The organism is Streptomyces sp. NPDC048288 (assembly GCF_043201555.1).
Taxonomy (GTDB): domain Bacteria; phylum Actinomycetota; class Actinomycetes; order Streptomycetales; family Streptomycetaceae; genus Streptomyces.
In genome coordinates, this window is record NZ_JBICZD010000023.1 from 50,682 (window position 1) to 94,166 (window position 43,485).

The 43,485-nt window shown below is 69.5% G+C and carries 57 protein-coding genes (1 of these 57 cut by a window edge); 16 read left to right on the forward strand and 41 right to left on the reverse strand.

All coding sequences use genetic code 11. The features are described 5' to 3' along the window. The 9 genes from ACGFZS_RS47100 to ACGFZS_RS47140 form a co-directional block, all read right to left on the reverse strand. A protein-coding gene (locus tag ACGFZS_RS47100) for a DUF5131 family protein (RefSeq protein ID WP_393800378.1) crosses the window boundary here: on the reverse strand, positions 1 to 826 show its 5' portion. Its footprint begins 101 nt before the window's first position; 826 of the gene's 927 nt are visible here — the first part of the coding sequence; it begins with the start codon at positions 824 to 826; the stop codon falls past the left edge of the window. Further along, positions 823 to 1,518 carry a hypothetical protein gene (locus tag ACGFZS_RS47105; RefSeq protein WP_393800379.1) on the reverse strand — a complete coding sequence of 232 codons (696 nt, stop codon included), beginning with the start codon at positions 1,516 to 1,518 and terminating at the stop codon, positions 823 to 825. The genes ACGFZS_RS47100 and ACGFZS_RS47105 overlap by 4 nt, the downstream gene beginning before the upstream one ends. A gap of 76 nt (positions 1,519 to 1,594) precedes the next feature. Further along, a complete protein-coding gene (locus ACGFZS_RS47110; protein ID WP_393800380.1) occupies positions 1,595 to 2,662 on the reverse strand; it encodes a hypothetical protein in 1,068 nt (355 codons plus the stop codon). After that, positions 2,659 to 2,958: a hypothetical protein gene (locus ACGFZS_RS47115; RefSeq protein ID WP_393800381.1), complete on the reverse strand. Its 300-nt coding sequence runs from the start codon at positions 2,956 to 2,958 to the stop codon at positions 2,659 to 2,661. The genes ACGFZS_RS47110 and ACGFZS_RS47115 overlap by 4 nt, the downstream gene beginning before the upstream one ends. Before the next feature lie 14 nt (positions 2,959 to 2,972). Beyond that, on the reverse strand, positions 2,973 to 3,416 hold the full coding sequence (locus ACGFZS_RS47120) for a hypothetical protein (protein ID WP_393800382.1): 444 nt from the start codon (positions 3,414 to 3,416) through the stop codon (positions 2,973 to 2,975). 69 nt (positions 3,417 to 3,485) lie between these two features. Then, complete coding sequence (locus tag ACGFZS_RS47125) at positions 3,486 to 3,848, reverse strand: hypothetical protein (protein WP_393800383.1); 363 nt, start codon at positions 3,846 to 3,848, stop codon at positions 3,486 to 3,488. 183 nt (positions 3,849 to 4,031) lie between these two features. Then, positions 4,032 to 4,268 (reverse strand): hypothetical protein, encoded by a 237-nt coding sequence (locus tag ACGFZS_RS47130; protein WP_393800384.1) that lies wholly within the window; start codon positions 4,266 to 4,268, stop codon positions 4,032 to 4,034. 143 nt (positions 4,269 to 4,411) lie between these two features. Next, positions 4,412 to 4,987: a hypothetical protein gene (locus tag ACGFZS_RS47135; RefSeq protein ID WP_393800385.1), complete on the reverse strand. Its 576-nt coding sequence runs from the start codon at positions 4,985 to 4,987 to the stop codon at positions 4,412 to 4,414. A 222-nt stretch (positions 4,988 to 5,209) separates the two neighbouring features. Beyond that, positions 5,210 to 5,482, reverse strand: a complete 273-nt coding sequence (locus tag ACGFZS_RS47140; RefSeq protein ID WP_393800386.1) for a hypothetical protein — start codon at positions 5,480 to 5,482, stop codon at positions 5,210 to 5,212. Positions 5,483 to 6,462: 980 nt separating this feature from the next. On the opposite strand from ACGFZS_RS47140, the gene ACGFZS_RS47145 reads away from it, so the two are divergent. After that, entirely contained in the window at positions 6,463 to 7,503 is a 1,041-nt protein-coding gene (locus tag ACGFZS_RS47145; RefSeq protein ID WP_393800387.1) for a ParA family protein, read from the forward strand. Continuing rightward, positions 7,500 to 8,453, forward strand: coding sequence for a hypothetical protein (locus ACGFZS_RS47150; RefSeq protein ID WP_393800388.1), 954 nt, complete (start codon positions 7,500 to 7,502; stop codon positions 8,451 to 8,453). The genes ACGFZS_RS47145 and ACGFZS_RS47150 overlap by 4 nt, the downstream gene beginning before the upstream one ends. Positions 8,454 to 8,542: 89 nt before the next feature. On the opposite strand, the gene ACGFZS_RS47155 is transcribed toward ACGFZS_RS47150, so the two are convergent. The 15 genes from ACGFZS_RS47155 to ACGFZS_RS47225 form a co-directional block, all read right to left on the reverse strand. Then, positions 8,543 to 8,674, reverse strand: coding sequence for a hypothetical protein (locus ACGFZS_RS47155; protein ID WP_393800389.1), 132 nt, complete (start codon positions 8,672 to 8,674; stop codon positions 8,543 to 8,545). After that, positions 8,674 to 8,880 carry a hypothetical protein gene (locus ACGFZS_RS47160; protein ID WP_393800390.1) on the reverse strand — a complete coding sequence of 69 codons (207 nt, stop codon included), beginning with the start codon at positions 8,878 to 8,880 and terminating at the stop codon, positions 8,674 to 8,676. The genes ACGFZS_RS47155 and ACGFZS_RS47160 overlap by 1 nt, the downstream gene beginning before the upstream one ends. A gap of 70 nt (positions 8,881 to 8,950) precedes the next feature. Beyond that, a complete protein-coding gene (locus ACGFZS_RS47165; protein ID WP_393800391.1) occupies positions 8,951 to 9,475 on the reverse strand; it encodes a hypothetical protein in 525 nt (174 codons plus the stop codon). Next, the gene (locus tag ACGFZS_RS47170) at positions 9,472 to 10,521 is read right to left on the reverse strand and encodes a hypothetical protein (protein WP_393800392.1); all 1,050 of its coding nucleotides are present in this window, start codon (positions 10,519 to 10,521) and stop codon (positions 9,472 to 9,474) included. The genes ACGFZS_RS47165 and ACGFZS_RS47170 overlap by 4 nt, the downstream gene beginning before the upstream one ends. An 81-nt stretch (positions 10,522 to 10,602) precedes the next feature. Next, a complete protein-coding gene (locus ACGFZS_RS47175; RefSeq protein ID WP_393800393.1) occupies positions 10,603 to 11,364 on the reverse strand; it encodes a DciA family protein in 762 nt (253 codons plus the stop codon). Beyond that, on the reverse strand, positions 11,361 to 11,603 hold the full coding sequence (locus tag ACGFZS_RS47180) for a hypothetical protein (protein ID WP_393800394.1): 243 nt from the start codon (positions 11,601 to 11,603) through the stop codon (positions 11,361 to 11,363). Before ACGFZS_RS47180 ends, ACGFZS_RS47175 begins: the two co-directional genes overlap by 4 nt. Beyond that, a complete protein-coding gene (locus ACGFZS_RS47185; protein ID WP_393800395.1) occupies positions 11,600 to 12,733 on the reverse strand; it encodes a cell wall protein in 1,134 nt (377 codons plus the stop codon). The genes ACGFZS_RS47180 and ACGFZS_RS47185 overlap by 4 nt, the downstream gene beginning before the upstream one ends. A 402-nt stretch (positions 12,734 to 13,135) precedes the next feature. Then, positions 13,136 to 13,927, reverse strand: a complete 792-nt coding sequence (locus ACGFZS_RS47190; protein WP_393800396.1) for a hypothetical protein — start codon at positions 13,925 to 13,927, stop codon at positions 13,136 to 13,138. Between the two features lie 364 nt (positions 13,928 to 14,291). Then, on the reverse strand, positions 14,292 to 14,732 hold the full coding sequence (locus tag ACGFZS_RS47195) for a hypothetical protein (protein WP_393800397.1): 441 nt from the start codon (positions 14,730 to 14,732) through the stop codon (positions 14,292 to 14,294). Continuing rightward, a complete protein-coding gene (locus ACGFZS_RS47200; protein ID WP_393800398.1) occupies positions 14,729 to 15,619 on the reverse strand; it encodes a WhiB family transcriptional regulator in 891 nt (296 codons plus the stop codon). The genes ACGFZS_RS47195 and ACGFZS_RS47200 overlap by 4 nt, the downstream gene beginning before the upstream one ends. Further along, positions 15,616 to 15,858 carry a hypothetical protein gene (locus ACGFZS_RS47205; RefSeq protein WP_393800399.1) on the reverse strand — a complete coding sequence of 81 codons (243 nt, stop codon included), beginning with the start codon at positions 15,856 to 15,858 and terminating at the stop codon, positions 15,616 to 15,618. The genes ACGFZS_RS47200 and ACGFZS_RS47205 overlap by 4 nt, the downstream gene beginning before the upstream one ends. Positions 15,859 to 15,919: 61 nt before the next feature. Further along, entirely contained in the window at positions 15,920 to 16,168 is a 249-nt protein-coding gene (locus ACGFZS_RS47210; RefSeq protein WP_393800400.1) for a hypothetical protein, read from the reverse strand. Positions 16,169 to 16,326: 158 nt separating this feature from the next. After that, positions 16,327 to 17,736, reverse strand: coding sequence for a DNA cytosine methyltransferase (locus tag ACGFZS_RS47215; RefSeq protein ID WP_393800401.1), 1,410 nt, complete (start codon positions 17,734 to 17,736; stop codon positions 16,327 to 16,329). Next, positions 17,736 to 18,611: a hypothetical protein gene (locus ACGFZS_RS47220; protein ID WP_393800402.1), complete on the reverse strand. Its 876-nt coding sequence runs from the start codon at positions 18,609 to 18,611 to the stop codon at positions 17,736 to 17,738. Before ACGFZS_RS47220 ends, ACGFZS_RS47215 begins: the two co-directional genes overlap by 1 nt. Before the next feature lie 74 nt (positions 18,612 to 18,685). Then, a complete protein-coding gene (locus ACGFZS_RS47225; protein WP_393800403.1) occupies positions 18,686 to 19,450 on the reverse strand; it encodes a hypothetical protein in 765 nt (254 codons plus the stop codon). A gap of 268 nt (positions 19,451 to 19,718) precedes the next feature. Here ACGFZS_RS47225 and ACGFZS_RS47230 point away from each other — a divergent pair, with 268 nt between their 5' ends. The 9 genes from ACGFZS_RS47230 (at position 19,719) to ACGFZS_RS47270 (ending at position 23,420) form a co-directional block, all read left to right on the forward strand. Further along, positions 19,719 to 20,168, forward strand: coding sequence for a hypothetical protein (locus ACGFZS_RS47230; protein ID WP_393800404.1), 450 nt, complete (start codon positions 19,719 to 19,721; stop codon positions 20,166 to 20,168). A 10-nt stretch (positions 20,169 to 20,178) separates the two neighbouring features. After that, positions 20,179 to 20,649: a hypothetical protein gene (locus ACGFZS_RS47235; protein WP_393800405.1), complete on the forward strand. Its 471-nt coding sequence runs from the start codon at positions 20,179 to 20,181 to the stop codon at positions 20,647 to 20,649. 126 nt (positions 20,650 to 20,775) lie between these two features. Next, positions 20,776 to 20,922 (forward strand): hypothetical protein, encoded by a 147-nt coding sequence (locus ACGFZS_RS47240; RefSeq protein WP_393800406.1) that lies wholly within the window; start codon positions 20,776 to 20,778, stop codon positions 20,920 to 20,922. Further along, a complete protein-coding gene (locus ACGFZS_RS47245) occupies positions 20,922 to 21,122 on the forward strand; it encodes a DUF6011 domain-containing protein (RefSeq protein WP_393800407.1) in 201 nt (66 codons plus the stop codon). The genes ACGFZS_RS47240 and ACGFZS_RS47245 overlap by 1 nt, the downstream gene beginning before the upstream one ends. A gap of 10 nt (positions 21,123 to 21,132) precedes the next feature. Next, positions 21,133 to 21,384, forward strand: a complete 252-nt coding sequence (locus ACGFZS_RS47250) for a hypothetical protein (protein WP_393800408.1) — start codon at positions 21,133 to 21,135, stop codon at positions 21,382 to 21,384. A 9-nt stretch (positions 21,385 to 21,393) separates the two neighbouring features. Beyond that, on the forward strand, positions 21,394 to 21,660 hold the full coding sequence (locus ACGFZS_RS47255) for a hypothetical protein (protein ID WP_393800409.1): 267 nt from the start codon (positions 21,394 to 21,396) through the stop codon (positions 21,658 to 21,660). Between the two features lie 69 nt (positions 21,661 to 21,729). After that, entirely contained in the window at positions 21,730 to 21,891 is a 162-nt protein-coding gene (locus ACGFZS_RS47260; protein WP_393800410.1) for a hypothetical protein, read from the forward strand. Between the two features lie 264 nt (positions 21,892 to 22,155). Beyond that, positions 22,156 to 23,010 carry a hypothetical protein gene (locus ACGFZS_RS47265; protein ID WP_393800411.1) on the forward strand — a complete coding sequence of 285 codons (855 nt, stop codon included), beginning with the start codon at positions 22,156 to 22,158 and terminating at the stop codon, positions 23,008 to 23,010. A gap of 68 nt (positions 23,011 to 23,078) precedes the next feature. Beyond that, entirely contained in the window at positions 23,079 to 23,420 is a 342-nt protein-coding gene (locus ACGFZS_RS47270) for a hypothetical protein (RefSeq protein WP_393800412.1), read from the forward strand. Here the strand turns inward: ACGFZS_RS47270 and ACGFZS_RS47275 are convergent. Genes ACGFZS_RS47275 through ACGFZS_RS47285 form a run of 3 tightly spaced genes read right to left on the reverse strand, consistent with a single transcriptional unit; the run spans position 23,386 to position 25,084 of the window. After that, positions 23,386 to 23,766 carry a DUF6233 domain-containing protein gene (locus ACGFZS_RS47275; RefSeq protein ID WP_393800413.1) on the reverse strand — a complete coding sequence of 127 codons (381 nt, stop codon included), beginning with the start codon at positions 23,764 to 23,766 and terminating at the stop codon, positions 23,386 to 23,388. The two genes, ACGFZS_RS47270 and ACGFZS_RS47275, sit on opposite strands and share 35 nt — an antisense overlap. Next, positions 23,763 to 24,797, reverse strand: a complete 1,035-nt coding sequence (locus ACGFZS_RS47280) for a site-specific integrase (protein WP_393800414.1) — start codon at positions 24,795 to 24,797, stop codon at positions 23,763 to 23,765. Before ACGFZS_RS47280 ends, ACGFZS_RS47275 begins: the two co-directional genes overlap by 4 nt. After that, a complete protein-coding gene (locus ACGFZS_RS47285) occupies positions 24,794 to 25,084 on the reverse strand; it encodes a hypothetical protein (protein WP_393800415.1) in 291 nt (96 codons plus the stop codon). Before ACGFZS_RS47285 ends, ACGFZS_RS47280 begins: the two co-directional genes overlap by 4 nt. 214 nt (positions 25,085 to 25,298) lie before the next feature. Between ACGFZS_RS47285 and ACGFZS_RS47290 the strand changes: the two genes are divergently transcribed. The 4 genes from ACGFZS_RS47290 (at position 25,299) to ACGFZS_RS47305 (ending at position 27,346) form a co-directional block, all read left to right on the forward strand. Next, positions 25,299 to 25,661 carry a hypothetical protein gene (locus tag ACGFZS_RS47290; RefSeq protein WP_393800416.1) on the forward strand — a complete coding sequence of 121 codons (363 nt, stop codon included), beginning with the start codon at positions 25,299 to 25,301 and terminating at the stop codon, positions 25,659 to 25,661. A gap of 19 nt (positions 25,662 to 25,680) precedes the next feature. Then, positions 25,681 to 25,938: a hypothetical protein gene (locus ACGFZS_RS47295; protein WP_393800417.1), complete on the forward strand. Its 258-nt coding sequence runs from the start codon at positions 25,681 to 25,683 to the stop codon at positions 25,936 to 25,938. An 11-nt stretch (positions 25,939 to 25,949) separates the two neighbouring features. Beyond that, a complete protein-coding gene (locus tag ACGFZS_RS47300; protein ID WP_393800418.1) occupies positions 25,950 to 26,177 on the forward strand; it encodes a hypothetical protein in 228 nt (75 codons plus the stop codon). Between the two features lie 425 nt (positions 26,178 to 26,602). Beyond that, a complete protein-coding gene (locus tag ACGFZS_RS47305) occupies positions 26,603 to 27,346 on the forward strand; it encodes a hypothetical protein (protein WP_393800419.1) in 744 nt (247 codons plus the stop codon). Here the strand turns inward: ACGFZS_RS47305 and ACGFZS_RS47310 are convergent. The 8 genes from ACGFZS_RS47310 to ACGFZS_RS47345 form a co-directional block, all read right to left on the reverse strand. Then, positions 27,343 to 27,531 carry a hypothetical protein gene (locus ACGFZS_RS47310; protein ID WP_393800420.1) on the reverse strand — a complete coding sequence of 63 codons (189 nt, stop codon included), beginning with the start codon at positions 27,529 to 27,531 and terminating at the stop codon, positions 27,343 to 27,345. The genes ACGFZS_RS47305 and ACGFZS_RS47310 overlap by 4 nt on opposite strands. Positions 27,532 to 27,607: 76 nt before the next feature. Further along, positions 27,608 to 28,816, reverse strand: a complete 1,209-nt coding sequence (locus tag ACGFZS_RS47315; protein ID WP_393800421.1) for a hypothetical protein — start codon at positions 28,814 to 28,816, stop codon at positions 27,608 to 27,610. Between the two features lie 9 nt (positions 28,817 to 28,825). After that, entirely contained in the window at positions 28,826 to 29,491 is a 666-nt protein-coding gene (locus ACGFZS_RS47320) for a hypothetical protein (protein WP_393800422.1), read from the reverse strand. After that, entirely contained in the window at positions 29,488 to 29,832 is a 345-nt protein-coding gene (locus ACGFZS_RS47325; protein WP_393800423.1) for a hypothetical protein, read from the reverse strand. Before ACGFZS_RS47325 ends, ACGFZS_RS47320 begins: the two co-directional genes overlap by 4 nt. 42 nt (positions 29,833 to 29,874) lie before the next feature. Continuing rightward, complete coding sequence (locus ACGFZS_RS47330) at positions 29,875 to 30,243, reverse strand: hypothetical protein (protein WP_393800424.1); 369 nt, start codon at positions 30,241 to 30,243, stop codon at positions 29,875 to 29,877. A 14-nt stretch (positions 30,244 to 30,257) separates the two neighbouring features. Then, the gene (locus ACGFZS_RS47335) at positions 30,258 to 30,614 is read right to left on the reverse strand and encodes a hypothetical protein (protein WP_393800425.1); all 357 of its coding nucleotides are present in this window, start codon (positions 30,612 to 30,614) and stop codon (positions 30,258 to 30,260) included. Beyond that, positions 30,611 to 31,519, reverse strand: coding sequence for a peptidoglycan-binding protein (locus tag ACGFZS_RS47340; RefSeq protein WP_393800426.1), 909 nt, complete (start codon positions 31,517 to 31,519; stop codon positions 30,611 to 30,613). The genes ACGFZS_RS47335 and ACGFZS_RS47340 overlap by 4 nt, the downstream gene beginning before the upstream one ends. Positions 31,520 to 31,521: 2 nt before the next feature. Next, positions 31,522 to 32,412 (reverse strand): hypothetical protein, encoded by an 891-nt coding sequence (locus ACGFZS_RS47345; protein ID WP_393800427.1) that lies wholly within the window; start codon positions 32,410 to 32,412, stop codon positions 31,522 to 31,524. Between the two features lie 190 nt (positions 32,413 to 32,602). On the opposite strand from ACGFZS_RS47345, the gene ACGFZS_RS47350 reads away from it, so the two are divergent. Continuing rightward, a complete protein-coding gene (locus ACGFZS_RS47350) occupies positions 32,603 to 32,893 on the forward strand; it encodes a hypothetical protein (RefSeq protein WP_393800428.1) in 291 nt (96 codons plus the stop codon). Here ACGFZS_RS47350 and ACGFZS_RS47355 read toward each other — a convergent pair. The 6 genes from ACGFZS_RS47355 to ACGFZS_RS47380 form a co-directional block, all read right to left on the reverse strand. Beyond that, complete coding sequence (locus tag ACGFZS_RS47355) at positions 32,839 to 33,123, reverse strand: hypothetical protein (protein WP_393800429.1); 285 nt, start codon at positions 33,121 to 33,123, stop codon at positions 32,839 to 32,841. The genes ACGFZS_RS47350 and ACGFZS_RS47355 overlap by 55 nt on opposite strands. A 29-nt stretch (positions 33,124 to 33,152) precedes the next feature. Next, positions 33,153 to 36,029, reverse strand: coding sequence for a glycosyl hydrolase family 28-related protein (locus ACGFZS_RS47360; RefSeq protein ID WP_393800430.1), 2,877 nt, complete (start codon positions 36,027 to 36,029; stop codon positions 33,153 to 33,155). Positions 36,030 to 36,049: 20 nt separating this feature from the next. Beyond that, positions 36,050 to 37,063, reverse strand: coding sequence for a hypothetical protein (locus ACGFZS_RS47365; RefSeq protein ID WP_393800431.1), 1,014 nt, complete (start codon positions 37,061 to 37,063; stop codon positions 36,050 to 36,052). Between the two features lies 1 nt (position 37,064). Continuing rightward, positions 37,065 to 38,237 (reverse strand): siphovirus ReqiPepy6 Gp37-like family protein, encoded by a 1,173-nt coding sequence (locus tag ACGFZS_RS47370; RefSeq protein ID WP_393800432.1) that lies wholly within the window; start codon positions 38,235 to 38,237, stop codon positions 37,065 to 37,067. A gap of 14 nt (positions 38,238 to 38,251) precedes the next feature. Continuing rightward, the gene (locus ACGFZS_RS47375; protein WP_393800433.1) at positions 38,252 to 39,187 is read right to left on the reverse strand and encodes a phage distal tail protein; all 936 of its coding nucleotides are present in this window, start codon (positions 39,185 to 39,187) and stop codon (positions 38,252 to 38,254) included. 1 nt (position 39,188) lies between these two features. Further along, positions 39,189 to 43,485: peptidoglycan DD-metalloendopeptidase family protein (locus ACGFZS_RS47380; protein ID WP_393800434.1), on the reverse strand; the 4,297-nt coding region annotated here is incomplete at its 5' end.

The window sequence follows — 43,485 nt, forward strand, 5'->3', positions numbered from 1 at the left end:
TCCCGGCCACGGTGTGGTCGCGGGCCCAGACGGATCCGAGCTGCTTGACGAAGACCGCGGTCCCGGCGTCTTGGCACTGGCCTACGAGGTCGGAAGCCCAGGCGGTTTCCATCGGGCGTGCGCCGGGGCCGGACTCGCCGCCGACGATGACCCAGTCGATCCGGCTGGCGGTGCTCGCGTGCCACAGGCCGGGGATGCCGTACTGCTGGCGGAGCGCGTCGTAGACGATGTTGGTGCTCTGCCGGGAGGGCAGCGGGAGCCGGGTCAGCTCGACCGGGCCGAGGAGCGGCTCCATGGACAGGAACCGGATGGCGGCCGGCGCCTGGAGGAGCCCAGGGATGCGGAGGTCGGCGTACTTCTGCGACTCGATGCTGACGCCCAGCCACACGTTGGGAAGCGGTTCGGTGAGGCCGAGGTCGGCGTGGACCTTCGCGAGGACCGGAGTGAGACGAGAGGCCCGCTTGGTCAAGATCTGGTAGGTGTGCTGCGGGGTGGCCTGCATGGTCCGCCACACCTTCGTGATCAGGTCGGTGGTGACCCGGGCATGGAACAGGTCGGACATCGAGTTCACGAAGACGCGGCGGGGCTTCTTCCAGCGCAGCGGCTCACCGATCACGTCCGGGTGGCCGGTGATCCCGAACCCGGGGCCGCTGGTGCGCGGGTCGCCGTCGTTCTGGTACTTCGGGCGCTGCTCGCCCCGGGCCAGTTCCATGCCCTTCAGCCGCTTGGCCATGGTGAGCGCGTAACACCGGTCGCATCCGGGAGAGATCCGGTCGCAACCCGTTGTCGGGTTCCAGGTCTGCTCGGTCCATTCGATGTTGGTCACGGCTGGGGGTGCTCCTTGGCCTGTTCGGCGCGGGCGGTGAGGCCGGCGGCAATGTCGGTGAGGGTCATGGGCTGGGTTTCGGCGGTGGCGGATCGGGCGCGGGTGAGGTGGTCGCCGAGGGCGCGGGGCCGTACGGGGATGGGGACGGGGATGGTTTCGGTGATGGGGTCGCCGCCGGCGAGGTCGGGGCGCGCCCAGGTGGGCCCGGTCTGGATGCCGAGTTCGGCCCATTCCTCGGGGGTGAGGCGGGGGATGTGGGTGAAGGTGGCGTGGGTTTCGGTGCAGCGGTCGGTGTGGAGGCGGGCTGCGGTGGCGGTGGAGGGCCGGTCGAGGGTGTAGGTGTGGGTGGCGCCCATGGGGCAGATGGCGTGCCAGGTGAGGGTGCGGGTGGCCAGGACGTAGTGGAGGTGGCTGCCGTCGTGGAGGGGGCGGGTGGCGGTGCCGTTGCGGTGGTCGTTCCAGTCGCGGATGAGGGGTGTGGTGATGCCGGCGAGGCGGGAGGCGACGGTGGCGAAGGCCTGGATGTCGGTCATGAACGGCTTGTCGCGCTGCGGGAGCGGGGCAGCCGCGATCTTCTTGGCGGGGCGGCGGGTGGTCGGCTTCTTCGCCGGGGTCTTGCGTGCGGGTGCCTTCTTGGCGGCGTCTCGCTGGGCGGGGGTGGTCTTTTTCGCGGTGCGCTGGTTGGTGGCCATGGCGGGCCTCCGTCCTGGTTGGGGCTGGGTGGTGCTCCGTGGTGGGTGTGGGGGTGGGAAGGGTTGTGGGGCTGGGTTAGTCGTCCTCGTCTTCGCCTTGGCAGGCCCAGGGGGAGCAGCCCCGCTCATCGGCGTCTGCGGCTTCGGCGTCGGCGGCCTGGTCGAACACGTTGGTCTGCCGGGACTGCCACTCGTGGGCGGTGACTCGGTCGATCGGCGCCTGGGCGAGGGGGAGCCGGGAACGATGCAGGAACGCCTCGCCGTTCAGCGGGGTGCCGTTGGCGATGGCTCGCGCGTTGCCGTGCCGGATCTGCTGGTCGAAGGCGACGGCGTCCGCCCACTCCGGATTGCGGAACCCCGTGCAGTTGCAGACCTCCGCCGGGACGTCGTCGCCCGCGCCCGGGTTGTAGAGGTGTGCGCACGCCCAACCCGATGCGAAGCGGGAATGCTCGTCCTGGTGGTGGCCGCAGACGCAGGTGTCCCGCAGCCTGCGCCAGCGGGCGTTGCCGGTGTACGGGCACCCGATGCAGGCGCTCTTGGGGGTGTTCTGGAAGCCGAAGCTGGTCAGGTAGCGGATGCAGTCCGAGCGGGTCCAGCCGCCGCCGCGCGGGTTCGTACCGCCGTGGAGGAACAGCAGCGGGAACTGGCTGCGCATGTACTGGACGTCGTCGGACATGCGCGCGGCCCTGGACGCTTCGTCGACGCTGATTCCGATCCACTGCTCAACGAAGGTGCCGCCGGGGACGGGGGTGGGGTGCGGGTAGCCGAGCAGCTGCCGCACCTGCTCCTTGATCGGCTTCACCTTGTAATCGGCCGTACAGGCGCGCCGCAGCATCCCGTGGCCGCCACCGTGGCCGCGTACGTACAGCGGCATCTGCGCGAACCTGGCTTCCGGATCGATGGCGTCGTTGCGGATGTGCCCGCTGCTGACGCGGAGAACTGGTATGCCCGCGGGTTCGGCGACCTCCTTCTCCAGACGGTTGAGGTGGTCGTAGACGGAGCGCGGCTCCCAGCCGGTGTCGGCGAAGATCGCGGCGTCCAGCTTGGGCAGGACGCCCTCGGCGGACAGGAGGAGAAGGGTGGTGGACTGCACGCCAGCACCCAGCGAGAGGACACGCAGTGCGGGCTCAGGGCGGGCGCTCATGCGACGCCTTCCCGGGTGCGTCCGAGCCAGCGGTGGGCGACCTCGGTCTGGGCGTTGATCTGCGCGATGTGGCCGTTGAGGATGCCGCGGACGGTGTTGGCGTAGCCGCAGACGTACAGGTTCGCGGGGACTAGCCCGGTCGGGGCCGCGTCGAGCATCTCGTCGGCGCGGCGGGCCAGGGTGTGGATGTCCTCGCCGGCCTGGTGTTCGTCGTAGGCGTCGGCGATACCGAGCGTGTAGAAGGGGTCGCTGGCGAACGGGCTCGGCGTGGCCGTCTCGGAGAAGCTGATGGTCATGGCGGGTGGCCCTTTCAGGCGGCGCGGGGGGTGGGGGTCTGGGTGGCGAGGGTGTTGGCGGCGCGGAGGATGCGGCCGATGACCTCGGTGGCGGTGGGGGGCCGGGTTTCGCCGACGGGGGTGGTGCGGGCCCAGTTGGAGACGTGGGAGATGTAGTTCGGCACGAAGAAGCCGGGGGCGAGTTCTTCCTCGTCGACGTGGGTGTCGAGGACGTGGCTGATGGCCTTGATGGCGGCCATGGCGCCGGCGCTGGCTTCGATGAGGGTCATGGCGGCGAGTTCGTCGGTGAAGAACTCGGCGGGCGGGGTGCTGTAGCGGCCTTCGGCGACGCCGAAGGCGACGGCGCAGATGTCGAAGCGGTTGATGTAGCCGCGTACGGCGAGTTGTTCGCCGCGGTGGAGGCCGTCGATGTCGATGACGGCGGCCATGTCCTGGAGGACGTTGTAGGGGTCGCGCATCGTGTCTCCCGGGGGTTGGCGTCCCGGCCCCGCAGGGTGGTCATGCGGGGCCGGGAAGTCTGTGGTGGGTCAGTCGGCGATGGGCCGGGGGTGGTCGTGGCCGCAGGTGGGGCACTGGAGCTGGCTGAGGTTGCAGCCCGGGTCGTTGGTGGCGGTGACGATGGCGCCCTTGGCGTGGGCGTCGAAGATGAGGGAGCATCCGCAGCCTTCGGCGTCCGTGTAGCAGGAGCAGCGGGCGATGTCGTAGGCGGCCGGGATCGCGATGCCGACGGTCTGTGCAGCCCGGATCATGGCGATGAAGTAGGCGGAGTCGTTGACCGCGTTGTCGGCGTCTTCCATGTGCTGGTCGAATGCCGCCTGGGCCTGCTGGCTGAAGCTGCTGTAGTACGCCGCGACGGGGAAGGTGAGATGCGGGATCGGGGCATGCGTCATCACGGGCACGGTGGCTCCAGGAGAGGCAGGGGTGGGTCAACGAGCCCTGGTGGTGGGCTTGTTCCCTATCAACACCACCACAGTAACCCCATGAGCATTGTCACGCAATGCTTTAGCGGTGGCGGGTATGGAAAAGCCCCGCTCCCCAGGTCAGATCAGGGGCGGGGCTTCCTCAGGAGGCGGTCAGCGGCCGGGTGCCGGGTGCCGGGCGGCGTGCGCGACCAGCAGGTCGCTGTAGGAGGCGACCCAGGCGCGGCCGCGCCGGCTCAGCGGGATGCCGTCTTCCTTGGCCCAGCGCAGCAGGGAGCGTGCGGACACGGGCAGCCCGGTCTCGGCGAACAGCAGACTCGCCTCGTCGAAGGAGACGGGGTCTTGGATCCGGGCGGTGCTGGTGTCGGCGGTGAGGGTGGCTGTGGCCATAGGGGCCTCCCAGGATCGACGGCCATCGTTCGCAGCTCCGGCGGCCGATACGGGGTGAACCCCTTACTCGGGAAAGGGGTTCGCTTGTGGTGATGTTGTGCGGGCAGGACGGGTGTTGCTGAGTACGACTCGGGTACCCCGCCTCAGGTTGCACACTCGCGGAGACTTTTTTCGGCGGTCACGTGCTCGAGGGCGAGCCGGCCAAGGGTCCAGGAGCGGGAGTGGCCCTTGTTGCTGCGGGCGCAGTGCAGGTTGAGGCAGACCGCGCGCTGCCTCTCGGGCTGCCAGTGGAGGCCCAGGGTGCGGCAGGCGGGGCAGCGGTGGGGGCGGACGACGGAGAAGTCGCCGGCGTGGACGGCGTGTTCGAGGCGGTGCCGGTACTCGGTGATGTCCCGGTTCAGCTGGACGTCGGCGGGGGCGTTCTCGGTGTGTTCGCGGGCCCAGTCGTAGACGTCTTCGATGTGCTGCGGGAGTCCGGCGTCGGGGGCGGCGGTGCGGGTGTGCTGGACGACTTCGGTGACAGAGGCGCGGATGTGGTCGCAGACGCGCTGGTTGTAGGGCAGGCCGGGGGCGGTGGAGGCGGCGTGCCCGGTGCCGGGCCGGGTGTAGGAGTGGCCTTCGGGTCCGGTGACGGGATGCTCGCGGAAGTAGTGGTGGAGTTCGGCGAGTCGTTGTGAGGCGTTGTCGGTGTCCGTGTCGCCGGTGTCCGTGTTGGCCACGTGTGTCCCCGTCCCCTGCGCGGTTTCCGGGGCGCGGGGCATCCGTACATCCTGTGCAGGGGCGCGCGCCGGAGACCGGATGTTGTCACTCCGGGTGGTTCCGGACGCCCCATGATGGCACGAGTGTGGTCTTTGGTGAACGGTTTGTGAGAGTGGATCAACACTCTGTTGTGGAGATTGCCTGGGAGGCAACACCACAACGCGAATGATTCCCTGGCATATTCAGACAAGCCGGGGGGCTTGCCGCATCCCCTCCAGCGTCTGCAGCAGGTCAGCCAGCTGCGGTCCGGTGATGACGCCCCGCGCGCGGGTGCCTTCCAGGACCCGCTGCCACACGTCCAGGGTCCTCAGGTAGATGGCAACGGTGTCATCGTCCGTGAGCGTCCGGGGCGGTGACATCGCGTTGAAGGAGGTCTCGATGTCGGTCGCGAACAGTTCCAGCGGTGTCCGGTCACGGCCGTGACCGGCGCCCGCCGGGTCGGGAGGTGTCGCCATGGTCCACCGCCCCTGGGCTGCCTGCAGTGCACCACCCCGCCGGCGGTGCTTGGTGATATCGATTACGGCCCCGGCCGCCCCCGTGTTCACGTAGGAGCGTTCAGGGTTGTCGGCCGGCTCTGCTGCGGACATGCAGGGCTCCGCTCTCCGGCAGAAAGGGAAGGGTCTCGTACGGTCGCCGTGTCGGCTCGGCGGCCCCCGTCCCCGGGTACGGCTGCCAGTCCATGGCCCGGGACCCCTCACTGTGACACCGATTGATGTGAGTGGGCATGGCCGGGGTGAGTTTTAACTCTGCCGTGACCGGATCCATTACGCAGATGGCCGGTTCTGCTACCCAAGGTAAGTAGCCGGTGTGGGCGGGGCGGGATGCTCGGTCCGGGCCGGTGCGGCCGGTGGGCGTGCCCGTCAGGTTGACGGCAGTCTAGTCGCGGATCTCGTCACCGGGGAGGCCCGTTCCCCAACCCCGTGCGCCCGCCCTCCGGGGCGCGGGATGATGCGCGGGTGGCCTGGCCGCCGTGGGGCCGGGGTGAGGGCCTGGCGGGCTGCGAACCACACACGCCCCCGTACCCGGCCCGGGCGGCCGGCCACCCATCCCGTGGGGGCTGGCGGTCTCCACCCAAGTCCGCGATCTGCATTGTGGCCAGGGGATTCACAGCAGCCTCACACGATCTAGCGACACCAGACCAGGGCATCCCGCCAGTTATCGACTTTTAGTCAACAGGCTTCGGGGGTGCGCGCCGGGCCCCCGCCCCTCTTCGCCCGGTGCGCGTGTCGCAGGCCAACAGCCGCTACCTGAAGGCGAGTTCCGCACCTGCAGCCCAGGGCGTTCCGCCAGGTACGCCGAATCCCACCGATCGACTGGTAATTTGCTCCCCATGACCCACCCCAGCGCGGATTCAACACGCGAAAAATTGCTCGTCAATCTGACACCAGAGCTCCGGCGCGACCTTCGGATCCGCGCTGCCGAGCACGGCCTGAACATGCAGGACGCCGCCGCCTCCGCCATCAACCTGTGGCTGGAAACCCCCCAGGCAGAAGAAGTCGAGGTGGAGAAGGCCAAGTCGTGGGGCGTGTTCCTCCCGATCGGCCTGCCCGGACGGTTCACCGCCGAATGCGACGCGCGCCAGCTGACCAAGGTGCAGGGGATGGCGCAAGCCGTCACCGTGTGGCTGAACGCCTACCCGTCTCCGGACGCCCGCCTGACCGAGCAGCCGGTCCAGCGGATCCTGGGCGGCAACCAGAAGGGCGGCGTCGGCAAGACGTTCCTGTCCTCCGGGGTCGCGCAGGCCTGCGCCGAGGCCGGCAAGCGGGTACTCCTGATCGACTACGACCCCCAGGGCCACCTGTCCTCGCGTCTTCAGATCGACGGGCTGCCGCCGGGCGGGGAAAGCCTGCTGACGCACATGAAGGGGAAGGCCGAGCGGCACATCGCCCGCTCCCTGGTCTCGCTCCCCCACGAACGGTTCGGCGGCCGCCTGCACGTGCTGCCCGCAGACGTCGACGCGTTCCTCATGGACGCCGAGTTGGCCGTGATGCAGATCGGCCGTGACCGGGCTCTGGTGAACGCGCTCGCTCCCATCGAGGCCGACTACGACGTCATCATCCTGGACGGGCCGCCGAACCTGGGACTCGCGATGGACCTGGGCATCCACTACGTGCAGCGCCGGCCGGGTGAGCTCATCGAACGCTCGGGCATCCTGATCCCGGTCTGGACGGACAAGTCCAGCTTCAACGCCTACAACCTCCTCAACAGCCAGATCCAGGCGGTGGAGAAGCGCACCGGTGTGGTCGTCGACCAGCTGGGGTTCGTCGTGAACGCCTACGACTCCCGCAAGGGCACAGTCACCCGGTCGTTCTACGACGCGTGGAACGACCTGACGACACCGGGAACGCTGGCCACGCTGAAGGACTCGATCGAGGGCCGTGAGGCGTCCGACTACGAGATCCCGCTGCTGGAGTACGCACCGGACTGCGAGCAGTCGATGGTGCTGCGGACGCTGGCCAAGGAGCTGACGGCGTGAGCAGGAACCGGCCGAAGGACCTCCCCGTGGTTCCCGTCGTCGGCGGTCAGGTCGTCGGCAACGGCGGCGACCGTGAGGAGCAGTTGCGGCGGTGGGAAGCCGAGCAGGCCAAGCGCCTTGCTGCCGAACAGGGCATCCCGGCCCCTGCCGCTGAACCCGATCCCGGGCTCCCGCCGGCCACTCCCGTGGCTCACCTGGCCCCGGTCACCGGCACAGTCCCGGCGGCGGAACCGCCGGCTGCCACCTCGGCCGCCCCGGCTGCTGCGGCGGTCGTGGTGCGGGAAGTGACCGGCTATCTCGAGATGCCGGCCTTCACCGAGCCCGACAGCGACGACCCGGCCGAGCGGCTGGAGTTCTACTCCCGCGGCGTGTTCGCCGTGCAGTACGCGGCCAGCGCCAACCATGAGCGGGCCGAGCAGCAGAAGCTGATCGGGCTCGGGCTGCGGCTGAGGGCGATGAAGGAGGAGGAGCTCCACAAGGCCGGCGGGTTCGACACCTTCGGAGACCTGACCGATGCCCGGTTCGGCATCAAGAAGCACCAGGCCAACAACATCATCCGGGTGACGCCGGTGGCCCAGGCCCTCGAGGACCTGACCACGCAGGAGTTGAAGGAGCGCCCGCTGCGGGTCCTCGTGCCGGTCCTCGACACGCACGGCGAGGCAGCGGTCCGGGCGACGTGGGTGGAGGCGGCCCGGCACGGCAACGTCACCGACAAGAGCCTGCTCCAGGCGGCGAACTTCCTCGGCTACGCCCCGCCGAAGGAACTCACCGCAGGACCGGAGACCGAGTCGAAGCCGCAGGTGCTGCGGCCGAGTGAGTCGCTGAAGGCGGTGGAGCGGATCCGGATGCTGGCGGAGACGGACCTGGTCCGGGCCCGCCGTGAGGCCGAGGAGTTGGAGAGCGCGGTCCGTGAGCTGGTCGAGGAGCTGTCGGGGAACCTGCAGAGCTGACCGGGCCGGTCGACGTCTCAAGGTGGTGACCGCGTGGTCACCACCTTGTCGTCTATCTGACCCAAAGGTGGTGACCGCGTGGTCACCACCTACTCGCCGTCGTCGTCACCCGAGTCGTACGGCTCGCCGTCCGGGTAGACGGGTTCCTGGAAGAGCTCGGCGGTCAGGACCGTGATAGGCGGCCGCGGATAGACCGGCGCGGCCGGCAGAGTGGCGGCCATCAGCGGTTCCTGACCAGGTTGTCGAGCATCTTCCGCTCCACCTCGCACAGGTAGGCGTCGCGGGCTTCCGGCCCCTCAAGGTCTGTGTGGGCGAACTGCCAGTCCAGTGTGGTGGCCCAGCAGTCTTGGCCCATGACGTGGTAGTCACCGTGGAGGAGGCACATGGTGGGGGTGCCGAGAGTGGTGGGGGCTGGTGCGGTGGTCATGGCGGCTCCGATCGTGCTGGGTGATCGCGACCACGGTGCACCAGATTCGCCGCCCCGTTCCCCCGGCCGGCTACCGGCCGGAATCGCGCAGCAGCGTGAACAGGTCCTCGATCTCTACGACGTTCAGCCGGTCCCACTCGCCGAGCGCGTACCGCAGCCGGACGTCGATGTGCGCGGCGACCGCGGTCTGGGTCCAGTGGCTGGCCATCTCCCGGGCGGTGTCGGGGTCCATCTGCCGCTTCATGGAGCCGCGGCCGATGTTCACGTACGGCAGGCCGGTCTTCATGCCGGCGACGGCCTCGATGCGGAGCGCGGTCTTGCCCTGGGGCTTTGGCCGGCGCAGGCGGACGTCGCGCATGAGGCGGCCGATCATCGCGTCGTTCAGTTTGAGGACTTCCCGTCCGGTGCGGATCAGGGCGATGTCGGATTCGGCGGCGGCCGCGGCGGCCATCAGGTCCCGGGCGGTGGTCAGGGTGACCTCGGGGGTGAGGACGGTCTGGAGGGTTCCCCACTGCATGAGGACGGCGGCTTTTCCGTTGTCGTCGAGGGTGCTGCTGACGTAGACGACGTGGTCGGTGTCGGTCTGGTCGGTCACGGGCTGGCCTTTCCGGCTGCTTCGGGGGCGGTGTAGTCGTATCGTGCCCGGTCGCGGGAGCACTGTTCGGCCGCCTTCGCGGCGAGGATGAGGGGCCAGCGGGGCGTGTCCGGGGTGACGCCCTGGATCTGCCAGGAGCAGGAGAACGTCTCGTCGCCTTTCCAGTCGTGGTTGCGGACCGGGATGCCCTTCGCGCAGTCCCACTGGGCGAGCCAGTAGACGCGGGCGCGGCCGCGGGTGCGGCGGGTCTCCCACTTCTCGAGGTGGACGGTGACGTCGTAGGTATCGCCTTCGGGCATGCGGACGACGGCCGGCACCTTCTCGGTCTCCGACACCTGCCGGTTCTTCGCGGGGCCGAGGAGGAGGTCGCGAGGGTCGATGGGGATGCTGCCCTGCATCCACTTCGGATCCGCCTTGCGCCGCTCGTCGCGCTTGGCCCACACCTTCCAGGACAGGCGCCCGTGGTAGTAGGACAGGCCGGTCTCGCGGGACTGGTAGCCGGTGGGGTTGAGGCGGCGCTGAATCCGGCGGCCGTGGTCCTCGGTGTGGAGGTAGAGGGATCCGAGGGGGCCGAGGCGGAGGCTGGCGGCCATGACCTGTTCGCTGCCGCAGTTGCCGACCTTGAAGTCGATGCCGACGGTCCGCCACTTGGACTTGCCGATGTGGATTTCCCCGCCGACGGTTCCGACCGGCTGGGTGGGGATCGGTCCGGGGTTGCCGCTGTGTGACGGCTTGAGGCCGCGGCGGGCCAGCTGGTCGCGGACGGTCGAGGAGACCGGCTGGGTGGGGGTGAGGGGTTCGGTGTAGGGCTGGCCGATGTTCCACTGCTCGGGGTCGAGGTTGCCCTGGGGGTTGGCGCGGATGCCGCACCGGTCGCAGACGACCCACCGGCGCGGGGTGTCGGTGCCGTCCACGACGGGCTTGTGGCCAAGGAGCCGGCACAGGGGGATGAGGCGAGGGACGTCGCTGACCCAGAAGGTACGGCTGACGAGCAGCGCGGGCTGGCGGTCGTCGCCGCGGTTTCGGGCGATGCTGCGGAAACGCACGGCTACTCCAGTGGGCGGGAGGGGGCGGGGATGTTCACTGCGGTCCACGTTGCCGCAGATCTGACGGTGTGTTCCCTCCGCTCATGCGGCGCCGGCGGCGCGTTCGTGGCGTGCGCGGGCGATCGCGGCCCGCCTGCTGGCCTCGGCTGCGTTGGCCTGCTGGGCGGCGAGTCGGTCGGCTTCCCAGACGGCGTCGCGGTGTTCGGACTCAGGCTGCCGGTGAGCACGCAGTGCAGCCTCCTGTCGGCGTATGGCGGCGGCCAGGTAGGGGTCCGCGGTGGCGGGTTCGGGCCGGTGGGTGAGCGCGGCCTCCAGGGTGGCCCGGTATCCGGCGCTGGCGGCCTCCCGGGTCTTCACTGAGGTCTCCTCGGCTACGCGGCCGGTGGGCGTCTCGGGGGCGGTCGCGGGCTCCGGTGCGGCGCCGACAGGCAGGATCCTCAGCGAGCGCACCGACCGGCCCGCAGCAGTCCCCTGGACCCGCGCGAGGACCTGCTGCTGGTGGAGGCGGAGCTGGGTGGCGTACGCCGGGGACACCGGGCGCAGGTGCAGGATGCCGGTGTCGTGCTCGAAGCGGACCGCGGCGACCTTGGCAGCGAGTTCCGGGGCGATGGTGGGCCACTGGTCGAGGATGCTGCCGCCGTCCTCTGGGGGCTGCCAGCCGCGGTCGGTCATCAGCCGGTTGATGGCGGCGCCGAGTCCCATGGGGTCGCCGACACGGCGGGCGGCGGTGCGGCCGCTGGCGCGGTTCTTCCGCTGGGGTTGTGCGGGCCGGTTCTTCGCGCTGGCCCGGGCGGCGGCGAGAGCGGCGCGGGCGAGGTCGATCCCGGAGGACGGCTGGCTCATGAGCGGGCCCCCTCAACACCCCAAGGGGTGTAGCGGACGTCGCGGCACAGCAGGGTACGTCGTTCGCCGTCGGCAAGGGGTGCGTCCATGGCGGCGAAGGCGCGGTCCTGGTCGGTGCCGAAGACCGTGATGTAGCTCTGGGCGGGGAGTCGGGGTTCATAGCGGATGGCCCACTCGTTGAGCAGGAGCGGCTCTTCAGTGTTGAAGTCTGTGCCGAGGACTTGCGGGTCGGGGATCATGCGGGGCTCCCGTTGAGGAAGGCGAGGATGTCGGCTTCGGCGTCCCAGTCGCTGCTGGCGCCGGTGGAGAGGTCGTCGTGGCCATAGGCGCGCATCTGCTGCTGGTAACGGGCGAGGCCCTGCCGGTGGGCGGCCATCACGTCCAGGCGGGCGGCCACGGAGCCGTGGAAGGCGCCCTCGGCCGGGTTCTCCTGCTCCCACCGGTCGGCGGCAGCCTGCGCGGCCTGGGCCTGCTGCTGGTGCTCGGTCTCGGCGGTGACGCCGGCCTGGATGAACGCGGCCGGGTTGGTGGGCTTCCAGCGCATCCCGGAGCACATGCCGGTCAGGTCCGCGGCGATCTGGTAGGCGTCCTGCCCGCGGTCGGTCCACGGCCGCAGCACGTACTCGAGACGCCGCAGCGGCACCGACTGGGTCCAGTTCACCAGGGCCCGCACCAGCCGGACCGTCTTGCCAGCCGCCTGGACGTCGGCGGCGGTGCGGCGGCGGCCGTTGATCTGATTGCTCTGGTGGGGGATTCGCGGTTTCGGCGGCCGAGCCTGCGAGGTGTAGTTACTACCCCCCACCATCTTCAGCTTTCCCTCTTCCTTCACCCAGGTAAGGGAAGGGGTCTCACGCTCCTCGCAGACCGAGTTGTCCACAGGCGAGTTATCCACAGGGCCCGAGGACTGGGCGGGGATGCGGGTCTGGCTGCGCTGGTCGATGACGATCCGCGCCCCGTACCCGGTACCGACGATCGTGTGACCCATGGCGTGGTCGTAGACCGCGGGGATGACCGCGGCGTACACGGTCGCGGTGGCCGCGTAGCCCTTGAGACCCATCGGACGTCGCACGTTGACCCGGGACCCGTGCTGCGCCCAGGCCAGTGCCCCGAGCTCCCGGAGGTAGGAGACGTGGCGGGCGACCGAGGCCCGGCCGATACCGAGCCGGGCGGCCATCTCGTCGAGGCCGTAGCGGACGTGCCCGGTGCTGTAGTCCATGCGGTCGGCGAGGTCGTCGGCGACTTGCTGCGTGGTGGCGTTGGCGCGGGGGTGCAGGCCGGCTGCGATCAGCCACACCACCGCGCCACGCCACTTACGCGGGCCGCTCCACCGCGACCGGGTGTGGGTCACCTCCTGGGAGGTGCCGCGCACGAGGGCGGTCCGACCTGCACTGTAATCGATCGTCTGTTCGAAATCGTGGGGAGGGGTGTGGGTGTCGGGGGTGGGTGGGGGGCACTGGGTGTCGCCCGTGCGGGGGGAGATAAGCCGTGAATCGCCCGGCATTGGGTTGCCAAGCTGACAAGAGGTGTGCGCGTACGGCACTATGTACCTGCTTCCAGTAGGCGGACGGCACAAAAGGGCCCCCGCTTGGTGGTGAAGGTGGTTCCGCCCGGAACCTGATTCGCTCGACTTCTCGGGCCCGGTCGCCAAACCGGATCCCAGAATTCGGGCCTTAGCTCGGATGCCACTCCGAGCCGTTGCACGAGGCCGCGCACGGTGCGCCAACACCAGCGGCCAGGCGGTAGAGGCGAATGGACCTCCCGCCGGGAAGCGCTACATCATCTGATCTCCCTCAATGGGTGGGGTCTGTCCGTCAACCAGTTCGCCCTCTACGGCGACCAGTTGAAGCATGGGTACTTGCGGCCGTTCGGCAGTTTCGGCGCCGGGGGTCGGCCAACGCTCAGCGACGACCCCGTGTGAAGGCGGCGTCCATTCCGTGTGACGCCATGGGTCGGCTGTATGGGCGGCCCACCGGTAGTCCTGCACCCATCCATCAACGCCGTTCTTCCGGTGGAAGTAGCGGGGCAGGAGACCACCCAGGTTGGGGATCGGCTCGGGCGCCTGTTTCAGGAGTCGATCGCAGTCCTTGCCGAAGCCTTCGTGACGACGGCAGTACCAGAGGGGCGTGAGCCATCCGGTCTCTGGATCTGCGATGTACGAGTGGTCGCGTGCTTGCTGCCCGCAGACCCCGGAGCGGCGAATCATCGGCGCCATGCAGGTCTGCTCGAACCACTCATCGGTCGTCCGGTCCACCTCGTAGCGAGGAAGGTCGTCGGCCAGCAGGAGAGCTGCCACGGAGCGGCTGAAGCGGCCGTACTTCTCGAACCCGAGAGTGGCTTCGGCTCGCTTCCATACTCCAGCGCCGAACGGGTTGGAATCGCGGCAGATGAGCCACGCCATCAGAAGCCCGATCTCGCGGGTCTTCCTAGGCATTCGAGGGTCGCGGTACATCTCGGCGACGACATCGTCGTACTTATCTCGTCCTCGCCCGCCGGGTCCCTTCCCCTTGGTGCGGGGGCCACGTGGGACGGCGTGGATGGCGCGTGCAGCGCCAACCTGGTTCATACGACTGAGTGGGTAGTGGGGACAGTGGCCGAAACAGTCGACGCCGGTGTGATCTTCACGGCGGTGTCTCGGGTCTCACTGTCTGATCGGGGGAAACCCCGGGTACGCTTCGTCATGTCGACGCCTTCATTCGCTTGGTCGCGGTGTGGTGTCGTCAGCCCTCGCGTCCTGGCTTCGCAAACCGGGACCGCCACCACGGTGGCAGCGAGGGCTTCCGACTTTGTCGGAGTGCGCTTCCCGCTCAGCCTCGCAACTGACTGAACGTCTGGCGCGAGGCTAAGCCTACCCGTTGACGTGCCCATCTGTCCCAGTCCCTTCCCCTCGTGTCGTTCGTACGACTCATCACACAAACCGTGACGGCCCGTCAGTGCTCCCTCGCGATCGCACCATCCGCCGGATGACCCCCACCCGACCCGTTCACCAGCCGCGCCGACCGGCCCACAGCCCCGGCCATCGCATGGAACCCAGCCTCCGTCAACTGCCCTTGCAGAGCCTGCAAACGATCCCGGTGCAGCCACGGCGCAGCCGCGAACTGGGAGGCCCGCGTCGCCACCGCGCACGCCCGGTCCCAGATCTCCTGCACCACCACCGGATCCACCCCAGGCCACTCGTCGACCGGCAGCTTCCTCGGCGTGCCCGCCGTGTCCACCTCGGCGGCCGCCAGCAGCCCGGCCAGGTACTCGGCAGACGACATCGCCCGCCCGGTCAGCACCGCGTCCGTACGCATCCCGGCGAACCCGGCATCGTCGACGCCGGCTCCTTCGCCGGACGGGACCGGGGCGGTGGCGGGGAGTTCGGTGGTCATGCGGCAGCCTCCAGGGCACGGTCGGCGGGGAACAGAGCAGTGACAGGGGCCGGGGCGGGGGCGGCGGGGTTCGGCTGGAGGGCGAGGGCGTCGTCCAGCGTCTGCACAGGCTCGGGCCGCCCGCAGGAACGACCGTCGCCCCGGGACCGGCCCGGGCGGGCGGCCGGCACCGTCTCCGCCCGGTCAGCCTGGACCGGCAACTCCAACTGCGTCGGCTCGGCCGCCGGACCCGGTGCGACCTTCGTCGGAGGCGGCACCGCCGGCACAGTGCCGTCATCCACCACCAGGTCCACACCCTCCAACAGCCCCCGCTCCCGCGCCACCGCCAACGCCCGCATCCGCGACACGGTCTTCGGCAACCCCAGCAGCCGCACCAGAGAGGACCGCTGCCAGTTCGCCGTCCGCACATCCACCCCAGCCCGGGCCGCCACCTCGAACGGATCCCACGCGACCGCCAAAGCCCGCAGCACCGCCTGCTTCTGCACCGTCGCGAACCGCCGGTCCGGGGCCGCCGCCAGCGCATGCCGCGCCTTCACCAACGCCCTGTGCCGCTCCAGCGACCGCCGGCCACCCCACACCCCATCCGGCTCCGCCAACTTCCCGTCCGGCCGCACCGACGACGCGTACCGGTCGCAGGCCACCATCACCGGGCAGCCCAGGCACACCTCGATCGCCTGCTCTTCGCGGGCCCGCCGCGCCTTCTGCCCCTCCGGCCGCCAGGCGTCCGGCCCGTGATGCGCACCCACCGGGAGCTCCGGATTCCCCGCCATCCGCAACGGATTGGACGGGTCCGGCGCGCACCCCCGGTACCGGAAGAACCGGTGCTCCAGCCACACCCGACGCAACTGCTCCGACGACACCCCCGCCACCTCCATGGTTCCCGTCATCGCGGACCTCCCTCCACCGGCACCCCGGACTCGAAACGATCAACACAGTCATCGGCCAGCAGCGGCCCCAGCCGCCGCTCGAACCGCTCCACCTGAGCGGCCAGCGCGGCGTTGTCCCGATGCGCACACCCAGCCATCAGCCGGTGCGACACCGACTCCCGGCGCAGCCGGCGATCCCGGCGCACCAGCACACACAGCACGGCCGCCGCGGCAAGAACCGCGACGGCCGACAGAGACACAGCTCGAACCGCCAACGCGGTCTCACCTCCAACAGCAGGGATCAGGAACGGGCAGGGGGGCTCAGGGGTGGTACAAGGCGTTGATGGCGGCCGCCCGCTCGGCAGCGGCCTGCGCCGCATCCAGAACCGCGGTGTCGTACGCCTCCTGCTCCGACACCGACATCGACCGCCACACCGCCAGGCCGTCCGGCCGGCGCGTGAACGACGACGGCTCCAGCCGCTCCTGACGGCGCACCCACACGGCGCCGAGCACACCGATCAGCAGCAAGGTCAGGGGAACCGCGGCCCCGATCAGACGGGCAGCAGACATGACGAACCTCAATCCGGCCCTCGGCCGTAGACGGGATGATGCGATGCCCCAGGCTGGGGACTTGGTGGATCAGGCGGCAGCCGGGATACCGAAGGCCTCCAGGCCGAGCTGGGTAGCGCCCACGTCTAGGCCGCCAGGACCGGCGAACAGGTCGACGATCACGCCGCCACCTGCCACTCCTGGATCTGCACACCACTCACCGCAGACACGATGTGCGCGGCAAGCAGCGTGGGTATGGCGTTCCCGATCTGCTCGAACTTCTTCGTCCGCGTGCCCTGCCACGGATAGTCGGCGGGGAAGGACTGCAGGACGGCGGCCTCTTCGATGGTGATCCGTACCGTGTCCGGGCTGGCGAACTGCGACTCACCCTTCGGCGACCTGTCACGGTGTCCGGGCGGGGCGATCCGGTCGGTTGCGCACACCGTCGTCGCAGGCCGAGTGTTGATCCACTGGTACTCGTTTCGGGCATGTCCGAACGCCAAGGTTGCGGACGGCTCGTCGATCCTGCGTACCGTGGCATTGGCGCGGGCGTTGTGCTTGAGCACCCACTGCCCACCGGATTTGCTGGTAAGGGCCGGGGCCGGGGCCGTGTGCGGGTCGGTCGTCTGCCGCGAACCGTCCGGCTTCTGATCCCGGTTCGTGTGCAGAATCCACGACCGGGCCTTCTCCGTCAGCGCCCACGACGGCTCATCCACCGAGAAGTTGTTGCCCCCCGGCGTCTTCCGGTCCCCGCGCGTGTTCACCACATCCCGCGCGTCCAGGCCGAGCGCCTGGGCCATCGTCACCCACTCCTCGCCCCACAGCATCGCCCCGCGCTTCGGGTCGTAGTGCGTGGGCTCCGGCGGCACCACCTTCCGCACCCGGGACGCCATCAGAATCGCCCGCCGGCGGGTCTGCGGCACACCGAAGTCCGCCGCGTTCAACACACCCGTCCACACCGACCAACCCAGACGCCGCAACTCGACCGCGTACACCTCCCACAACGGCAGCACACCCGGCACCTGCTCGAACGCCGCCCACTCGAACGGCACCTCAGGATCCTCGGCACCCATCAGCGCCCACAGGAAACGGGCCGGCTCCAGCATCAGCACCGTCACGAACGCATCGTCACGCGCCGCCGCCTCCACCCGAGCCCGAGACCAGCGCCGCTCCTCCGCCCGCTCCGCGTTCGCCCGCTCCTGCTCCGCCAGAGCGACCGGATAGATCTCCTCCCGAAGCGCGGCACGCCGGTCCACGCCGCGCAGCATCGCCCGGATGCCGTCCGCCAGCAGGTCCATCACCAGATGCCCGAAGCCCTTACCGGCCGCCGAGAACTTCGTGCACGGCGGGGAGAACAGCAGCCCCCACACCCGGCCCACCACGGGGTCCAGGACGAAGCTGGAGACGTCCACACGAACCGTCGTGTGCCCGGCCGCCGCGCGCGTCTCACACGCCGACCGGTCCCACTCCAGACCCACATCGTGCAGACCCAGCCAGCGACGTATCCCCTCCGACCACCCGCCCGGGCCCGCGCAACCGTCCAGGACGATGCCCTTCTGCTGCGCGGACCATCCCGCCCAGGCGGCCATCAGGCGGCGCTCCTCTCGGCGTTCAGCTCGTTGATGCGGGTCTCCAGCAGCGCGTCGAACGTCGTCCACTCCGACTCCGGCGGCGGCCCCTGGCGGCGCTCATCGCTCAGCCCGAGCTGCTTGCCCTCGATCCGGATCTGGACCAGAGCGAGCGGGTTCGCCCAGCAGTTGCGGTACTGCTCCGTCAACCTGGCCAGCGCCTGCTCTTGGGACTCCTTGCTCTCCCGCTCCGAAGACGCGGGCCGGACCGCCTCCGGCTTGCCCCCGGTGTTCTGCTCCGGCGGCTGTTCACCAGACTCGACGATCTCCAGATCCGACGTGGTCCACAGATCCAACGCCATCCCGAACCGCATACCGGCGTTACGGATCGCGTCGCCGATGACCTCCTTGATGGCGTCACCGCCCGTCTTGTCACCGGCGTGCCCGTACCCGAGGCGCGTCATCCCGCACACGGTCAGCCGGATCCACAGCCCCTTGTAGCCGTCCGCCTGCGGCAGACCGCGCTCGTCGACCGTGAGCGGCTCCCAGTCCCAGAACGGGTCCACGTTCAGTAGCCGGTTCGTGGCCTCGGCGTGCCCGACGTACGGCAGATCGATGTGGCCGCCGGACGGCATCTTCTGCTTGCACTTCGGGCACTTGGCCATCTGGTGCTGGTTGCAGCCCTGGCCGCGGGAGTTCTTGCACGCTCCGCACCACACGCGCGGCAGGTGACGGATCTCCGTCTGCGGGAACGGCTCCCGCAGCTTGCGCAGGGCTTCGATCTGCTCCTCACGGCTGTAGCCGAAGGTGTTGGCCGGACGTACGGCCTGGAAAAGAGTGTGCGAGGTCGGGCCCTCCGCCATCGTGCCGGCGGGGGCCTCAATGCCTTCCGGCATGAGGTCTCCTAGCTATTCAGAATCGAACGGGCGGTCAGCAGCCAGACACCGCCAGCAGCGGCCGCCCCGTAGCCCTACACGGCCGGCGGCTCACCCAGCCGGTCCGTCAAAATCGCGCGGACGATCGTCCCCGGGAACACCCGGACACCCAGTCGCTCCGACAACACCGGCGCCATCTCATGCAGCGCCACACGGTCCGTCTCCGCGACCTGGACACTCAGCTTCTCCAGCGGAACATCCTCCCGCGTCCCCTTCGGCGCCCGGGACGGCCTCGGCAACTCCCACGTACCGGCCACCAGCTCACCGACACGCTCCGCCACCACAGCCTCCAGCGACACCCCGGACATCCGGGCTGCCTGGAAGTGATCCCGCAACGGCTTCGGCAGCACCAGCCCCATCGCCGACTCCAGGCCCTGGTCCACGCCGAGCTCCTCGCACATCCATGAAATCGCGATGCTCGACTCACTGACCCGGTACCCGACCTCCTCCGTCAGCCGCTCCAGCTGCTGCTGCACCCGATGGCGAAGATCCGCACTCATCTCGAAGTTGATCGTGGTCTTCTTGCCGCTGTTCACTGTCTTGCGCCGGCCCACCCGCGGCGGACGCCAGTCCGTCTCCAGCACGGCCCGGTAGCCCTCCTCGGTCAGACCCGGCAGCGGCATACCGAACTCCTTCGACGCCTCCTGCAGAGCCAGCTTCAGACTCTCCGGGACCGTGTACGAGATGTGACTCAGGCCCGTGCGCTCCTCGCTCTTCTGCAGGCCCCTCCAGCCACCACGCGCCAGCACCGCTTCGTTGGCAGCGGCCTCATCGTGGTGCCCGTACTTCTTCAGCAGCACAGCACCACGGGCCAAGCGGTCACGCAACGAGTCGGTCACGGGTCGGATCCTTCCGGCGGGGCGCCGGCCAGGTCCGGGGTGGCCCGGCGGACGCGTAGTGGGGGCATGTCGCACGCCAGTTTCCTCCAATCAGCATTGGAACGCCACGCCGGATCGGCGGTGCGGTCGGGGCGTCACCCCAACAACCACAAGAATACCTGCATGAGCATTGCTTGGCAATGCTCAATCCTCTATGGTGGAACCACCGCACCACACCAAGGGGGACCCCGTGAAGCTCGCCGCACGCCAGAGCAGCACCAAGACCATCGCCGACCTGTACCGAGCTCTGGACCGGCAGCACGCCGTCACCATCACCTACACCGACCAGGACGGCGAGACCACGGTCCGCACGGTTGAAGTGCACGAGATCCGGACCACCAAGAAGGGCGGCATCGTCATCGTCGCCATGTGCCGCAAGGCCCACGCCGAGCTCGTCGCCCGCCAGGCCGCCGGAGAAGACACCGGCAAGGAGACCCCCGAACGCCACTTCCAGTTGGCCGGCGTCCAGGCGTACACGCTGCACCGGATCGGCTTCGTCCTGGAGCGCACGGAGGCAACGACCCCCGCCAGCAAGGGCATCGTGGTCCGCAGCGAGAAGCAGCTCATCGCCCGCGAACTCGGCCGCGACTACCTCCCCCGCACCGCCGTCACCCGCCAGACCACCGCACTCGCCGCGTAAGGAGCGCCCCATGGACTTCAAGGACGCCATCAACATCGTCACAGCAGAACTCACCCCGCAGCCCTGGGACTACACCAGTAGTGACGGCACCACGCTCCGCGTCACCCCCGCTGGCCTGACCGCCGACCTGGGCGACGCCGAAGTCCTCGTGCGCATCACCCGCTCCGACGCAACCGGGCTCGGCGAGTTCGGAATCACCGGCCCGGACAGCCGAGGCGTCGCCGAGGTCGGCGTGACCACCACAGACCTGCCCAAGGTGATTAAGGCTCTCAACGAGCGAGGGTGGTGGGCCGACAACACGTTGGTATCGGGGGCCCTGCTGGTCGCGGCGGCTTCCGGAGGAGTAGTCGTGGGCGTCACAGAGAACCACGCCGCCGGACAGCACGTCGACGTCGGGATGGTCCTTCCGGAGTCCCAGCGCCTTCCGCTCGCCTCGGCGCTCGACCGGGCCCTGGACGTCGCCCGCAGCTGGGAGTGCTAACCCCGGAGACGATAAAGGCCACCGCCCGCACCGGGTAGTGGCCTTGACACTGATCGCGTGAGCGAAGTCTAGCCACGGAACTCGTCACGAGTACAGCCCGATCGCTGAACTGGGAGAATCCATCGCATGGAAGCCGACGAACACGCAGCAGACATCGCCCGCCTCCTGCTGTCCGCGCCGGTCCTGGACCAGGCTGCCGACGACGTCATCTGCTGGTGCGGGCAGGAGAAGCAGCCCGGCGAGGACCACTCCATGTGCTGGCCCGGCATGTGATGCCAGAGCAGCAGCAGGAGACCCTGACCGGACCCGTCCCGGGCCTGCGCCGGCGCGTGTGGTGCCGCGGCGTTGGCTGCCACCACGAACTCACCGACCCGGAGTCCCGGCGGCGAGGCTACGGGCCCGTCTGCGATCCCGACTACCGCACCACCACCCCCGACCACCACGTCGACCAGGACGCCATACCCGGCCTCTAGGAGGCAGCACGTGAAGATCCGCCGTATCGACCTCGACGACGACGAGGCACCTGAGACCGTCACCGTGGAGTTGTCCCACGACGAGGCGGTCTTCCTGGCTCTGTTCCTCGGGAAGCAGAACGGGATTGAGGAAGAAGAGGTCATGCGGGGTGGCAGCGTTCTGGGCGCCGGCATCTATGGAGCGCTGACCGGGGGCGTGTTCAACCGGTTCTACGAGGACGGCGTCGACGGCGCAGCGAAAGCCGCCCGTACCCGGAGTTGAGGAACCGCGGTGGACAGCTTCGACATGGGCTGGCTGATCACGCAGTTGTGGCCGGGTGGCAAGACGATCGGCGGTTACGTTCCGAGGGTTGGGGAGCACGTGTTCTGCTACCGGCCGGCGGACGGGAAGACGCACTGCGGGATTGTGGACGACAACCGTGGCGGGCTGTTCCTGACGACGTGCCACAGCGGCCGCGTGGTGCTGACCGCGGAGCGCTGGCAGGTGACGGCGCAGCCGTGGACCAGCACGTGCACGCCGCTGCGCGATGACCCCTGACAGGCCGGGGGAAGGATGCACGCTCAACGGCATAGCGTCCCTGAGGAGCCGACGATGAGGAGAGGCACGATGACGGAACAGCAGGGCAACGTCAGGGAGTGCGGGAAGACCGACGCGGTGTCCGGGGTCGTGTACCCGCCGTGCGTGCGGGAGGCCGACCACCCGGAAGCCTTCTGTCGCAGCGCCAACGGTGACCTGTTCATCGCTCCCATCGCGACGCCGCACCCGTAGGCGGGGCGCGCCCGGGGGAAGGCGTCTCAGACAGGCCCCCGGTTTCGTCATAGCGTGCTCTCACGATCCCGGTCCGGGCCCACACGGCCCACCGGGCACCTCATGATCGAGACGATTACAAAACTTCAGACGACCCCACCCTCTAACCCGCACACGCGCGGCCCCGCCCCGCACTCTCAGGTCGGCCGCAACCACCCCGCCATCGGGGATGAGGTAGGCCGGAAGTTTTGTAAATCGATCACTGGGGCGGGCACACTAAGGGGCATGGACGCCGAGGACCTGCTACACGACTGGCTCGAGGGATCCGCCCTGCGCCCCTCCACCCGCGCCGAATACACGCGCGAGATCACCAGCTTCCTCACCTGGTGCCGCACCCACTCCGTCGACGCCTACACCGCCCGCCCCAAGGACATCGCCGACTGGGCCCACGACTGCTTCCTGCAGCCCTACCTGGACGGCCGGCCCTTCGACGGCCCCGACGCGCTCGGCTACCTCGCCCAGCAGCATCCCGAAGCAGCCCGCTCCCACGACCGGCGTATCAGCGCGCTCACCCAGTTCTACGAGGCCGCCTACAGCCGCCACATCATCACCATCCCCCCGGACCTCGTCATGCTCCGTTCCGGCGCCACCCGACCCGCCGGCGCCAAGAACCGCCTCAACCGCATGGAACGCGCAACCCTGTTCGCCGTCATCGGCGGCTGGGGCCCGGCCCATTCCACCCACTACCAGCGCGACCGGCTCGCCGTCTGGCTCCTCCTCGAGGGCATGCGCCCCGCCCAGGTCGTCCGCCTCGACACCCGCCACCTCTACCCCCAGCCCGACAACACCTGGCAGGTCCGCTCCCCCGACGACCACGAAGCCGTCGGCAAACAGTTCATCCTCGAGCCGCTCACCGGCGCCGCAGTGAAGGACTACCTCAAGGTCCGCCCGGAGCCGGCCGACCCGGGCGAGTACCGGCTGCTCCTCAACCACACGCGCCGGCCGCTGCAGTCCCGCTGGGTGAACCTCCTCGTCGGGCAGATGGCCGCCACCCACCCCCTCCTCGCCGACCGCGAACCCCCGGTCACCGCGGACACGGTCGCCCACACCGGGTTCTGGGACACCCCCGCGCAGCGCTAACCGCCCCCAGAATCGGACATCTTAGACATCGCCATCGGCGGGCAAGCGGGCGCGGAACAATCCCAGACATGACCTGCGAAGACACCCCAGTGCGATTGACCTGGGAAATCGAGTTGTACGAGCCGTTCAGCAAGGTGTGGCTGTCCAAGGGCTACGGCCGGGCCACCACCAGCGCCGCGCCCGCGGATATCGCGCGGGCGGTGCTGGCCGGCTACCTGGCGGGGAATCCGGCCCGCGGTGGGGAAACGTTCCGGGCCACCGTGCGGACGGACACGGGGACGGTGGTGACGGCGACCGCCGACGAGTTGGCGGCCGCGGGATGGAAGGCGGGCCCGGACGTCCGCCAGGCACTCCCTCTCTACCTGCGGGACGCGCTCACGGCTGGGGCTGACACACCTCGCACGGAGTAGCCCAGTTCTCCCGCAGGAACAGCCGGGCCTGGGTGTTGTCGGGAACCGGGGTCAGGGCCCGCACGGCTGCGGTGCAGTCGCCGCGGTGCAGGATCCCCGGGCCCTCGCCGGGTGTGGCCGGCACCTCGAGCTGCCAGGGGTAGGTGTCCTGGATGACCGTGGGCACGCTGTCGTAGTCCTGGCCGGGCACGGGCTGTACGACGCTGGCGGGGATGTCGACGGTGGTCTGGTACCACCAGGTGCCGTCCGGGTCCCGGCGGCGGCCGCGGAGGACACCGTTGAGGACCTGGCCGTTGGGCAGGACCACCAGGATCCGTGGTTCCTCTTCTCCGTGGCGTTCTGTCACAGGCCGATACCGATCAGGGCGTTGTCGTTCTCGTCCCACTGGTCGACGATCTGCATGTAGCCGTCGAGGACCTTGGAGCCGGGCTTGTGGCCGGTGATCGCGGCGATGGCCTTGCGGTCCTTGCCCTTGCGGCGGGCTTCGGTGGCCATGCCGGAGCGTACGGAGTGGCCGGTGAAGAGGTTGGCGCATCCGGCGCGGAGGCCTGCGGCGGTGATGATGTCGCCGGCGCGCTGCGGGGTGAGGCCCTGGGGCTGGACGGAGCCGGTGTGGTGGATGCGGCGGAAGGCGTGCCGGTCCGGGTCGGTGATGTCGGCGGCGTTGGCCCAGGCCTGCCAGGCGCGGACGGGGCACGTGGCGGGGTGTCGGCCGTAGGGGACGGGGACGGTGCGGGGGTCGGTCTTGGAGACGGCGACGTGGACCAGGAGGCCGTTGTCGTCGGGGCGGATGTTGCGGAGGCGGAGGCCTGCGAGTTCGGCGCGGCGGGCGGCGATGGAGAAGCCGAGGAGGAGCATCGCTTGGTCGCGGAGGCCGAAGATGTCGGTGTCGCACTTGGAGACGATGAGCTGCAGGTCGACCAGGCGGAGGGCGGGGGCCTTGCCGCGTCCGCGTTCTGGCTCCTCGGCTTCGGCTGCCTTCTTGGCGTAGTCCTTGAGCAGCTGCCGGGCGGCTTCGGTGTCGTCGGGGTCGACGAGGACGCGGTACGGCGGCCGCCGGAGGGTGACGACGACGCCGGCGAGCTTGCGGTCGATGGTGGCGTACGCGCGCTTCTCCCGGTTCCACAGGTAGTCGACGAAGGCGCGCAACGTGCCGCGGGTGGCGGCGGTGGGTGGGATCTGGAGCTGGGCGCAGAAGGCTTCCCAGGTCTTCCAGTCGGATCGGTATGCGCGGGTGGTGTTGTCGGGGCGTTGGTCGTCGGCGTGGGTGTCGCTGGCCGCGTCGAGGGCGGCGAGGCGGGCGCGGAGGGCGTCGTCGAACTGATCGGGCAGGAGCGGGGGTTCGCCAGGCCTGGCGGGCAGGCTGTCGGTGCTCACGGACGCCACTCCGGCAGGAAGTCGGGGTGGTCGTTCCATTGGCTGGCCGCGATCGTCAGCTGGAAGTGCTGCATCGCCGGATCCGTGCCTCGCTCGATGTCTGACCGAGCGCTGGCCTTCAGCATGACCAGCAGGTCAAGGAGTGCCTGGAAGGACCGTTCCTGGTCGGACTTGAACGGGGCCGTGTCGCGCAGCGGATCGACGCGGGCCTTGATGAAGTCGGCGACCTTGCCGATGTCGTCCATAGTCTTGGCGGGCGGCGGGGTGTAGGCGTCGGCCTGAGTCATGGTCACATTCTAGCGATCTTCCCTGGCGATATGGGAGCTTATCGGGAACCATGGCGCGCGATCCCGCACCACCCGATGTTGTTCGATGCGTTCGATTCTTCGTCAGGAACGATCCTAAGCATGGCCGTTGACTGCGCCCGGCGCGGCGCCCCCATACCTCACCCCAAGCAATCCAAGGATTGTCAAGGATTCCAAGAGTTGCTAACCTGACGGCATGACAGACACTGCTCAGCCCACCGGGTTCTGCTACTGCGGATGCGGCAACGCCATCGGCTACGGCCGGTTCTTCGCCGCCGGCCACGACAAGATGGCCGAGGCCGCGTTCCTCGCCATCCACCACAGCGGCTCCGTCGCGCAGATGCTCCACACCCACGGCTACGGCCCGACCGACGCCACGTCCGTCACCAAGACGGCGGTCGACCAGGGACTGTGGCAGGTGTGCCCGCGCGGCTGCGGGTACCGGGGCACCCAGGAGAGCATCAACAACCACGTCAACCGGTACCACCTGCCCAAGGACATCCAGCAGGCAGCCCAGTCCGTGGAGGAATTCGGGCGAGCCATGCGAGGAGAGAAGTAGGGAAGTGAGGACACCAGCCATGGCTATTCCGAAGCCGACGAAGGCGCAGACCGACGCCCTCGCGCTCATCGCGAGGGGAGATGTCTACCGCTGGGAGCACAGCGGCTCCTGGTGGATCATCGCACCCGGCAACATGCCGATCCCGAAGGTGACCGCCGCATCCCTGGTGAAGCGAGGGTGGGCCGTCTACGGCGATCTCCTCGGCGTCAAGCGCCCGCTGACCATCACGGACGCAGGCCGCGCCCACCTGCCCAACGCCTCCACCACCGAGGAGTGAGGACGCCGACCATGCTGGCGACACCCGAGCGCACGCGTGACGACCACGATCGCCCGATCCAACTCTGGCACCTCCTCGGAGACGGGCATGTCTGCAACGGCGAGTGCGACTTCCACCCGATCGCGTGCAGCAACACGGAGGGCATCACCCTGCCGGCCGGAACGCGCGACGTGCCGGTCGACCTGGACGAGCCCGGACAGCGGTGGTGCGGCGACTGCCTAGTCATCGCGCAGAAGTGACCGCATACGACGGTGCGCCCGCCTGAGGAAAACAGGCGGGCGCACCGTCATGCAGGCTATCGGCTGTTCAGTTGTCAGAGGTCAGTGGCTTTCGTCCGCCGCTCTACGCTGCGCGTGGGGCAGTACGTTCCAGACAGCGATCCTAGCCGATCACTTGCGTCCTGCCCGCCACGCCTCCAGGTCGGCGGTGCACAGCACGCACAGCGGGTTCCCGCCCGGCCCGTACCGGTGGCACGGATGCTGACATGCCTGGCACGGGCCCACCAGGTTCGGCGGGCACTCCGGGGCGGGCGGCTTCGGTCTGTCAGCGGTCAGCATGCCGCCATCGTACGAGCGTGCGTGTCACGACCTGGTCACTCCCCTTCGTGATCCCTCCATATCCGTCTACGGTGCGTTCGTCGTACATCAACTGGGGGGAATCAGACATGCGCACCCGTACCGTCAGACCGGCCGCTGCCGTCACCGTCCTACTGCTCGCCGCGCTGACCGCGTGCAGCAGCACCGGCAAGGACACCGCCGCCGAGAGCGCCTCGAAGACGCCAGCCGTGCGCAGCGCGAGCACGCCGGCCGCCAGCCCGTCCGTGGACTGTGCCGACCAGAGCCTGGACCAGGCCACCTGGGTGAAGAACTGCGCTGGCGCGGCCGGTACGGGCGGGGACGGCACCACCGGCGCGCAGACTCTCGGTTGGGGGAAGACAGCGGCAACCGTCGGCGCGCAGTTCCCCGTGGACGGTGGCCCGGGCGGCGGGGCCCTCGAGGTCACGCCGTCGACCGTCGTCTACGCCAAGACCGCGATGGGAAACACTGCGGCGAACGGCGTGTACGCCATCATCACCGTTAAGGACCGCGCTACCGGGGCCACTGCGGCGGCGGAGTCCGCGCCGATCGAGGGCGGCGGCTGGCAGTGGATCGCCCCGGACGGGCAAGCTGTCGACGAGGGTGAGAACGACGCCTCGTCGATCACTCCCAACGGGTTCACCGGGGGCGGGATGGTGCAGGCGGGTACCTGGCACTGGCGGACCATCGCGTTCGACCTGGCCGAGACGCAGCGCGGCGGGACGATCGCCTACACCGACGGGGACGGCAGCGTGTACCGGTGGAAGGTTCCGGCCGCCGAATCCGGGCCCGAGCTCGCCGCGTTGAAGAAGGGCATGGAAGGCAACTACTAGGCGGACCGGCGGAGCGATCCGACGAGGAGGCGGGCGTCCAGGAGTCGGTCGATGTCCGGGTGCCCGCGGTGGTGCCGCAGGCTCTCGAGGTTGGCGTCGATCTGCTCCACGGTTCCGACGGCGTACGTGGATCCGTGAGCGCCGTCGATGACGATCTGGCTGTCGTGCTGCTTGCTGCGCCTCACGGTCCCCCGCCTTCCCTCGGCCTGCCCTTTCAGCCGAGTGTGGCCGGATTCCGCCCGAACGTTCCCTCCGCTCGGATCAGGCGGGTTCGGGCCCGAGGTTGGTGAGGAGCATGTACCACGGGTACGTCGTGCTGGAGTAGATCGTCTCTCCGCCCGAGCCCTGATAGGCCAGTGCGATCGTGGCCTTCCCGCTGCCGTCGACCTCGCCCGCGCCCACCACGATCTGCATGGTGCCGGGAACGCCGGGGAAGCTGGAGGCCTGCGGGTAGTACGACGGGTGCCCCTCGGTGAGAGGGGTGGCCGAGTCGGTGCCCAGGTAGCGGGAGATCGTGCCTGCGGACGTCAGGATGACGAGGTCGAGGAAGGACCCGCTGCCGGCGCGCATGAACGAGGGGCTGACCTGGATGCGGTCTCCGACGGCAGCTGTGATCGATGCCGACAGCGGTGTGCTGCCCGACGTCACGACCGTCCACGTTCCAGCGGAAGGGAGCGTCACGTCGCCGGGGGTCAGCCGCACGTCGGAGGTGCGGATGGTCGCGCTGTCGCCGGGGTCTCCCTTGTCGCCTTTCGGGCCCTGCGGTCCTGTGTCGCCCGTCGGGCCGGTGGCACCGGCCGCGCCATCGGCTCCTGCCGGGCCCTGAGCTCCGGTGGCACCGGTCGGCCCGGCCGGTCCCGTGTCGCCGGTGTCGCCCTTCGCTCCCTGGGCGCCGGTGGCCCCTGTCGCGCCGGCCGCACCAGTGGCGCCTGTCGCGCCGGCCGCACCAGTGGCGCCTGTCGGGCCTTGCGCTCCGTCGGCTCCAGCCGCGCCCGCAGGCCCGGTATCGCCCGTGTCGCCCTTGGGGCCCTGCGCGCCGGTGGCGCCAGTCGGTCCGGCCGGGCCCTGCGCGCCAGGGACGGTGACGTAGTGCGGGGTGCTCGGGTCGAGGACCAGCAGATCGGTCAGGTCGACCTCGTCGGGCGTGCCCGCGAGGGTGAAGTACCGGACGCTGGACTGGCCGCCGACGGTGGTGATGGCCTGCCATATCCAGCCCGTCGGGTTGGAGCCTGCCGCGCTGTTGTCCAGGAGCCGGACGCCCACGGTGGTGCCGTCGGTGTCGACGAGACGGCCCTGGGTGTCGAACCGGTAGACGCCTCCCCCGGTCCACTGCACCGGTGTGCCGTCGATGACGACCGCGGGCACGTTCGGCGACAGGCGGACCGTGCCGGTCGCTGCGGTGGCACCGGCGGGGCTGTTCACCGTCAGGTGGACCAGCTTCGTGGGGACGTCGTCAGGGAAGGTGGGCATCACGGCCTCCTAGGTGCGGCGCAGGGCGAGCAGGCCGAGCGGGAGCAGCGCCGTACCCGAGTCGCTCGGCGAGGGCGTAGGGGTGTCGGACGGGGTGGGGTCGGCGGTGGACGTCTGCGTGCACGTGTAGCGGGGGTTGTCCGGGTCGAAGTTGTCGACCGGCTCACACTCGTACTTGTTGCCGTACTGGTCGGTGTACGTCCACGACGACGGTGGGGATCCGTTGGAGCCGTTGGTCCCGTCTTTCCCGGGCGCGCCGGTGGCGTCTTGGCCGGCGGGCCCGGTCGGGCCTGACACGGTGGAGTCGGCGCCGGGCGCACCGGACGGCCCGGTGGCGCCTGCCGGTCCGGTGGGGCCCGGGCTGGGGGTGATGGTCGGGGCGTCCTTGCCGGGTTTCCCCGACGCCCCGGGAGCCCCGGACGGGCCGACCAGACCCGCGGTCCCTGCCGAGCCGCGCGGCCCGGCCACCGGTGTCCCACCCAGTGATTCCACCTGCGCCGCCAGCAGGTCGTTACGGCGGCGTTCGGCTGACAGGTCCTGTGACATCACCAGGAACCCGGTGACCACGGCGGCGAGCGCCGCGGCCGCGAGGACGATCGCCACAGCAGCGATCCAGTTGTCCCGGCGGTTCCGCCGGCGTCGTTCCACCCGGCTGCCAGGCCTCGGGGGAGTCACGTCTTGCCTCCTGCCATAAAGAGGATCACTGGGACGACCAGGCCGAGCAGTGAGATGACCGCCCCGACGAGCCAGCGCCGGGTCTGCGTGATCCGGTCAGCGTCTTGGATGCGCTGTTCCTGAACGGCTGCGATGTCCCGGTCGTGTTTGGCGGACATCTGCTGCACCGTCTTCTCCAGATCGGTGATGTCCTTGACCAGGGCGGCCTTTTCCACGGAGTACACGTCGATCGAGACCAGCCGGTCCAGGCGCTGGTTGATCTGTGCCATGTCCTCGCGGACGTCGCCCCGGAGGGCCTGGATGAGCCGCCCCAGTTCACCGAGAGACGGATCATCGTTCACTGGCTACTCCGGGGGTGGGGGGTGGCTAACGGGGCCACAGGGTCAGGCGGCCCTGACGAGGCTGGACTGCTCGACCTTCAGGGACGGGATCGGCGCGGTGACCTCGCGGCGCATGACAATGGCGACGCCGCCCTCGACGGCCAGCATCCACAGGGACTGGGTGTGCGCGGACATGTTGAGGCCGAAGCCCATGAACAGGGCGAGGCCGGCCTGGCCGAGGTTGACGATCGCGGCGAACGCGGCACCGTTCTTGAGGATGAGCGCGTTGGCGCCGGCCACGCAGCAGGACAGGAAGGCCATGATGAGGGCCTGCTGGCTGTCGGTGACGTGGACGCCGTAGGCGGCACTGAGCTTGAGGGCGACGGCGACGAACGCCAGGATGGCGACCGGTTCACGACCGAAGATCTTCACTGTGTTCTCTTCTCTCAGGTGGGTTGGGCGAGGGAGCGGCAGCCGATGACGGTGCCGTCGGAGGTGGTGACGTCGGTGTGCGTGACGAGGAGGTCCGTGCGGCGCGGGTGCAGCGCCAGGGCCACCTCAAGAGGGACGATGTAGAACACGCCGTCCCGGGCCGCGGGCAGGTTGTCGGCGTGCCCGTACTCGATCAGCTCCACCGGGACCTCGTCCTGGTAGATGGTGACCAGCTCGATCGGCTCCAGGTCCGCAGCCTGCGGAGCGGGGTCGATGACGTGCTCGAGACCGAGGTCGATGTCGTCGACGCTGTCGGGCCGGTCCGCGTTGTAGATGCGGACGACCCGAGGCGTCAGGTTGACGATGCTCACGCCGTGACCTGGAAGCCGTGCTTGGTGCCCAGCTTGGTCAGGCTGCTCTTACCGGGGATGCCGTCGGCGCCGGTGCCGCTGTAGCCGAGCTTCTTCTGCCAGGCCTTGTAGGCGTCCTTCGTCTTCGTGCCGAAGGAGCCGTCGACGTACGTGCCGGAGAGGAGTCCTTCGGCCTTCAGGGCGCGCTCGACCAGCAGGACCTCGCTCTTGTAGGTGGTGTGGCCCTGGGCGGCTGCCGGGTCGTGCTTGGCCGCGTACACCACGTGCGCGAGCGCCACCTTCGGCTTCGCGGGCGCCGGGGTCGGCTTGGCCGGGGTGACGGTCACGAACGCTGGCCACGTGCCCGGGTCCTGGTGGGTGTTCTCCGGGACCTGGGAGTGTCCGTACCAGCCGCCCTGCGACTCCCACACGGACTCCGAGCGGTGCGGGGTGAAGTCCGTGGGCCTGCCCATGGGCCAGGTGTTGGGGACGCCCCAGGAGTGCACCCAGTCCTGCAGTTGCTGCCAGCCCTTGCACGGGGTGTCGGACAGCTTGGCGTACACCTTCCCGTCAACCCTGCAGTACGGGAAGAACAGCGCTTCGATCTGGAGGACGACCTTGCCAGCGCGGTTGGTCCTGGTGCCGCCGGACAGGTCGACGACGGACTTGGAGCGGGAGTCGGCCGGGAAGAACTGGGCGAACTCGCCGGTGAACGGCGACCACAGGATGTGCGGGGCCATCCCGGCGCCGCCGCCGGTGAAGTACGCCTTGAGGTTCGCGAACGGCACCAGGTCGACGGGCTTTGCAGCCGAGGCGTTCTTGTCCCACGTGATGTGAGCGATGGCCTTGGCCGGGTACTGGGTGTCGCACGGGGCGTGGTCGCCGACGTCCGTCTTGACGGCGCCGGGCATCCACAGATCGGGCATGGTCAGACTCCGTTCTGGGTGAGCAGGTCGCGGATCTTTTCGCCGAGTTCGGCCCCCGTGACGGCGGGCGTCGGCGTGGGAGACGGTTCGGGGGTGGGCTGCGGCTGGGGCTCCGGGATCGGGTTCGCCTCGCCGGTCAGGGTCGCGAACTGGACGCCCAGGGCGTAGAAGGACGGCGCGCCGGTGAAGTACGAGGCGGCCTTGGTGAGTCCGTCGGCGTCCAGGACGACCCAGGCCTCGTCGACGTACTTCTTCCAGAACGCCTCGGTCATCTCGGTCTCGGCGCCCCAGGTGACGAGGCCGAACTTCTTGTTCCCGTAGGCGCCGACGATGACGCAGTGTCCGCCCTCGACCCGGGCGCCGCGCTTGACGTCCCAGGTCTCGCCCGCGTTGAACTGGTCCATCGCGCTGTCGGGGAAGCTCATTCCGACGTACACGGTGCCGAAGGTGGCGATGGCCTGCTTGACCTCGGTGAGGTCGGAGACGTCCAGGCTGGCGTAGGCCACGATCTTGTGACCCTCGAGGCCGGTCTTGCGCCAGTAGCCGAGGACGTCCTGGCAGTAGGCGCCGGTGTCCGAGTCGGGGTTCGTGGGGGTGTAGCCGGTGATGGCCGAGTACATGCCCAGGACGTTCTTCTCGGTCGGCTGGATCTCGGTGCCGGAGCCGTAGAAGGTGAGCTGGTTGACCATGTGGCCGACGCCGGCGCAGGTGCAGTCGCCCACGCTGTCGTTGGCGTACATGGGCCAGGTGATGATGTCGGACTGGTAGTCGCAGGAGGCCGGTGGGGCGGCGAGTCGTTCCTGCAGGACGGCGGACAGCCTGAGTTGCGGGCGCGCGGGTTGTGCGGGGAGCTTCCCGAGCGGGTACTGGGCGGGAGCGGACGTCGTCTCCACCAACCCCTCCTAGCCTTCAATTCGAAGAAATACAAGGATCTTTCGCGTCGAATCACAGGCTAGCCGCTATTGTGTGTGTTGTTTCCTCCGCTCAGAGGGACGGCCTGGCGGGCCACGGAGTGCGGACCCCGTGGCCCGTCGGCATGCTCACGCGGGGAACGATCCGGGCGGGTGTTCGTACGCTCGCGGTATGGCCCACAGCCCCGTCCGCACCGTCGTACTCGCCCGCAGCCTCGCCGAGTTCCACGCGTGGTGCCGCCAGACCCGCACCAGCCCCCGCGACCGCTCCGTCCTCTACGCCTCCGGCCCCCACGCCCTGGGCGGCCTGGATGGCGTGGAGATAGTCCGTCACGGCATGTGGCGTGACCGCCTGGACGAAGCCGCCTACACCCAGGCCGTCGCCTCCCTGGAGGCCCGCCAGTCCCCTCAGGCCGGCGCCACCTTCAGCTCGAGCGACTCCCCGTACGCGGCCCGGAACTGATCCGGCGTCCACGTCCGGGCGCCCGCCACGAACACCGGCTGCACCGTGCTCCCGCCCGGCTCCAGCAGGTTGGGGATGAGTGCCCACGCCACCACGTGGGACGGCGTGGGCACCGCGGAGATGTCGGTGCCGCGCGGTGCGTACGCGTTCACCCGCCAGCCGGGGGAAGCGGCCACCACGCCCGTGATCGGGCCCGGCTCGGGGTCTGCTGCGGTGTCTGGCGTGAGCATCGGCACGGCTTGCTCCTGTCCGTGGTGGGTCAGCTGACGCCGGCCCACATGGTGAAGGCGTTGGTGAGGCTGTTCGAACCCGGTGTGATCGAGCCGGGCAGCGCGGTGAGTCCGCTGCCGTTCGTGGCGAAGCGGTAGTTCGACGCGGTCAGGCCGCCGTTCGCGATGGTCAGGGACAGGCCCGAGGAGCGGCCCAGGGTGGCCGGGGTGGTGGCCACGTTGAGGAAGGCGACCCAGTACGTTCCCGCCGGTGCCGCATAGGGGGTGACCACCGCCTGGTTGAGGAGCCCGCTGGAGGCCAGGGCGGTGTCGATCGCTCCGGCCGCGGTGGCGGCGCGGATCGTGCCGGTGGAGTCGATCAGTGCCAGGAAGTTCTGGTTCGCCGTCACCCCGGAGGCTGCGGTGGCGATGGCCACGGCCAGTTTGCTGATGGTGGTGGCGTACCGCAGGGTGACCCGGGCCAGGTAGAGGGTCCCGGACACGGTCAGGGTGGTGTTGGAGGTGTTGGCCGGGTCGTAGTTGAAGGCCGCGAATCCGAGGTCGGACGCCATGAGCATGTTGGCGGGGACCTGGATGCCGTTGATGGAGAACTTGTCGGCGCCGGCCAGGCTGATGCGGCTGTAGCTGTTGCCGCCGCCGCTGTTGGGCCACGCGTTGAGGATGAACGCGCTGAGGGCGCCGTTGTCCTGGACGTTGGCGGTGGTGCCGGTCTGGTAGGTGCCGCCGATGACCGTCGGGGCGGTGACCCCCGAGCTGATCTTCAGGTTGATGTTGTTCTGCTCGCTGTAGGCGTTGAGGATCGTGGCGCTGTCCGCGCCGGTGTCCAGCCAGATGCCGTTGCCGGCCGCGTTCTCGACGTCGGGGTGGATGAGCGTGATGGAGTGGGCGTTACCCACGTAGATGCCCGAGCTCGCGGCGTCGTCGCCGGAGGGGACGAGGCGGCAGCCCTGGACGATGTTGGAGTGCGAGCCGCCGCTCAGGTACACGCCGGCGGAGGCGGTGCCGCCGTAGTTGATCCGGCACTCGCGGACGGTGTTGTAGTGGCAGGTGGCGGCGTTCAGCTTCACGCCGACCAGCGGGGCGACGCCGCTGCCGCCGGCGTCGATGAGGAGGCGTTCGACGACGGCGCCGTTGCAGTTGGAGATGTCCACGGCGGTACCGACGTGGGAGGCGTTGGTCTGGGAGATCCGCATGTCCCGGACGAAGAGGCGGATGTTCCCGGAGGCCTGGATGGCGGTGGTTGCGACGGAGCCGTCGAAGAGGATGCGGGAGGCGTGCCCGAGGCCGATGAGTTCGGTACCGGTGATGCTGGCCGTCAACGGAGAGGTGATCTTGAAGGTGGCGGTGGGGATGAGGACCGTCGCCCCGTTGGCGGGCACCGCGTTCAGGGCGGCCTGGATGGCGGCGGTGTCGTCGGTCGTGCCGTCGCCGACGGCGCCGTAGTCCTTGACGTTGATGAACGTCGTCTGGTTGCCCGTCCGGCCGCCGCCCACGTTCCCCAGGACCTGGGAGTTCTTCCCGCTCAGGTCGAGGGCGGCGTAGGACCAGGTACCGGTGGTGATGATCTGATTCTCGCTGATGATGTTGCCGCCGGAGCCTCCGTCGGAGGCTTCCCGGATGGCGGTGCGGGAGACCCCGTTGGTGGGGTCGGAGGTGATGACGTTGTCGGAGACGATGTTCCCGGCGGTGGCGTACTCCAGGTGGATCCCGGACGCCGCTCCCGCTGTCCCAGCGTGCCCGACTGAGAAGATCGTGCAGGACGTGACGACGCAGCGCTGCGCGGCAAGGAAGATAGCGGTCCCGGCGAGGCCGTCGAAGTTGCAGCCGGTGATCTTCGTGGACTTGGTGTCCTGCACCTTCACGCCGATGACGTCGTGGGCGCCGTTGACGAAGTTGCAGTCGGAGATGAACTGCGTGCCCGCCTGGTCGTAGACCATCGCCGGGTTGGTGCCGGCGCCGCCCAGGTACTCGAAGTCACAGGCCAGGATCTGGTTCTCGTCCGAGGAGTCCATGTGGATGCCGCGGCCCGGGCCGGTGGAGCTCATCGACTGGTCGAACAGGCAGCCGATCACCCGGTTGTTGTGGCCGAACGCGCCGCCGGTCTGCCCGCCGAGGTAGAGGGCATCGTCGCGGCAGGCGGTGAAGTGGATGTTGTCGAAGCAGGAGGCGACCGCTCCGGCGGCGTTGATGCCGCCGCTGCTGCCGGTGGTGCCCTGGCCGGTGCAGTTCCCGTCGATGGTCATGTCCCGCATGGTGATGCGGGTGTCGGCGGCGGTCATCGCGAAGACGTAGCAGTTGGAGGAGTTCTTCAGCTTGATCGAGGTACCCCAGCCGGAGCCGACGATGGCCATGCCCTCGCCGGCGGGGATGCTGATCGGCGTGGACACGATGTAGGTGCCCTTGGGGATGTAGAGGGTCTTCTGCGCGGCCGCGGCGGCGTTCACGGCGGCTTGCAGGGCCGCGGTGTCGTCGGTGGTGCCGTTGCCGGTCGCGCCGTAGGCGGCGTCGGTGGCGACGGCCCAGTCGAGCTGCTTGGTGAGCTGCGCCGGGTCGACCTTGCCGCTGCCGTCCAGGACCGCCCAGCCGCCCGGCGCTCCCCCTTCCGCGATGAACGCGGCCAGCGCGGCCCCGGTGTCGGTCGCGGCCATGACGTAGCGGCGCCCGTACCCGAAGTCCGTGTACACGCTGGTGACGCCGTCGGGGCCGTAGAACGTCACCGCGCCGTCGGTGTCTGCGGTCACCGTGGTGATGGGCGCGCCGGTGGTGTCGGTCAGGTCGGTGATCTGGGTGCCGCCGGTCAGGGAGTCCCACACGGTGCCTTCGGCGTCCGGCCGCAGCAGGAGCTGGTTGCCGACCTTCTCAGCCGCGTAGTCGGCCGGGCTGCCCCCGAACAGGTGACGGGCCACAGGAGTCTCGCTTTCTCGGCTCAGGTGAGCCAGTAGGAGCCGTCGACGGTGAAGACGTCACCCGAGCGGATGTTGAACGGCGTGTTGTTGGTGAGGCTGAAGGAGTTGGGCCGGTCTGAGGTGGTGGATCCGTTCGTCATCGAGTACCGGAACCGGGCGATCTTCGAGGTGGACTCGGTGGGGAAGCACATGGCGACGCCGACCGCGGAGCCCTCGCCGTTACCGGACGAGAAGTTCCACACGAACAGGGAGCGGTGGCCGCTGGTGCAGGGCAGCCCGGGCGGCAGGGACACCTGCAGGGGTGCGTCGATGCCGGCCGGGTTCCCGGTGGGCTGCAGTTCGATGGTGAAGTCGACGCGCTTGTTGACGACCTGGGCGCGGCCGATGTTCACGGACCCGCCGCCCCAGGTGACGATGTTGGTGTCGGCGTACCAGGTGGGGGTGAACGTGAAGTCCTTCACGCCCACGCTGGTGAGCCAGTTCCAGTTCGCGCCGTCGCCGACGTACAGGCCGGTCTCGTCGACGAGGAGGGTGTTCTTCGCGCTGGGCGGCCGGTTGCTGGACAGGGCGGGCAGTACGCCGCGGCTGGTGAAGTAGCGGCGGTCGACGACGTTCGCTGCGAGGACGACGGTGGAGGCGGCGGCCACGGTGCACTGGGCGAGGGGGATCTCCCACACGCCGGTCTCGTCCTGGGTGAGCGGCGGGGCGGTGGTGCCGCCGGTCTTGTACACGGCGGTCACGCTGTTCGCGGACTGGTCGGCGCGGAGCACGACCATGTCGACGCGGGCGGCGCCGCCGGCGTTCGCGGGCACGGCCAACGTCTTGGCGGCGTCCAGGTGGTAGAAGAACCCGTTGACGAACGCCATCCCGGGGGCGACCGACACGGTGGTGGTGCCGGAGCCGGTGACCTTCAGGACGGTGGTGGCCGGGTCCTCGGTGTGGGCGCCGTCGGAGCCCCAGCGGCGGGCCATCCGCGACCACTGGAGTTCGGTGCTGATGCTGGAGCCGTCGAACGGCGCGGAGAACTCGGTCATGTCAGGCTGCCTTCCTTGTCTTCAGGCGCCCGACGTCCTTCTTGACCTGGGCGATGTAGGCGTAGATCCGGGCAACGGTGGAGGTGCCGGTGGAGTCCCCGCCGACGGTGGCGGTGACCTTCGGGCCGTCCTGCGCGGTGCAGGTCAGGGAGACCTCGCGGACGACGTCCGTGTACCAGTCGCCGCGGATGTCGGCCGAGACGGTGTCCCCCACGCTGTAGTCGCGGCCGTAGCGGAGCTGGGGGATGTCGATCGGGGAGATGGACAGGGCGCCCTGCCCGGCCCCGTTGGTGAGGGCCTCGTCGCCGGCCTGGTCCATCTGCGCGGTCAGGTCCACGCTGGCGGTGTCCACGCTGGTCTGGTCGACGAACTGCTCGATGACCAGGCCCGGGTAGATGGGGTCGGTGCGGTCGTACGTCTTGCACACGCGGGGGCTGGTGCCGCCGCCGGCGACGACGATGGCGCGGGTGCAGGTGGGCGGGGTGGTGGTGTAGGAGGCGTCGGTCAGGTTCCCCAGCCCGAACGAGAATCGGGCCGCGGCCTGAGTGGCCGGGACGTACACCTGGAACTGCAGGCCCAGCCCGACCTGGACGACACGGAAGCCGAGGCCCGCGCTGCCCGCGATGTCGGCGAGAACGGTCAGGAGGTTGTCGAACTGGTTGACCTGACGGGTGATCGTGGCCCCGTGCAGGCCGTCCGCGGCGAGCGTGAGCAGCGGGTTCTTCCGGCTCGCGAGGGCGCCCGGTCCGGCGTTGACGTTGACCAGGGTCCGCATGCCCGTCTCTGCCTTGACCGCGGACAGTTTGTACACGGAGTCGGTCTGCGATCCGATGACCGCGGTGGGGGTGGGCCAGCACGTGTACTGGGCGAGGACGCTGGTGTCGTCGACGCCGCCGACCGTCAGCTTCCCCGAGCCGCCGTCGCTGGCCGAGCGGGACCAGTCGACCGACCGGATCGGCCCGGACATGACCGTGCTGCCGTCGGCGGTACGGACGATGAGCCCGTTCCCTTCGACGAGCAGGCCGGCCTTGTCGCTGTCGGCGGACACCTCGAGGGTGAACGCGCCGACCGCGTTGTAGCGGGGGATGACCGTGAGGGAGGTGTAGTCGGCGACCTGCCCGAGACGGTTCAGGCCGCTGTCGCGTACGTACACGCGCAGCGCGTTGGCATCCACGATGTGTCCTCCTCTCAGGCGGCCAGGTAGCGGGGCTGGTAGGTCATGCGGACACGGGTGTTCGAGGTGCTGCCGGTGACGGTGAGGGTGAGGTCGTTGATGCCGGGCTCGAGCGCCCACATGGTCGAGGCGTCCGTGAGGTCGCCCCACAGGTTCGTGGTGCCGTTGAGGACCGCGGTCTGCTGGCGTTCCCGGGTGTCGATGACGATGGTGTCGCCGACGGTGATGGTGTGGGTGAGGACGAGGACCTCACCGGTGGTGGTGTTGGTCAGGCTGATCGCGGTCGCCGGCCCGGTCACCGTCCACACCGGGAACGCGTCGTCGTCGCCGTCGTTGTCGACGGTCACCGCACCGAGGACCTGGGAGTTGCCGACGACCAGGGGCAGGAACGGGAAGAACGTCCCCGACACGGCGGCCCGCCACTCGGTGGTCGCCTCGGCGCCCAGCCAGAACGGGGACGGGCAGGCGAACGTGAGGACGCCCATGCACCAGCGGGTACCGGCCGCGTCCAGGGACTCGTCGCCCTCCAGGCCAGCCGAGTAGCGGGCGCCGATGGTGCGGGCGGTGCCGTCGGCCTGCACCACGGTCAGGGTGCCGTCGCCGCGCTTGGGGTTGAGGGAGCGGATCAGGGTGCGGCGGCGGGTGAGGTAGGCGGTGCGGGAGTCGTCGGCCCAGAACGCGATCGGCAGGGCGATCTCCTTGCCGCCGGCGCGGACCTGCCGGATGGCGTAGCCGTCGATGCCGGGGGACTCGTCCTGGGTGAATGCGTAGGTGGGCATGTCCAGGCCCTTGGCGCCGGGCTGGAGGACCCAGCCGTTGGCCCAGTCGGAGAAGTTGGTGACCGCGCCCGCGGGGTCGGTGAACGAGATGGTGGGCTGCTCGTTGACGCGGGTCGGCCAGGTGACGCCGGGCCCGGGTGGCGTGGTGATCGCGGGGACGAGGATGGGCATGTCACGCTCCGTTCACGACGGGCCGGTGGAGCATGTCGTCCATGGCAAGAGCGGCGAGCACGGACTGCCGGGAGGCGACCTCGCGGGTGGTGGCGCTGTAGTAGAGGTTCCGGTCGCCGTAGGTGGCCGCGGTGCTGTTGTTCTCGACGCGGGCGGTGGCGGCCGCAGCGGATCCGCGGACCAAATTGGCCATGCTCGCGGCTGCCTGGGCCGCTTCGGGGGCGGTGGCGTGGACGCCCTGGGCGAAGCCCTGCACGGTGTACTTGCCGAGTTCCGCGAACACCTTCGACGGCGACTTGATCTTCAGGGCCTTCTTGATCGCGGCCTGGATCTTCTTCGCCAGAGCGGACATGGCCTTGTCGATGGAGTCCTCCTGCGCCTTCAGGCCGGTCAGGTAGCCCTTCCCGGACTGGGCGCCGGCGTCGTACATGGCGTCCGCCGCGTACTTGCCGTAGGCCTCCGACGACTTCGCGATCGCGCTCTGGGTGGTGTTGATGTCCTTCAGCTGTTCCGGGGTGGCGTCGACCAGGGCCTGCGCGTAGGAGGCGCCCTGGTCCGGGCCCGCGCTGATGATCTGCTGCAGCAGCGTCTTGGACAGGCCGCGCTGTCCGAGGATGCGGATGTTCCCGGAGAACTTCCGGATCTGCGCGAGGCGGGTCTGCAGCCCGGACAGGATCCCGCCGGCGTCGAACGTGTTCCCGGCGCTGGGCAGGCTCGTCATCTGGGCGAAGCTGGTGGCCTGGCCGACGCTGTCCGCGCGGAGTTGTTCGGCGGCCGCCAGCTTGGCGGCGATCGCGTCGCGCTGCTTGGCCAGCGCGTCCAGCATCTTGTTCGTGCCCGCGATCTGGACGAGGAGCTTGTTGTCCAGGGACGTCTTGACGCCCTTGAACGCGTTCTTGACCGCGGTGGCGACCTTGGTCATGGCGGCGTCGATCTGCGCTGCCGTGCCGGCGAGTTGCTTGAGGAAGTCGGCGCCGACAGAGGAGGCGATCGGGCCGGTGTCGATCCGCTTTCCGCCGACGGTGATGACCCCGCCGGAGGCGTAGCCGCGGGGGCGGCCGCGGCCGATCCTGAGGCCGCCGATGAGGCCGCCGCGGGCGTAGCCGCCGGGCCGGTTGTACGCGGCCGCCAGGCTGCCGTAGCGGGCCAGCGCGTACTTCATGCTGGCGTAGATGTTCGCGATCGGGTTCGTGGAGACGCCGTACGAGAACGGGCCGGTGTTGCGGTACTTCCCGGCGTAGGCCCGGAACGTGGAGTCGATGACCTGCATGAGGCCGACGGAGGGGTGGCCGGCTTTCCAGTTGGAGTCGGTGCGGTTGACCGCGAGCGGGTTGCCGCCGGACTCCTGGTTCATGCGGCGCAGCGTGGTGTTGACCAGGCTGAGGGACTGGTGGACCTGACCGAGGGCCTGCTGGACGACACCCTTCCAGCGCTGGACGCCGCTGCCTCCGTCGCCGGTGCCGCTGCCGGTCAGGTACGGCATGGGGTCGACGGCCTTGCCGTGGACGCGGGCCTCGAGGTGGAGGTGGGGGCCGGTGACGTTGCCGGTGGCGCCGACCGAGCCGATTCGGGCGCCCTGCTTGATGCCGTAGCCGACCTTCGCTGCGATCGCCGACATGTGTGCGTACAGGGAGGCGAGGCCGCCGCCGTGGCTGACCATGACGTGCTTGCCGTACGGGCCGCCGGACACCGCGGACTGGACGGTGCCGTTGTCGACGGCCACGACCTTGCGCCCGACGGGGGCGGGGAAGTCCAGGCCGGTGTGCCGGCCCGAGCTCCACATGCTGCCCTTGACGCCGAACCGGGTGCCGTACGGGACGTTGACGGGTTTGATCCACTGCCCGGACGCCTCGGGGATGTCCTTGCCGCGGATGTAGTCGATCGCCCTGTCGATGAACATCAGCGGCGCGGAGGCGATCATCCCGGGGTAGGTGTTGACGTTGGAGCCCAACGCCTTGGTGAGGCCCTGCTTGACCGGTTTGAACGCCTTCTCGGCGAGGGCGCCGAAGGTGCCGCGGACGGCGTCGGTGCCCTTCTTCAGGACCCCGCCGACGCCGTCGGCGATGGATGAGCCGACGCTGCTGATGGCGTTGCCGATCGACCCGAAGATGCCACCTTCGGAGAATCCGTACTGGGCGCGGGCGACGGCCGGGTGCTGGCCGCGGATCGCGGCCTGGTTCATGGCGTGCAGGCGCTGACGCTCGTAGGGGTCGCGCATGACCTCGGAGACGTACACGCCTTCGCCGCGCCGCATGGGCACGAGTTGGTCGTCGCCGTCGCGCCAGGTGGACCAGCCGGGCAGGATCCCGCCGCGGGCGAGCCCCTTGGGCAGGCTGATCTTCGACAGGTTGGGGATGCCGGGGATCTTTCCGGCGGTGGCGTTCCACACGCCGACGATGCCCTTGTTGTAGACGACGTCGATCCAGAACTTGATCGGCGCGGACACCAGGGTCTTCAGGCCGGTCCAGACTTTCCCGATGCCGTCCCGGATGTTCTTGAATGCTGCGGTGAGGCCCTTCCCGAACGTGTCGAAGCCCTGCCGGGTGGTCTTCCACGTGTCGGAGGCGATCGACTGGACGCTGTTCCAGAAACCCGTCCAGACCTGGGTGGCGCCGGTCTTGAGGCCCTTGAACAGGTTGACGATGCCGTCCTTGAGGGCGGTGACGATCTCCTTCAGCCGCTTCCACATGCGGGAGAACCAGTCGATCGCGCCGTGCACGATGTCCGGGATGATCGAGTGGCCGAGGAGGACGTCGAACAGCCACTGGAATGCCTTCACGATCCACTTGACGGCCCAGTCGATGACCTTGACGAGGTCGGTGACCCAGCCGATCACCTTGGTGACGATCGGCACCAGGACCCGCAGCGCGCCCGCCAGGGCCCCGGTGATGACGCCGGCCACGAAGACGATGAGCGGGATCAGCGGGGTCAGGACGTTCACCGCGAGGAACAGCAGCTGAACGATCAGCTGGCTCAGGGACGGGAGGAGCGGGAGGAGCGCGGTCAGGATCTGCGGGAACAGCGGCGCCAGCTTCGCCAGCAGCACCCCGATCATGCTGACGGCGGGGATGAGGGCGTTGGCGACCGGGATGAGGGCCTGGACGAGCGCGTCGACCACGGTGATCAAGCTCTGCCCGAGGAGTGTCACCACCGGCGCCAGCGCGGTGATGACCGCGCCGATCAGCCGGCCGATGGGCAGCAGCAGCGGCATCAGGGACTGGACCAGGCCGACGATGACGCCCATCACGGTCTGGATGACCGGCAGGAGCGCGCGGACGATGGGCATCAGGGCGGTGGCGAGGGACTGAACAAGGCTGGTGATGACCGGCCCGAACACGTCGGCGAGCTGCTCGATGACGGGAGTGAGCGCGGAGATCAGGGGCAGAGCGGCCTGGATGGCCGCGCCCAGGGTGGTGGCGAGCAGGTTCGCGATCGCGTTGATGGCCTTGAACACGCTGGTGAGGGCGGCCTGCACCTCGGGGAGGGTGATGATGCGGCGGACCTCGGCGAGCGCGGCGCCGATCGTCCCAAAGAAGTCCCCGCCCGCCGCAGCCGCGGCCTTGAACAGGCCACCGATGATCCCCGCGATGTCGCCGAGGACGTGACCGAACTTCACCGCCACATCCAGGGCGGTGCTGATGGCGTCGGTCAGCTCACCGGACTTCAGGCCCGCCGACAGCTTGTCCATCACCCGGTCGATCACGCCGGCCGCGCCGTTGGTCATGCGGTCGAACGCGGGCTGCGCGGCCACCGACAGCTGCGCGAACCCGGTGACGAGCTGGCCGGGGACCCGGGCGAGGTTCCCCAGCGACTGGTGCACGCCGTCGAAGACCTTCTTGAGGGTGCCGGTCTTCTGCAAGTTGGACACCGCGGTCAGCGCGTTGCGGCCCATCAGGTTCAGGTCGCCCGCCGCGCCGACCAGGCCAGTGCGGACGGTCGGCAGGATCTGGCCGCCGACCCGGCCGAGGCGGGTGGCGATCCCGGAGAACAGACGGTCCTGGACGTCCAGCTTCATGTCCCGCCACGCCGGCGCCATCTCCTGCAGCTCGCCGACGAACGCCTTCGCGTTCGGGGACAGCTTGGCCAGGGTCTGGTCGAGCTTGGAGGACTGCGCGGCCGCCGACTGCTGGGCCTCGGCCACGCTGCGGGCGGCGTCGGCGACGGCCGCTTGCGCGTCCGCGATCTGCCGCTGCCCGTCCACCTGCGCCTTGGTGACGTTCGCCTGAGCCTCGGCCAGGGCTCGCTGCCGGTCGGCGACCTGCTGGTCGGTGTCCGCGACTTTCTGCTTCGCGTCCACC

Coding starts and splice junctions, on each gene's coding strand:
- ACGFZS_RS47105 (WP_393800379.1), bottom strand. CDS start 1,518: ATGGCCACCAACCAGCGCACCGCGAAAAAGACCACCCCCGCCCAGCGA.
- ACGFZS_RS47110 (WP_393800380.1), bottom strand. CDS start 2,662: ATGAGCGCCCGCCCTGAGCCCGCACTGCGTGTCCTCTCGCTGGGTGCT.
- ACGFZS_RS47115 (WP_393800381.1), bottom strand. CDS start 2,958: ATGACCATCAGCTTCTCCGAGACGGCCACGCCGAGCCCGTTCGCCAGC.
- ACGFZS_RS47120 (WP_393800382.1), bottom strand. CDS start 3,416: ATGCGCGACCCCTACAACGTCCTCCAGGACATGGCCGCCGTCATCGAC.
- ACGFZS_RS47125 (WP_393800383.1), bottom strand. CDS start 3,848: ATGACGCATGCCCCGATCCCGCATCTCACCTTCCCCGTCGCGGCGTAC.
- ACGFZS_RS47130 (WP_393800384.1), bottom strand. CDS start 4,268: ATGGCCACAGCCACCCTCACCGCCGACACCAGCACCGCCCGGATCCAA.
- ACGFZS_RS47140 (WP_393800386.1), bottom strand. CDS start 5,482: ATGGCGACACCTCCCGACCCGGCGGGCGCCGGTCACGGCCGTGACCGG.
- ACGFZS_RS47145 (WP_393800387.1), top strand. CDS start 6,463: ATGCAGGACGCCGCCGCCTCCGCCATCAACCTGTGGCTGGAAACCCCC.
- ACGFZS_RS47155 (WP_393800389.1), bottom strand. CDS start 8,674: ATGGCCGCCACTCTGCCGGCCGCGCCGGTCTATCCGCGGCCGCCTATC.
- ACGFZS_RS47160 (WP_393800390.1), bottom strand. CDS start 8,880: ATGACCACCGCACCAGCCCCCACCACTCTCGGCACCCCCACCATGTGC.
- ACGFZS_RS47175 (WP_393800393.1), bottom strand. CDS start 11,364: ATGAGCCAGCCGTCCTCCGGGATCGACCTCGCCCGCGCCGCTCTCGCC.
- ACGFZS_RS47180 (WP_393800394.1), bottom strand. CDS start 11,603: ATGATCCCCGACCCGCAAGTCCTCGGCACAGACTTCAACACTGAAGAG.
- ACGFZS_RS47190 (WP_393800396.1), bottom strand. CDS start 13,927: ATGAACCAGGTTGGCGCTGCACGCGCCATCCACGCCGTCCCACGTGGC.
- ACGFZS_RS47195 (WP_393800397.1), bottom strand. CDS start 14,732: ATGACCACCGAACTCCCCGCCACCGCCCCGGTCCCGTCCGGCGAAGGA.
- ACGFZS_RS47200 (WP_393800398.1), bottom strand. CDS start 15,619: ATGACGGGAACCATGGAGGTGGCGGGGGTGTCGTCGGAGCAGTTGCGT.
- ACGFZS_RS47210 (WP_393800400.1), bottom strand. CDS start 16,168: ATGTCTGCTGCCCGTCTGATCGGGGCCGCGGTTCCCCTGACCTTGCTG.
- ACGFZS_RS47215 (WP_393800401.1), bottom strand. CDS start 17,736: ATGGCCGCCTGGGCGGGATGGTCCGCGCAGCAGAAGGGCATCGTCCTG.
- ACGFZS_RS47220 (WP_393800402.1), bottom strand. CDS start 18,611: ATGCCGGAAGGCATTGAGGCCCCCGCCGGCACGATGGCGGAGGGCCCG.
- ACGFZS_RS47235 (WP_393800405.1), top strand. CDS start 20,179: ATGGACTTCAAGGACGCCATCAACATCGTCACAGCAGAACTCACCCCG.
- ACGFZS_RS47240 (WP_393800406.1), top strand. CDS start 20,776: ATGGAAGCCGACGAACACGCAGCAGACATCGCCCGCCTCCTGCTGTCC.
- ACGFZS_RS47245 (WP_393800407.1), top strand. CDS start 20,922: ATGCCAGAGCAGCAGCAGGAGACCCTGACCGGACCCGTCCCGGGCCTG.
- ACGFZS_RS47260 (WP_393800410.1), top strand. CDS start 21,730: ATGACGGAACAGCAGGGCAACGTCAGGGAGTGCGGGAAGACCGACGCG.
- ACGFZS_RS47265 (WP_393800411.1), top strand. CDS start 22,156: ATGGACGCCGAGGACCTGCTACACGACTGGCTCGAGGGATCCGCCCTG.
- ACGFZS_RS47270 (WP_393800412.1), top strand. CDS start 23,079: ATGACCTGCGAAGACACCCCAGTGCGATTGACCTGGGAAATCGAGTTG.
- ACGFZS_RS47285 (WP_393800415.1), bottom strand. CDS start 25,084: ATGACTCAGGCCGACGCCTACACCCCGCCGCCCGCCAAGACTATGGAC.
- ACGFZS_RS47290 (WP_393800416.1), top strand. CDS start 25,299: ATGACAGACACTGCTCAGCCCACCGGGTTCTGCTACTGCGGATGCGGC.
- ACGFZS_RS47295 (WP_393800417.1), top strand. CDS start 25,681: ATGGCTATTCCGAAGCCGACGAAGGCGCAGACCGACGCCCTCGCGCTC.
- ACGFZS_RS47300 (WP_393800418.1), top strand. CDS start 25,950: ATGCTGGCGACACCCGAGCGCACGCGTGACGACCACGATCGCCCGATC.
- ACGFZS_RS47305 (WP_393800419.1), top strand. CDS start 26,603: ATGCGCACCCGTACCGTCAGACCGGCCGCTGCCGTCACCGTCCTACTG.
- ACGFZS_RS47315 (WP_393800421.1), bottom strand. CDS start 28,816: ATGCCCACCTTCCCTGACGACGTCCCCACGAAGCTGGTCCACCTGACG.
- ACGFZS_RS47340 (WP_393800426.1), bottom strand. CDS start 31,519: ATGCCCGATCTGTGGATGCCCGGCGCCGTCAAGACGGACGTCGGCGAC.
- ACGFZS_RS47350 (WP_393800428.1), top strand. CDS start 32,603: ATGGCCCACAGCCCCGTCCGCACCGTCGTACTCGCCCGCAGCCTCGCC.
- ACGFZS_RS47355 (WP_393800429.1), bottom strand. CDS start 33,123: ATGCTCACGCCAGACACCGCAGCAGACCCCGAGCCGGGCCCGATCACG.
- ACGFZS_RS47365 (WP_393800431.1), bottom strand. CDS start 37,063: ATGACCGAGTTCTCCGCGCCGTTCGACGGCTCCAGCATCAGCACCGAA.
- ACGFZS_RS47375 (WP_393800433.1), bottom strand. CDS start 39,187: ATGCCCATCCTCGTCCCCGCGATCACCACGCCACCCGGGCCCGGCGTC.